Annotated in this window: 39 protein-coding genes and 1 pseudogene (2 of these 40 cut by a window edge); 22 read left to right on the top strand and 18 right to left on the bottom strand. The window is 72.7% G+C overall.

The annotated features are described in order from the left end of the window. A protein-coding gene (locus tag ASD48_RS39725; RefSeq protein ID WP_057606764.1) for a serine hydrolase crosses the window boundary here: on the bottom strand, positions 1-1496 show its 5' portion. It extends 100 nt beyond the left edge of the window; 1496 of the gene's 1596 nt are visible here — the first part of the coding sequence; its start codon is at positions 1494-1496; the stop codon falls past the left edge of the window. 110 nt (positions 1497-1606) lie between these two features. On the opposite strand from ASD48_RS39725, the gene ASD48_RS39720 reads away from it, so the two are divergent. Next, positions 1607-1975: a PadR family transcriptional regulator gene (locus ASD48_RS39720; RefSeq protein WP_057606763.1), complete on the top strand. Its 369-nt coding sequence runs from the start codon at positions 1607-1609 to the stop codon at positions 1973-1975. Between the two features lie 69 nt (positions 1976-2044). On the opposite strand, the gene ASD48_RS39715 is transcribed toward ASD48_RS39720, so the two are convergent. The 4 genes from ASD48_RS39715 to ASD48_RS39700 form a co-directional block, all read right to left on the bottom strand. Then, the gene (locus ASD48_RS39715; protein WP_057606762.1) at positions 2045-3010 is read right to left on the bottom strand and encodes a DUF1152 domain-containing protein; all 966 of its coding nucleotides are present in this window, start codon (positions 3008-3010) and stop codon (positions 2045-2047) included. 133 nt (positions 3011-3143) lie between these two features. Continuing rightward, positions 3144-4508, bottom strand: coding sequence for an FAD-dependent oxidoreductase (locus ASD48_RS39710; RefSeq protein WP_057606761.1), 1365 nt, complete (start codon positions 4506-4508; stop codon positions 3144-3146). 133 nt (positions 4509-4641) lie between these two features. Beyond that, positions 4642-7338, bottom strand: coding sequence for a SpoIIE family protein phosphatase/ATP-binding protein (locus tag ASD48_RS39705; RefSeq protein WP_199876192.1), 2697 nt, complete (start codon positions 7336-7338; stop codon positions 4642-4644). Positions 7339-7389: 51 nt separating this feature from the next. Beyond that, a complete protein-coding gene (locus ASD48_RS39700) occupies positions 7390-9978 on the bottom strand; it encodes a SpoIIE family protein phosphatase (protein ID WP_057606759.1) in 2589 nt (862 codons plus the stop codon). Positions 9979-10100: 122 nt separating this feature from the next. On the opposite strand from ASD48_RS39700, the gene ASD48_RS39695 reads away from it, so the two are divergent. After that, positions 10101-10946: a DUF72 domain-containing protein gene (locus ASD48_RS39695; RefSeq protein ID WP_057606758.1), complete on the top strand. Its 846-nt coding sequence runs from the start codon at positions 10101-10103 to the stop codon at positions 10944-10946. 613 nt (positions 10947-11559) lie between these two features. Here the strand turns inward: ASD48_RS39695 and ASD48_RS39690 are convergent. Next, on the bottom strand, positions 11560-12222 hold the full coding sequence (locus ASD48_RS39690) for a lipoprotein (protein ID WP_199876190.1): 663 nt from the start codon (positions 12220-12222) through the stop codon (positions 11560-11562). A 211-nt stretch (positions 12223-12433) separates the two neighbouring features. On the opposite strand from ASD48_RS39690, the gene rpmG reads away from it, so the two are divergent. The 3 genes from rpmG to ASD48_RS39675 all read left to right on the top strand — a co-directional run bounded on the left by rpmG (position 12434) and on the right by ASD48_RS39675 (position 14870). Continuing rightward, positions 12434-12598 carry a 50S ribosomal protein L33 gene (gene rpmG / locus ASD48_RS39685; RefSeq protein ID WP_057606756.1) on the top strand — a complete coding sequence of 55 codons (165 nt, stop codon included), beginning with the start codon at positions 12434-12436 and terminating at the stop codon, positions 12596-12598. A gap of 155 nt (positions 12599-12753) precedes the next feature. Further along, positions 12754-13290 (top strand): isochorismatase family cysteine hydrolase, encoded by a 537-nt coding sequence (locus ASD48_RS39680; protein WP_057606755.1) that lies wholly within the window; start codon positions 12754-12756, stop codon positions 13288-13290. A 152-nt stretch (positions 13291-13442) separates the two neighbouring features. Then, a complete protein-coding gene (locus ASD48_RS39675; RefSeq protein WP_057606754.1) occupies positions 13443-14870 on the top strand; it encodes an alkaline phosphatase family protein in 1428 nt (475 codons plus the stop codon). A 21-nt stretch (positions 14871-14891) separates the two neighbouring features. Here the strand turns inward: ASD48_RS39675 and ASD48_RS39670 are convergent, their stop codons facing one another. Then, positions 14892-15311 carry a cupin domain-containing protein gene (locus ASD48_RS39670; RefSeq protein ID WP_057606753.1) on the bottom strand — a complete coding sequence of 140 codons (420 nt, stop codon included), beginning with the start codon at positions 15309-15311 and terminating at the stop codon, positions 14892-14894. Positions 15312-15792: 481 nt separating this feature from the next. Between ASD48_RS39670 and ASD48_RS39665 the strand changes: the two genes are divergently transcribed. From ASD48_RS39665 to ASD48_RS39645, 5 genes are all read left to right on the top strand, one after another. After that, positions 15793-16533 carry a hypothetical protein gene (locus tag ASD48_RS39665; protein ID WP_057606809.1) on the top strand — a complete coding sequence of 247 codons (741 nt, stop codon included), beginning with the start codon at positions 15793-15795 and terminating at the stop codon, positions 16531-16533. A gap of 196 nt (positions 16534-16729) precedes the next feature. Then, a complete protein-coding gene (locus tag ASD48_RS39660) occupies positions 16730-18745 on the top strand; it encodes a DUF1996 domain-containing protein (RefSeq protein ID WP_057606752.1) in 2016 nt (671 codons plus the stop codon). A 267-nt stretch (positions 18746-19012) separates the two neighbouring features. Further along, complete coding sequence (locus ASD48_RS39655) at positions 19013-20767, top strand: tetratricopeptide repeat protein (protein WP_057606751.1); 1755 nt, start codon at positions 19013-19015, stop codon at positions 20765-20767. A 59-nt stretch (positions 20768-20826) separates the two neighbouring features. Next, complete coding sequence (locus tag ASD48_RS39650; protein WP_242432865.1) at positions 20827-22218, top strand: diacylglycerol kinase family protein; 1392 nt, start codon at positions 20827-20829, stop codon at positions 22216-22218. Next, positions 22211-22789 (top strand): phosphatase PAP2 family protein, encoded by a 579-nt coding sequence (locus ASD48_RS39645; protein ID WP_057606750.1) that lies wholly within the window; start codon positions 22211-22213, stop codon positions 22787-22789. Before ASD48_RS39650 ends, ASD48_RS39645 begins: the two co-directional genes overlap by 8 nt. Before the next feature lie 24 nt (positions 22790-22813). On the opposite strand, the gene ASD48_RS39640 is transcribed toward ASD48_RS39645, so the two are convergent. Further along, entirely contained in the window at positions 22814-23449 is a 636-nt protein-coding gene (locus tag ASD48_RS39640; RefSeq protein WP_199876188.1) for a class I SAM-dependent methyltransferase, read from the bottom strand. 191 nt (positions 23450-23640) lie between these two features. On the opposite strand from ASD48_RS39640, the gene ASD48_RS44975 reads away from it, so the two are divergent. After that, positions 23641-23814 carry a hypothetical protein gene (locus tag ASD48_RS44975; protein ID WP_171401266.1) on the top strand — a complete coding sequence of 58 codons (174 nt, stop codon included), beginning with the start codon at positions 23641-23643 and terminating at the stop codon, positions 23812-23814. Positions 23815-23826: 12 nt separating this feature from the next. Here ASD48_RS44975 and ASD48_RS39635 read toward each other — a convergent pair whose 3' ends face one another. The 3 genes from ASD48_RS39635 to ASD48_RS39625 all read right to left on the bottom strand — a co-directional run bounded on the left by ASD48_RS39635 (position 23827) and on the right by ASD48_RS39625 (position 27556). After that, positions 23827-25020: a cytochrome P450 gene (locus tag ASD48_RS39635; protein ID WP_057606748.1), complete on the bottom strand. Its 1194-nt coding sequence runs from the start codon at positions 25018-25020 to the stop codon at positions 23827-23829. Positions 25021-25201: 181 nt separating this feature from the next. Continuing rightward, on the bottom strand, positions 25202-26968 hold the full coding sequence (locus tag ASD48_RS46275; protein ID WP_057606747.1) for an NlpC/P60 family protein: 1767 nt from the start codon (positions 26966-26968) through the stop codon (positions 25202-25204). A gap of 240 nt (positions 26969-27208) precedes the next feature. Next, positions 27209-27556 (bottom strand): helix-turn-helix domain-containing protein, encoded by a 348-nt coding sequence (locus ASD48_RS39625; RefSeq protein ID WP_057606746.1) that lies wholly within the window; start codon positions 27554-27556, stop codon positions 27209-27211. Positions 27557-27681: 125 nt separating this feature from the next. Here ASD48_RS39625 and ASD48_RS39620 point away from each other — a divergent pair, with 125 nt between their 5' ends. The 3 genes from ASD48_RS39620 (at position 27682) to ASD48_RS39610 (ending at position 29673) form a co-directional block, all read left to right on the top strand. Beyond that, positions 27682-28482, top strand: coding sequence for an anti-sigma factor antagonist (locus tag ASD48_RS39620; RefSeq protein ID WP_063887549.1), 801 nt, complete (start codon positions 27682-27684; stop codon positions 28480-28482). A 120-nt stretch (positions 28483-28602) separates the two neighbouring features. Further along, positions 28603-29211 carry a flavin reductase family protein gene (locus tag ASD48_RS39615; protein WP_057606745.1) on the top strand — a complete coding sequence of 203 codons (609 nt, stop codon included), beginning with the start codon at positions 28603-28605 and terminating at the stop codon, positions 29209-29211. Positions 29212-29319: 108 nt separating this feature from the next. Next, positions 29320-29673, top strand: coding sequence for a hypothetical protein (locus tag ASD48_RS39610; protein ID WP_057606744.1), 354 nt, complete (start codon positions 29320-29322; stop codon positions 29671-29673). 36 nt (positions 29674-29709) lie between these two features. Here the strand turns inward: ASD48_RS39610 and ASD48_RS39605 are convergent, their stop codons facing one another. Continuing rightward, on the bottom strand, positions 29710-30681 hold the full coding sequence (locus ASD48_RS39605; RefSeq protein WP_057606743.1) for a helix-turn-helix domain-containing protein: 972 nt from the start codon (positions 30679-30681) through the stop codon (positions 29710-29712). Between the two features lie 315 nt (positions 30682-30996). Beyond that, positions 30997-33252 (bottom strand): XRE family transcriptional regulator, encoded by a 2256-nt coding sequence (locus ASD48_RS39600; RefSeq protein WP_057606742.1) that lies wholly within the window; start codon positions 33250-33252, stop codon positions 30997-30999. A 297-nt stretch (positions 33253-33549) separates the two neighbouring features. On the opposite strand from ASD48_RS39600, the pseudogene ASD48_RS45880 reads away from it, so the two are divergent. From ASD48_RS45880 to ASD48_RS39580, 5 genes and pseudogenes are all read left to right on the top strand, one after another. Next, positions 33550-34047, top strand: a pseudogene (locus ASD48_RS45880) (hypothetical protein); the annotation flags it as partial. A 96-nt stretch (positions 34048-34143) separates the two neighbouring features. Then, entirely contained in the window at positions 34144-35484 is a 1341-nt protein-coding gene (locus ASD48_RS39595) for a hypothetical protein (protein ID WP_057606806.1), read from the top strand. Positions 35485-35492: 8 nt separating this feature from the next. Further along, a complete protein-coding gene (locus ASD48_RS39590; protein ID WP_199876184.1) occupies positions 35493-36917 on the top strand; it encodes a VWA domain-containing protein in 1425 nt (474 codons plus the stop codon). Between the two features lie 43 nt (positions 36918-36960). Beyond that, the gene (locus ASD48_RS39585; RefSeq protein WP_057606740.1) at positions 36961-38085 is read left to right on the top strand and encodes an AAA family ATPase; all 1125 of its coding nucleotides are present in this window, start codon (positions 36961-36963) and stop codon (positions 38083-38085) included. Next, complete coding sequence (locus ASD48_RS39580) at positions 38082-40901, top strand: DUF5682 family protein (protein ID WP_057606739.1); 2820 nt, start codon at positions 38082-38084, stop codon at positions 40899-40901. The genes ASD48_RS39585 and ASD48_RS39580 overlap by 4 nt, the downstream gene beginning before the upstream one ends. Here the strand turns inward: ASD48_RS39580 and ASD48_RS39575 are convergent. From ASD48_RS39575 to ASD48_RS39565, 3 genes are all read right to left on the bottom strand, one after another. Next, positions 40894-42462: a hypothetical protein gene (locus tag ASD48_RS39575; protein WP_057606738.1), complete on the bottom strand. Its 1569-nt coding sequence runs from the start codon at positions 42460-42462 to the stop codon at positions 40894-40896. The genes ASD48_RS39580 and ASD48_RS39575 overlap by 8 nt on opposite strands. 96 nt (positions 42463-42558) lie before the next feature. Next, positions 42559-47745: a family 43 glycosylhydrolase gene (locus tag ASD48_RS39570; RefSeq protein ID WP_057606737.1), complete on the bottom strand. Its 5187-nt coding sequence runs from the start codon at positions 47743-47745 to the stop codon at positions 42559-42561. A gap of 130 nt (positions 47746-47875) precedes the next feature. Then, on the bottom strand, positions 47876-49021 hold the full coding sequence (locus tag ASD48_RS39565; protein ID WP_057606736.1) for a PucR family transcriptional regulator: 1146 nt from the start codon (positions 49019-49021) through the stop codon (positions 47876-47878). Between the two features lie 227 nt (positions 49022-49248). On the opposite strand from ASD48_RS39565, the gene ASD48_RS39560 reads away from it, so the two are divergent. Both ASD48_RS39560 and ASD48_RS39555 read left to right on the top strand, forming a co-directional pair. Further along, positions 49249-51030, top strand: a complete 1782-nt coding sequence (locus ASD48_RS39560; protein WP_057606735.1) for an FAD-binding dehydrogenase — start codon at positions 49249-49251, stop codon at positions 51028-51030. Between the two features lie 150 nt (positions 51031-51180). Further along, complete coding sequence (locus tag ASD48_RS39555; protein WP_057606805.1) at positions 51181-54555, top strand: pyruvate carboxylase; 3375 nt, start codon at positions 51181-51183, stop codon at positions 54553-54555. A gap of 19 nt (positions 54556-54574) precedes the next feature. On the opposite strand, the gene ASD48_RS39550 is transcribed toward ASD48_RS39555, so the two are convergent. Then, a complete protein-coding gene (locus tag ASD48_RS39550; RefSeq protein WP_348983249.1) occupies positions 54575-55321 on the bottom strand; it encodes an STM4015 family protein in 747 nt (248 codons plus the stop codon). A gap of 426 nt (positions 55322-55747) precedes the next feature. Here ASD48_RS39550 and ASD48_RS39545 point away from each other — a divergent pair, with 426 nt between their 5' ends. Further along, positions 55748-56833, top strand: a complete 1086-nt coding sequence (locus ASD48_RS39545; RefSeq protein ID WP_057606804.1) for a M23 family metallopeptidase — start codon at positions 55748-55750, stop codon at positions 56831-56833. Positions 56834-56866: 33 nt separating this feature from the next. On the opposite strand, the gene ASD48_RS39540 is transcribed toward ASD48_RS39545, so the two are convergent. Then, positions 56867-57671, bottom strand: partial view of a serine protease gene (locus tag ASD48_RS39540; RefSeq protein WP_057606734.1) — the 3' end only. 1265 nt of this gene lie beyond the right edge of the window; only the last 805 of its 2070 coding nucleotides appear in the window; the start codon falls outside the window, past its right edge; the stop codon is at positions 56867-56869.

Raw genomic sequence — 57671 nt, 5'->3', positions numbered from 1 at the left:
AGCCCGACGGCGTTCTCGCCGACCGTCCGGAAGCTGAACGTGTCCCCGTCGTAATGGGTCAGCCGGAACGTCGTCGGCTTCGGGCCCAGCCGCATGGTCAGTTCGCCGCCGGACGCGGAGACGGTCAGCGGACCGTAGAAGCTGTTGGCGTACGTCCCGGTGTAGGCGGCGTCGGGGCGTGCGGGGGCCGCGTCGGCGGGCGGGGTGGAGTAGTCCGTGGGCGAGACCTCCGCCTGTTCCTGCTGGGCGTAGACCTTCCCGATCAGGTCGAGCCAGTCGGCCGTGGCCTTCCCGTGCCGGGCGGTGTCGAAGAAGCTCTCCGCGATGGCGTCGGGAAGCCCGAGCGGCTTGCCGTTGGTGAGGACCACGATGCCGAGTTGCTCCGCGGGAAGCATGGTGACGTTGGTGTTCGCACCGAGGGCGAAGGCACCCGAGTGGCTCAGGCGCAGGCGGCCCAGGTCGTCGTAGCCGACGTTCCAGCCGAGGCCGTAGAAGCCCGCGCGGCCGGCCGGCGTCTGCGGGGGGTTGGCGACGATCGCGGGGACGTGGGTGCGCTCGAGCTGCTCGGCCGGGATGATCTGCTCGCCGTCGAGCTTGCCGTTCGCCAGCTGGAGGCGCAGCCAGCGGGACATGTCCCGGGCGGTGGAACTGGCGCCGCCCGCCGGGGACTGGGCGTCGGCGTCGCGCACGAACTGGGCCCGCCAGGTGCCGTCGGGGGCCTTCACATGCAGGTCGGCCCGGTTCTTCGCGGCCTGGTAGTCGGCGAAGAGCGAGCTGGTGGAGTCCATCCCGGCAGGCTTGTACAGGGTGTCCTCGGAGAGCTTCTCCCAGGTGGTGCCCTCGGCTTCCGCCACCGCCTGACCGGCGGCCGTCGGGCCGTAGTTGGTGTAGGCGTAGGAGGCGCGGAACGGGGTGAGGGGCTCGTACCGGAGGTGGCCGAGGATGTAGTCGCGGTCGTAGCCGAGGTCCTCCAGCAGATCGCCCGCGTGGTCGGGCAGGCCGCTGCGGTGGGCGAACAGATCGGCCACGGTGACGTTGCGCGTCACCCACGGGTCCTTGAGGGCGAAGCCGGGCAGATGGGCGGCCACGGGGTCGTCCCAGCCGATCTTCTCGTCGCCCTCGCCGACCGCTCCGGCGACGACGGTCGACGCCAGCGGCTTGGACAGTGACGCCAGCTCGAACACCGTGTCGGGGTCGATCCGGGCGGACCGGCCCTCGTGGCGGACCCCGAAGCCCTTCAGGTACACGACCCGGTCCTTGTACACGACGGCGACCGCGACCCCGGGTACACCGGTCCGCCGCATCCCGTCCCGCACGATCCCGTCGAGTTTGCCCACGGCCGCGTTCACCTCCGCCGCCGTCAGCTGCGCGGGCGGCGGGGGCGGGGGAGCGGCGGCCAGCACACCGGGGACGAGCAGGAGCACGGCCACCGCAAGGGCGGCCGGGGCCTTCGCCCGGTGGCGTGTCGTCGTCTGCCGAACACCCATGCAGACCATTGAACGCCTCGCCGGGAACCGTGTCCTGCCGAGGCGGGTGTGTGACTCCGTGTTCCGTCGGGCGGAATATATCGGCGGCCGATATATTCCGTCTCGTGGCAGCGAAGAGCATGACCCGGGCCGCCTTCCTCGTGCTGACGGCCCTCGCCGACCAGCCCCGGCACGGATACGGCATCCTGCGCGAGACGGAGGAACTCTCCGACGGCGAGGTGCGGTTGGGGGTCGGCACGCTGTACGGCGTGCTCGACCGGCTCACCGCCGACGGACTGATCGCCCTGGACCGCGAGGAGGTCCTGCAGGGCCGGCTCAGGCGCTACCACCGCATCACCGACGAGGGGGCCGACGCCCTCGTCGCCGAGGCCGACCGCATGGCGGCCGGAGCCGGTGCGGCCAGGCGCCGCCTCGCCCAGCGCCGCCGCGCCCCCGGAAGCGTCACCCCGCCCGCCACCGGGCCCGGACTCGCCGCAGGTCCGGCATGACGACCGGAACGCCGCCCCTGCTCGAAGGGCGCCACCGCACCGCCGCCCGCATCGGGGGGCGGCCGCCCCTCAGTGCGGGAAGGCGCGGGGCTGCCGCAGCAGCGGGAGTCCGTCGCGGAACTCCTCTATGCGGGAGCTGATCTGCCGCATCAGGACGGTGTCGGCGAGGCGGTCCAGATAGAGGTTGTGGCGGGCCAGGCCGGGCGCGTCGACGCAGAAGTACAGCGCCATCAGCGGATTGACGAACAGTTCGCTGTCCTTGGTCCGCTCGGTGAACCGCACGTTGCCGAAGGCACCGCGTACGGCGGCGGCGACGGAGCCGTTGACGATGCTCGGGTGGCCCGGGGTGCAGGCCTGCGCGTCGGCCACGGCGTCCAGGTAGAGGGCTCCCTCGGGGCTCTGGTGCGACAGGGAGAACGCGCCGAGGTAGGCGCCCTCGCGGTCCAGCGCGGCCAGGTTCTCCAGGACGAGGGAGTGGTTCACCCCGTGGTGGGCGTCCACGCCGAAGCCGAGACAGGCCACCAGCCGGTGGGGGACGTCGTCGAGGCTCTGGACGGCGGCGAGGCTGGCCATGTCCTCCTCGGGCGTACCCAGTCCGTGCTCGTCGCCGCGCATCAGGATGTCGGTCCCGCCGTCCACCAGCACGACGGCGTCCACCCCTCCCAGGTGGTCGAGGAGCGCCCGGTAGGCGGCTCGCAGGGGTTCCACGCCGGTGCGCGGAAAGGCGTACACCGTGGACGGGAGGCCGTTGCGGTCGAGCCAGCGGGCCAGGGTGCGTTCGGGGAAGTAGTCGCCGCGGGTGGGGATGTCGGGGCGGACGGCCGCCACGTCCGGCTGGAGCCAGACCTCGGAGGGCAGTCCGTACAGGTCGGCAAAGGAGAGGTTGGCCAGATGGACCTCCTTGCCCGCCGAGCGCAGGGCGAGCGCCAGCGGCAGTCCCGCGTACACGTCGAAACCGCCGCCCGCACCGGCGATCAGCACCCGGCGCGCGTCGCGCAGCCGGGTGAAGAGGGGAGGCTCGTGGAGGGTGAACACCCCGGGACGCTAACAGGCGTGGATCGGGCGGCCCAACAGCATTACGTCAACCACCCCTGACCGGGGGCGGGTCGGGGTTCGGCCGGCCGTGGCCAGAGCGGCCCGACGCCGCGGCCGAACCCCGCGCCCAGGACTACGCGCCGCTCTCCCGCAGCATGTCCTCACGCTCGACGATCTTCACGCGCTCGCGGCCCTGCGGCTCGCCCAGCGCCTTCTCGGCGGCGTCCAGCTTGTACCAGCCCTCCCAGGTGGTGAAGCGGACGTCGCGCTCGGCGAGGAACGTGTCGACGGCCTCCGGCTCGGGCGAGGCCGGCGTGTGCAGACGGCCGTTCGCGTGGTCGTCCAGCAGGTTCGACACCGTCTCGTTGGCGTCGCCCTTGGTGTGGCCGATGAGGCCGACCGGACCGCGGCGGATCCAGCCCGTGACGTACGTCGACTGCAGGTGCTCGCCGGACTCCTGTATGACGCGGCCGCCCTCGTCCGGGACCGTGCCCGAGTCGAGGTCCCAGGGCAGCTTCGGGAGCTTGTCGGAGAGGTAGCCGACGGCGCGGTAGATCGCCGTGACGTCCCAGTCCTTGAACTCGCCGGTGCCCTTGACGTTGCCGGTGCCGTCGAGGGCGGTGCGCTCGGTGCGCAGACCGACGACCTTGCCGTCCTCGCCGAGGATCTCGGCCGGCGACTCGAAGAAGTGCAGGAACAGCTTGTGCGGGCGGTCGCCGACGTCGCGGATCGCCCAGTTCTCCAGCGTCTTGGCGACCATGTCGGCCTGCTTGTTGCCGCGCCGCGTGGCGATCGAGCCGTCGTCGTAGTCGATGTCCTCGGGGTCGACGATGACCTCGATGGTGGGGGAGTGGTCGAGCTCCCGCAGCTCCATCGGGGAGAACTTCGCCTGCGCCGGGCCACGGCGGCCGAAGACGTGGATCTCCAGCGCCTTGTTGGCCTTCAGGCCCTCGTAGACGTTGGCCGGGATCTCCGTGGGCAGCAGCTCGTCCGCCGTCTTGGCCAGGACGCGGGCCACGTCGAGGGCGACGTTGCCGACTCCCAGGACCGCGACCTTCTCGGCATCGAGGGGCCAGGTGCGCGGCACGTCCGGGTGGCCGTCGTACCAGGAGACGAAGTCCGCGGCGCCGTAGGAGCCGTCGAGCTCGATGCCGGGGATCGACATGTCGCGGTCGGCCGTCGCGCCGGTCGAGAAGATCACCGCGTCGTAGAAGGCGCGCAGGTCGTCCAGGCTGATGTCGGTGGGGTAGTCGACGTTGCCGAAGAGACGGATCTGCGGCTTGTCGAGGACCTGGTGCAGGGCGTTGACGATGCCCTTGATGCGGGGGTGGTCCGGGGCGACGCCGTAGCGGATCAGGCCGAACGGGGCAGGCATGCGCTCGAAGAGGTCGATGGAGACACCCGGGTCGGCGGCCACATCGGACTTGAGCAGCGCGTCGGCGGCGTAGATCCCGGCGGGGCCGGCTCCGACAATGGCTACCCGCAGGGGGCGGGGCATGATCAGGTTCCCTTCGAGTGGCGACAGATCGACTCGGGGGAAGCCTAAACTAAGGCAAACCTTACCCGGTACGCGGGTCCGGTCTATGGACTCATAAGCCGCATTTATGAGTAGTGTGTGCGGCCGACTCGCCTCACGGCAGCGGCTGTTCGGCCCAGATCACCTTGCCCTTGGCGGTGTAACGGGTCCCCCAGCGGTCGGTGAGCTGCGCCACCAGGAACAGCCCGCGGCCGCCCTCGTCGGTCATGGCCGCGTACCGCAGGTGCGGTGAGGTGCTGCTGCTGTCGGCGACCTCGCAGATCAGGGTGCGGTCGCGCAGCAGCCGGACGCGCACCGGGGCGCTGCCGTAGCGGATCGCGTTGGTGACCAGTTCGCTCAGGATCAGTTCCGTCGTGAAGGACAGGTCCTCCAGGTTCCAGCGCGCCAGCTGCCGCACCACGGCCGCCCGCACCTCGCCGACCGCCGCCGGGTCCACCGGCACGTCCCACTCGGCTACCCGGTCGGCGCCCAGCGCCCGGGTGCGCGCGACGATCAGCGCGATGTCGTCGCCCGGGCGGGGCGGCAGAAGGGCGTCCAGGACGGCCTGGCAGGTCCCCTCCGGCTCACCGCCGGAGCCCCGCTCCAGGGCGGTGCGCAGCAGCTCGAGACCGGTGTCGATGTCCCGTTCCCGGTCCTCCACCAGCCCGTCGGTGTACAGCACCAGCGAGCTGCCCTCGGCCAGCTCCAGCTCGACCGTCTCGAACGGCAGCCCGCCCAGTCCGAGCGGGAGTCCGGCGGGCACCTCGAGGTACTCGACCCGGCCGTCGGGGTGCACCAGCGCCGGCGGCGGATGGCCGGCCCGGGCGATCGTGCAGCGCCGGGAGACCGGGTCGTAGATGGCGTACAGACAGGTCGCCCCGGAGACGGCCGCGTCGGTGCTGTCGTCCGCCTCGTCCTGGTCGATACGGGCCACCAGCTCGTCCAGCAGGCCGAGGAGTTCCTCCGGGGCCAGATCCAGGGCGGAGAAGTTGTGCACCGCGGTCCGCAGTCTGCCCATGGTGGCCGCCGCGTGCAGCCCGTGACCCACCACGTCACCGACGACGAGGGCCACCCGGGCCCCGGACAGCGGCAGCACGTCGAACCAGTCGCCGCCCACACCCGCCTGCGCGGGCAGATAGCGGTAGGCGATGTCCAGGGCGTTCTGCTCCGGCAGGGTGCGCGGCAGCAGACTGCGCTGGAGGGTGACCGCCATGCCGTGCTCGCGGGTGAACCGGCGCGCGTTGTCGATGGAGATCGCGGCCCGCGCCACCAGCTCCTCCGCGAGCACCACCTCGTCCGGGTCGAACGGGTCGGGCCGTTCCGAACGCCAGAAACTCACCACGCCCAGGATCAGCGACCCCGCCCGCACGGGCACGGTGATCAGCGAGTGGATACCGAACTCCACGACCTGCTCGGTCCGTTCGAGGTCCTGGGCGCGCCAGCCCGGCGCCTGGGCGAGCCGGGCCTCCAGAACCGCCCGTGCCTGGCCGAGACTGCGGGCCTGCGGTGCGGAGTCCACGAACCGGATCCGCTCGCCCACCGCGTACAGCGGCGCGCCCTTGCGGATCGCGCTGACCGCCGTGCGGCGCAACGTGCCCCGGACCCCCGGCTCCTCGCCCTCCAGGACGGCGTCGAACAGATCCACCGACGCGAAGTCCGCGAACCTCGGCACGGCCAGCTCCGTCAGCTCCTCGGCCGTCCTGGTGACGTCCAGGCTGGTCCCGATGGCCACCCCGGCCGCGTACAGCATGTCGAGGCGCTCGCGGGTCGCCTCGGCCCGGCCCGACAGGGCGCGCAGCTCCGTGGAGTCGCGCACGGTGGCGACGCTGCCCGCCGGTCCGCCCGCCAGGTCGGTGGGCCGCTGGTTGATCGCCAGCAGCCGCTCCCCGACCAGGTGCACCTCGTCGCTGACCATCCGCCCGGAGGCCAGCAGTTCGGCGGTGTCCCGGTCGAGTCCCAGATCGAGGACCTGGCGCCGTTCGGCGTCCGGGGGCAGGTCGAGCAGGCGTTGCGCCTCGTCGTTGGCGAGCAGCAGGTCGCCGTCGCCGCCGACGATGATCACACCCTCCCGGACGGAGTGCAGAACGGCGTCGTGGTGCTCGTACATCCGGGTCATCTCGCGCGGGCCCAGGCCGTGGGTCTGGCGCAGCAGGCGGCGGCTGACCAGCGCCGTGCTCGCCGTGGCCAGGGCGAGGGCGACCGCGGCGCTGCCGAGGACGAGCGGCAGCTGCCGGTCGGCGTTGCCGCCGACGTGCGCGGTGGTGATACCGGACGACACGAGCCCGACCACGGTCCCGTCGGCCGTCTTCACCGGCACCACCGCCTGGACCAGCCGGCCGATGGTCCCGTTGACCTCCTCGACGACGATCCCGCCGTCCAGCGCCGGCTGGATGTTCCCGACGAACTTCTTGCCGATGCGGTCCGGTTTGGGGTGCGTGTAACGGATGCCGTCGGTGTTCATGACGACGAGGAAGTCCATGTCGGACGCCTTGCGGGCGGCCTCGGCCTTGGGCTGGAGCACGGCCGTCGGATGGGGTGAGTTCAGCGCCTCGACGATGCCCGGCGAGTTGGCGAAGGTCTGCGCGACCGCGACGGAACGGTTGCGGGCCTCCTGGGTGGTGTCGTGACGCACCTGGAGCAGCAGCGCCACCACCGCGGCCACGACCAGCAGCAGCACGATGACCACTTGGAGAACGAACACCTGCGCGGCGAGACTGCGCCCGCCCAGTGCGGACTCAGGCGTACGCCGGACCCGCGAGCCCCGGGGACGACGGGCCGGCCGGGCATCCGAGCGCCCCAGGAGTCGGACCATGTGCCATGTCTACACTGCCGGGCCGCGCGAGGCGAGAGTCGTCACGCACGGTCACGCGCCGTGTCCCGCACGCTTGCCGTGGGTGACTTCCGCCGCCTGCCGGGTGGCCAGCAGCAGCGCGATGTCGTCCGCCCGGTCCGCGGCCTGCCGGGCCGTCGCGGTGAGCAGGTCGGCGACGTCCGCGAGGGAACGGCCGGAACGGGCGTCGGCGGCGGGCCCGGTGGCGCCGGTGTCGGCCGGAGGTCGCGAGAACCCTGCCCCGGCCAGGGCCCGGCGCAGATCCGTGATGCCGTCGTCGATGTCGTGGCCGGGCCGCTCGACCAGCCCGTCCGTGTAGAGGGCGAGGATCGCGCCCGGCTCCAGCCGCAGCTCCGTCACCGGGTAGTGGGCGCGTGGGTCCACCCCGAGCACCACGCCGCCGGGCAGCTCGACGACCTCGGTTCGGCCGTCGGGGTGGCGCAGCAGCGGCGGCAGGTGCCCGGCGCGGGCCGCCCGGGCCAGACCGGTGGCCGGGTCGAGCCGGACGTAGCAGCAGCTGGCGAACTGGCCGGGGTCCAGGTCGATGAGGAGATGGTTCGTGCCGCCCATGACCTCCTCGGGCGGCCGGTCGCCCAGGGCGAACGCCCGCACCGCGCTGCGCAGCTGTCCCATGGTGGCCGCCGCCTGCACGCCGTGCCCCTGCACGTCGCCGATGACCAGGGCGAGCCCGTCCCCGGCCTCCACGACGTCGTACCAGTCGCCGCCCACGTCCATGCCCTCGGTGCCCGGCAGATAGCGTCCCGCGGTCTCCACGCGCGCGTGCTGCGACAGCCGCCGGGGGAGGAGGGCCTGCTGGAGCCCCCGGGCGAGGGCGGCCTCGGTGTCGTAGCGCTGCGCCTTCTCCATCGCGTGGGCGATCAGCCCGGCGAGCGCGGTCAGCACCGTGCGCTCCTCGGAACCGAAGCTGCGTGAGCGGTCGAAGCCGAGGATGCACGAGCCGACCGGGCGGCCCGAGGCGATCAGCGGCAGGAAGGCGCGAGCGCCCTCCGACGCGTCGAGGTCGATGCCCGGATAGGCGTCCGCCAGCTGCTGCATCGAGTCGAAGAACAGCGGCCGGCCCGTGGTGAGGGTTTCCACGCCCGGCAGCCGGGTGTCCAGCCCCACCCCTTCGAAGGGGGCCAGGAAGCCTTCGGGGAAACCGGACTCCCACGCCAGGTACAGGTGCCGCTCCTGGAGCAGGTAGATGGCGAGCCGACGTCCGCCGAACGCCGGCAGCAGCTCCTGCATCACCACCGCCGACACCTGGCGGGCGGTCACCGCCTCCGTCAGCGCGATGGCGAGGACGATGGGCCGGTAGAGCGAGGCGCCGGTGCCGGGAGCGGGGGTGTCCGTCTCCACGGGGTCGTGGGCCGTCTCGTCGGGCACGCGGTTCGCCGGGACCGCCTTGCAGGTGACGAGATCCGCGCCCGGATACAGGGACACGCGCAGCCAGTCGCCCTCGTACGGCCGGGGCACGGGGGAGGTGTCGGCGGTGACGGGAAGCCGCACATGGAAGTGCGCGGGCTCCGGCGACAGCAGGGCGCCGCGCAGATGCTCCTCGCACGTGGGCTGGATCAGCCACGGCACGGCGTCCCACAGGGACCGGCCGACCAGCCGGTCCCGCGGCACGCCGAGGAGATGCCCGGCGCGCGCGTTGGCGTAGACGACCAGCCCCAGCCGGTCGAGGCAGAACACCCCCTCCGGGAGGAGGTCGGCCGCCCCGTCGGCCAGGGCGCCGGGGCCCGGATCCAGGAGGACGCCGGCGATGGGGCGGGGCGCGGTGGAAGGGGCGTCGTCCGGCAGGGGCGCCACACCCGACGCGTCCCACAGTTCGAGGAGTCGCAGCCCGCCCTCCGTGGTGCGCACCTGCAGCGGCAGCGGCGGCGGCCGGCCGCGGGCCGTCCGGTGCAGCAGGCCCGGCAGCCGGTGGGCGTCCGTCGGGTCGACGGCCCGGGCCAGGGCGTCCAGGGTGCCCGGGAAGTCGTCCGGGGGCAGACCGAGCAGCGTGCGTGCCTGTTCGTCGAGCGTGACGACGTCGGTCGCCGGGTCCCAGGAGAACCGCCCCACGCGCCCCGGGGCCGGTCCGGCGGCCGGCGGCCGTACGCACAGCGGCTCGTCGTCCCAGGTGACGTCCCCGCCGTCCGCCGCGAGCCGCAGCAGGTCCGCGCCCAGGGCGTCCGCCACCGCCGTCAGCCGCTCCCGCTCCGCCTGCACCTCCGCCGCGCCGGCCGCCGCACGGCGCAGCACGGCCAGCACTCCGAAGGACCGTCCGTCCGCGACGACGGGCACGTAGAGCGAACCGAACTGGAAGGGCAGGCCCGCGGCGAGCTGGGCGTAGCGGCGCATCATCTCGGTGGCGTTGGCCAGCACCACCGGCGCACCCGTCCGGTAGACGTCGGCCACCGGGAACGGCCGGTCCATGTGCACCCGCCACCAGGGGCGGAACAGCGGACCGGGCAGCCCCGAGAGGACCGCGAGGCGCAGCAGCCGGGACGTGGCCGAGCACAGATACACGCCCCCGGTGCGGCCGTCCGTCGCCCGCAGCGCGTCCGCCACGGCCGCGGTCAGCAGCGCGGGCGGTGGCCCGGACGGCTTCCGCTCGTTTCCGGCGCTCCCAGTCATTCGGCCCTACCTCGTCCGTGCGCCGCCGCTTGGGCGACACAGCAAGAATGCGCCACACCTGGCCGGATGTGCATCCGCGCGACCCCGGGGAGAACGGTTCAGGGCGGGGTAACCGGCACGCCATGAGTGAGATTCTGGTGGGCGCCTGCTCCTGGACGGACCGGGCACTGGTCTCCAGCGGCTGGTATCCGGCCGGGCGGCGCGACGCGGAGGGACGGCTGCGCCACTACGCCGAACGCTTCCCGGTCGTAGAGGTCGACGCGACCTACTACGCGCTGCCCGGGGAACGCAACGCCCGGCTGTGGACGGAGCGCACCCCCGACGGCTTCGTGTTCGACGTGAAGGCCTTCTCGCTGCTGACCGGGCATCCCACCCGGTCGGCCGTGCTGCCGCCGGGCCTGCCCGCCGACGTCCGTGGCCCGAAGGCCCTGGACGAGGTGTGGCGGAGGTTCACGGACGGGATCCGGCCGTTGCGTGACGCGGGGCGGCTGGGCGCCGTCCTCTTCCAGTTCCCGCCGTGGTTCCGTCCCGGCGCGCGGGCCCACGCGTTCCTCGCCCAGTGCGCCGAGCGCACCGCCGGGTGGCCCGTCTGCGTCGAGTTCCGGCATCCGGACTGGTGGCGGGGCGAACGGGAGCACAGGACGGCCGGTCTGCTGCGGTCGTACGGCTTCGCCACCGCCGCCGTCGACATGGAGCAGTCCCTGCCGTCCGCCGTGCCGCCCGTCACGCCCGTCACCTGCGGGCGGCTGGCGGTCGTCCGCCTGCACGGCCGCAGCCCGGCCTGGGGGAGCGGCAGCAAGGAGGACCGCTTCCGGCACGAGTACACCGACGGCGAGCTCCGCGAGTGGGTGCCGAGGGTGCGCGCGCTCGCCCGGCGGGCGGAGCGGGTCCACGTCCTCTTCAACACCTGCTGCGGCGACTCCGCGGTCCGCGCCGCCGAGCGCATGCGAACACTGCTCGCCCCCTGACCGCCTGGCCTGGCCTGCTTGGCCGGCCCGGCCCGGCCCGGCCCGGCCGGTCAGGCCCGCCCCGGTCAGGCCCGGCCTGACCGCCCCGGCCCGCCCCGGCCCGCCCGGCCTGCCCTGGCCTGACTGGCCCGGCTCGGCCCGACCGGCCCCCGCCCGACCGCCCTGCCGCGGCCCGACCGGCCTGGCTCGACCGACCGATTCGGCTCGGATCGACGGACCGGCTCGGCTCGGACCGACTCGGCTCGGCTCGGACCGACTCGGCTCGGCTCGGACCGACCGACTCGGCTCGGCTTGGACCAACCAACCAACCAACCAACCGACCGACCGGCCCGGCCCGGAACGACCGACCCGGCGCGGATCACCCGCCTCGACGGGCCCTCCGCCGACAGGCCGCTGTCCGGCCCGGATCGGCCTGGTCGGCCGGGTGGGGTGGGCTGTGTGACGGCGGGTGGTTGGCCGGGGCGCCGTTCGGCCGTCGGGGCTGCTTCCGGGTGTGGTCCAGCCGGGCTCGGCCGGCCGGGGCGATCGGGTGCCGTGTCGGCGGGCCGCTCACCGGGGCTCGCCGGTACGGGTTCTGCCCGACGGGGGCGACCGGGGCCGGGCCCCTGTTCGGTCAGCTGGTGGTGTGCAGGGTGCTCTTGGCCAGTTCGTACGCCGGGAGCATCGCTTCGTGTTCCGCGGTGTCCATGCCGCCCAGATGCAGGACGACGGGGCCCTCGGGCGTGGTGACGGCGAGCGCGTGCTCCTTCTTCGTCTCCTCGAGGAGTTCGCTCGTGGTGACGTACTCGACCTCGGTGCCGGTGATGTCGCCCGCCTTCACCGTGCTGTACCGCGCCCCGCTCGCCCCCTGCTCGGCGGCCACGAAGTCCTCCAGCACGGCACGCGCGTCGGTGTCGCCCGGTTCACCCGTCCACACCCGCAGGAATCCGATCTTCCCCGCGGGCTTGGCGTCGACCTCACAGGCCATGGTGACCGGGCCCTGGCGCAGGAGGGCGTCGGCGAGGTCGGCGAGATCGCCCGTGGCGCCGGCCGACCCCTCGTCGCCGACGGCCTCGGCCTTCCAGAACTCGGCGATGTCGAAGGTGACCGGGAGTTCACAGGCGGAACCGGAGGCCCCGATGGACCCGCCGCGTTGCGCGACCTTCGAGGTCGCCTTCGCCGACACCGACGCCGATGCCCCCGAGGCGCCGTCGGGTTCGGCCTCCTCGGCCGCGCATCCCGTCATCAGCCCCGTCAAGAGGGCCGCCAGTGTCAGCCCCTGCCCCACGTTCCCCACGGTCCCCGCCCCAAAGCGCACTGCTGTGTCTCCTCTCGGCGCCGGCGCGACACCGGCGGAGCACTGTAACCGAGGGGGTCATGGCCCCCGCCACCGAGATTCGCCGCGGGGACGGATGCGGCCGGGGAATGTCCCGGTCCCACCCCCTGTTGTACCGCGTGACTGACATGCACCGATCAGCAGGTGCGAGTCGGTGTGAGAGGAGTTCCCCATGGCCCGCAGCACGGCGCGCCCCGTCATCACCCTCAGGTCCACCGCCGGTACCGGTGTCACCTACGTGACGCGCAAGAACCGCCGCAACGACGCCGACCGGCTGGTCCTGCGCAAGTACGACCCCATCGCCGGACGGCACGTCTCCTTCCGAGAGGCGCGATGAGGTCGGCGCCGGCCCGGCAGGGCTGAACGGCGCCGACCCGGAACAGCAGAGCGGCCGGGGCCTCGGGAGGGGGCCCCGGCCGCTCTCTCGCGCGGACGTCGCGCGGACGAGTGACGTGCCGTCATATTCACGCTCTCCCGGGAACCCATGGAGGCATGAGCAAGACCGCGCTGATCGTCATCGACATGATCAACACCTATGACCACCCCGATGCCGACCTGCTCCTGCCGTCGGCCCGCAAGGCGGTCCCGGTGGCCGCCGGTCTCCTCGACCGGGCCCGCCGCGCCGGCGAAGCCGTCGTCTACGTCAACGACAACTTCGGCCAGTGGCGCTCCCACCACGGCGAACTCCTCGACGCGGCCCTGTCCGGCCCGCACGCCGGACTCGTCGAGCCGCTGGCGCCCGACGCGGACTCGCTCTTCGTCGTCAAGGCACGGCACTCGATCTTCTTCGAGACCCCGCTGTCGTACCTGCTCCGGCAGGAGGGCATCGACCACCTCGTCCTGTGCGGACAGGTCACCGAGCAGTGCGTCCTGTACTCGGCCCTCGACGCCCACATCCGCCACTTCGACGTGACCGTCCCCCGGGACGCCGTCGCCCACATCCACGCCGATCTCGCGGACGCGGCGCTGGTGATGATGGAGCGCAACATGGGGGCACGCGTATGCGACAGCGGTGAGCTGTGGCCCTGAACGGCCCTGAACGGCCCTTCGTGACGTGACCTGCGTGCCCAGCGGTCTGACGGTCTGACGGTCGGTCCGTTCCCTTCTCCGCTTCCCCTGCTTCACCTTCCGGCTTCCCCGGTTCCTTCCTCCTCCTCCGCTCAGCAAGGGGCACACCACACATGGCCGAGTTGACCCGTCGCAGGCTCCTGGGCTCGACCGCGGGCGTACTGGGCGCCGCCGCGGCGCTCTCGCTGCTCCCGCCGAGCGTGCAGAAGGCCGTCGCGGCCGGACCGTCCCGCCGGGGCTCACTCGCCGACGTCGAACACGTCGTCCTGCTGATGCAGGAGAACCGCTCCTTCGACCACTACTTCGGCACCCTGTCCGGCGTGCGCGGCTTCGCCGACCCCGACGCGCTCACCCTCGACACCGGACGCTCCGTCTTCCACCAGCCCGACGCCGAGAACCCCGCGGGCTACCTGCTGCCCTTCCACCTCGACACCCGCACCTCCAGCGCCCAGGCCATCCCGTCCACGAGTCACGCCTGGTCGGTGCAGCACGAGGCGTGGAACGGCGGCCGCATGGACCGCTGGATGTCGGCCCACCGCACGGCCGACGGCGCCAACGCCCCCTACGTCATGGGTTACCACACCCGCGAGGACATCCCGTTCCAGTTCGCCCTCGCCGAGACCTTCACCGTCTGCGACCACTACTTCTGCTCGGTCCTCGGCCCGACCTGGCCGAACCGCCTGATGTGGATGACCGGCACCATCGACCCCGACGGCGCCCGGGGCGGGCCCGCCGTCCGCAACTCCGCCCCGACACCGTTCAGCTGGACGACCTACGCGGAACGGCTCCAGGCGGCCGGGGTCGACTGGAAGGTGTACCAGCAGGAGGACGACTACGGCTGCAACATGCTGGAGCAGTTCGACACCTTCAGGAACGCGCGACCGGGCTCCGAGCTGTACGAGCGGGGCGTCCGGCCGCAGCCGGAGGGCACCTTCGAGGACGACGCCCGGGCCGACCGGCTGCCGACGGTGTCCTGGCTGGTGCCACCGGGACACCAGTCGGAGCACCCCGACCACCTGCCCGCGGCGGGCGCGGCCTTCGTCGCCTCGAAGCTCGAGGCCATCGCGGACAACCCCGAGGTCTGGCGCAAGACGGCCTTCATCCTCAACTACGACGAGAACGACGGCCTGTTCGACCATGTGCCCCCGCCGACCCCGCCCGTGGGCACGTCCGGCGAGTTCGTCGGCGGGCTGCCGATCGGCGGCGGCTTCCGGGTCCCGGCCGTCGTCGTCTCGCCCTGGACCGTCGGCGGCTGGGTGGCCTCGGAGCCCTTCGACCACACCTCGACCCTGCGGTTCCTGGAGAGACTCACGGGGGTCATGGAGCCGAACATCAGCGACTGGCGGCGCAGCGCCTTCGGTGACCTCACCTCCGCCTTCCGCTTCGCGTCCACCAGCCCGCTCGCGCCGGCCCTGCCCGACGACACGGCGGAGCAGCTGCTGAAGGCGAAGGAGGAGGTCGCCACCCTGCCCAGGCCCACCCTGCCGGGCGCCGAGCAGTCGTTCCCGGTCCAGGAGACGGGTCCCCGGCCGCGGCGGTGATCCGGACGAGCGGGCCCCGCGTCAGCGGTGGACGACCCGGTCGGGCGGGTCTGCGCGCGTAGACAACGGGCTGTCCCGCGGAAGGAAGAAGAGGGCGCAGATGCGCAGGGGCTCCAGCTCGCGGTTCTCCGCCATGTGCACGCCCTGCGGACCCACCGGTTCGACGATGCATCCGCCGGTGGGTGTGACGCACTCGGATCCGTCCGCCAGGGTCCGGGTCAGGACGCCCGCCGTCACCACGGCGACGACCCGGCCCTCGTGGTAGTGCCAGGGCAGCGAGTGGCCCGGCGGGATCTCGTAGTCGGCGACCACGACCCTGCTGTTCTCCGGTGCGGCCAGGGCGAGCCGTTCGGTGAGCAGGCCGTCGGCGAGCAGGGTCGGCGCGGGTTCGGTGGGGGATACGGCAGTGGTGCGGGCCTCGACGGGCGACGATCGGTTCACGCGGCGGTCGTCCGGGGCGGGCGGGGGCCGGGGGCGCCGGGGCCGGTCGGGCCCGCTGTGCGACGTAACCCGGCCGGGGTCATGTTCCGCTGGTCAGTGCGTTCCACAGCAGTGACATTAACCCACCTGAGTCACGGAGAGGTGACCGGGTGTCATCGAGCGCACGGGTGCCCGTCACCCCACGTGCCTCACCCGAATCTCGCGTGGCCCCCCGGCCGCACCCCCGACCGAAGCCCGGCCGGCATGTGAGCCAGACGGCTTCCGCGGGAGTGATCCTCGTGGGCCTCCCCTGCGTCCTTCAAGGCGTGAATCGTATGAGACATCATGCGACGAGTGTTTGGGGGAGACCTTGAGCATCCTGCGTCCGGACGTTGAGCGGCCTCGCGGAAGCCGTGCCGGGGACGAGCCGCGTGCCGAGGGTGCGCCGCGTGCCGGCCGTGCCGAGGGTGGGCCGCGCGCCGCCCGTTCGGTCGGCGGGGCGCTGGGTGGTGCGCTCGGCGGGCCGCTCGGTGGTGCGCCCGCCCGTATCGCGGGCTTCGTCGGCCGGACGCTGCGGGGCGAGTGGTACGGCATCGTCGTCGACCCGCTGCGGCAGTTGCGCCGGCGCGGCCCCGCGGCGCTGCTGCTCGCGTTCGTGGCCTGCGCGGGCGTCATCTTCTTCCACGCCATCGCCCAGCACCCCACGGGCGGGACGGTGGTGAGGATCCTGGGCGGGGTCCAGGGCGACCTGCCGCTGTGGCTCGCCCTGCTGCGCACGCCGGTCTCCCTGTACGTCCCGGCCCTCGATCTGCCGGTGTGGGCCGGCATCACCCAGCTGTTCCTCGCCTTCGCCCTGGCCGAACTCGCCCTCGGCCGCCGCCGGACCCTGCTGATCGCCTACGCGGCGACCCTGGCCGGCACCCTCACCGCGCGGGTCATGATGGCGATGGGGCCGGGGTGGTGGGGCCTCGGACTGCCGCCCGAGGTGGGCCAGGTCCTCGACACCGGCCCGTCCGCCGCGGTCGTCGGCCTGTTCACCTACCTCTCGGTCGTCCGCCACGCGCCCGTCGTGTTCCTCCTCACCGGCGGCTCGATGGTGCTCGAGTCGATCGCCAAGCCCAACCTCGCCGGCCGCGAACACCTCATCGCGGTGGCCGCCGCCGTCGTCCTCGGTCTGGTGCACGAGCGGGGCCGCCACCGTCGGCGGGCCGCCACGAACGCGCAGGACACGGCGTCCGCCTGAGATCTTGCTATGAATTCGTGGTGCGGTTGAACACTCCTGCGTCCGCTTGCGTATAGGGCCGGGGGATCTCATGCCCAAGGCCGCCGACGACGACGTGTAGGAGCACTCCTTGGTACAGAACAGGCGCAGACGCCAGACGGGCGGGCGACGAGCGACTTTCGCGGCGCTGGCGCTCATCATCGGCGGCGGTGGACTGATGGGGGTGAACGTCTACGCATCGGCCACCGAAGACGGTTCCGACGGCTCGGGACAGGGCGGCAACAGCGCCGTCACCATCGACTGCCCGGACGTCGGCAGCAAGCTGACCGACGTCCCGGAGCAGGCCTCGCCCGAGGTCGCCCGCGAACTCGCCCTGCTGGACGAGCAGATCGCCGAGGCCTACCGCCGGCTCCAGGAGTCGGCGGAATCGGTGCGGCAGGACGCGGACTTCGCCGACAACGCGGTCATGGACCCGTTGAAGGAGAAGCGCGGGGCGACGATCCAGCGCATCGCCGAGGCCATCGACCGGGCCGGGGACCGCCCCGAGGGCCTGGACGACCTCGCCGCCTGCACCCTGCGGGCCAACGACGACCAGGCCGACGAAGGCGCCGACGGCAACGGCGACGAGAACCAGAACGGCGACCAGGCGGGCGACGACCAGAACGGCGACGGCGACCAGAACGGCGGCTCGGACCAGCAGGGCAACGGTCAGCAGGGCAACGGCGGCCAGGCCGGAAACGGCCCCGTCGCCGCGGACTACGCCGACATCAACGCCGTCCAGCCGACGCGGCAGACCCCGGATCCCAGCTCCGGCCCCTCCCGCGGCACCTTCGCCACCAGCTGCGGAGTGAACGCGAACGGCGTGTTCAACTCCGACAACGTGATCGTGGCCCCGGGCGTCACCAACGGCGCACACCACTTCCACGACTACGTCGGCAACCAGTCCAACGACGCCTTCGCCTCCGACGACGACCTGGCGAACGCCGGCACGAGCTGTGTCGACCAGGGCGACAAGTCCACCTACTACTGGCCCGTGCTGCGCCTGCAGAACGGCAACCAGGAGCAGGACGCGCAGAAGCCCGGCGGCGGCATCGAGGGCAACGCCGGCGAGATCGTGACCCCCAAGGAGGTCACCCTCACCTTCGTCGGCAACCCGCGCGAGAAGGTCACCGCCATGCCCCGGCTGCTCCGGGTCATCACCGGCGACGCCAAGGCCTTCGTCAACGGCACGGCCAACGCCAACGCGTCCTGGAGCTGCACCGGCTTCGAGGACCGGCAGCTGAAGGACAAGTACCCGCTCTGCCCGTCCGGCAGCGACGTGGTGCGCACCTTCCGTTTCCAGAGCTGCTGGGACGGCAGCAACATCGACAGCGCCAACCACCGCACCCACGTGGCCTTCGCCGCCGCCGACGGCACCTGCCCGAACGGCTTCAAGGCCGTTCCGCAGCTGGTGCAGCGCATCGTGTACGACGTCGACGCGCCGAGCCTTCAGGACGGCGGCAAGACGACTCCGCTGTTCGCGGTGGACTCCTTCCCGGAGCAGCTGCACAAGCCGGTGACCGACCACGGTGACTTCATCAACGTCTTCGACGAGGACCTGATGGGCGAGATGGTCGGCTGCATCAACGACGGCCGCACCTGCGGCGCCGGCACCGACCCGGGCTCCGACGACGGCAACGGCGGTGACAACGGAAACGGCGGCGACAACGGTTCCGGCGACAACGGCGGTGCCGGCAACGGCGACGACGACGGTTCCGGCGACAACGGAAACGCCGGAAACGGCGACGGAAACGCCGGCGGAAACGGCGGCAACGGAAACGGTTCCGACGAGGGCACGCAGGAGCCGTCGCAGGCCCCCGAGAAGCCCGCGACCACCGAGCCCGCCGACACCGAGCCCGGAGCGGGCGGCAACGGTGGCGGAGACGCCTCCGCGCCCGCCTCCCCCCGCGTCTACACGAAGCCGTCGGCCAAGGCGGCCACCTCCGCACCCGCCGCCGGCTCGGGCGGCGAGATCGGCTCCCCGGCGACCGCCGCCCCCGCGGCCACGCCCGGGCAGTCGCAGACCCCGGCCGGTACGGGCGCCGACACGACCGTCCCGGGCGGGACCGAACCCCAGGCGGTCCAGGGCGGCCTGGCCGAGACCGGCGCCAATCTCTGGCCCGCGGCCGCCGGAGGGCTGCTGGTGATCGCCGGCTTCGGCGTTCTGTTCCGCAACGCACGCCGCAAGTACTGAGTCGCAGCACCGAGTCCCAGCACCGCGTCCCAGTACCGCGTCCCAGCACCGAGTCCCAGCACCGCGTCTCCGCTCTGAGGTGCAGCACTGGGACTCGGCAGGGGGATGCAGCCGTTCCACCGAGGGCCCGTCGGACCGCCGACGGGCCCTCGGCGCGATCCGTCGGCGCCCGCGCCCCCGTACGGGTGCTCCCGCACACGCGCCGTCGCCGCCGCGCCGGACCGCACGGTATACGTCGTTCGAAGCGCGCGCGACGATGGGAGACCCATGGAGCACACGACGTCCGGGGAGTACTACGACCTCGGTACCCACGGCCGGTCCGTGACGACCTCGTCCGCCGAGGCCCAGCTGTGGTTCGACCGCGGACTGGTCTGGTCGTACGCCTTTCACCACGAGGAAGCCATCGCCTGTTTCGAGGCCGCGGTCCGTGCCGACCCCGACTGCGCCATGGCCCACTGGGGCATCGCCTACGCGCTCGGCCCCAACTACAACAAGCCGTGGGAGTTCTTCGACGACCAGGACCTCGCGCGGACCGTCGCCCGTACCCACGAGGCCGTCGAACTCGCCCACCGCAAGGCCGGGACCGCCACCCCCGTCGAGCGGGCTCTGATCGGCGCGCTGCGCGCCCGCTACCCGCGGAACCGCCCCGCCGAGGACTGCTCGGTGTGGAACGAGCCCTATGCCGACGCCATGCGGGCCGTCCACGAACTGGCGCCCGACGACCTCGACGTGGCCGCCCTGTACGCCGACGCCCTGATGAACCTCACCCCCTGGCAGCTGTGGGACCTGCGCACGGGCCGGCCGGCCCAGGGCGCCCGCACACGGGAGGCGAAGGCGGTGCTCGACCGCGCGCTGGCGCAGCCGGCCGCGGCCGCGCACCCGGGCGTCCTGCACTTCTACGTCCACCTCATGGAGATGTCGGCCACCCCCGAGGCCGCCCTCCGGGTCGCCGACCGGCTGCGCGGCCTGGTCCCCGACGCCGGGCACCTCCAGCACATGCCCTCGCACCTCGACGTGCTGTGCGGCGACTACCGGCGCGTCGTCACGGACAACACCGCCGCGATCACCGCCGACGAGAAGTACCGGACGCGCTCCGGCGCGATGAACTTCTACACGCTGTACCGCTCGCACAACTACCACTTCAAGATCTACGGCGCGATGTTCCTGGGGCAGTACCGGACCGCGCTGGAGACCGCGGAACGGCTGGAGGCCTCCATCCCGGAGGAACTGCTGCGCGTGCAGAGCCCGCCCATGGCCGACTGGCTGGAGGCGTTCCGCAGCATGCGGTTCCATGTGCTGATCCGCTTCGGCCGCTGGCAGGACGTCCTCGACGTGCCGCCGCCCGCCGACCCGGTCCTGCACAGCGTGACCACCGCGCTGCGCCACTACGCCCGCGGTGTCGCGCTCTCCGCCACCGGCCGGATCCCCGAGGCCGAGGACGAGCGCTCGCTGTTCCGCTCGGCGGCCGAGCGGGTGCCCGAGACCCGGATGCTGTTCAACAACACCTGCCGGGACATCCTCGCGATCGCGTCCGCGATGCTCGACGGCGAACTGGAGTACCGCAAGGGCAACCACGACCTCGCCTTTGCCGCGCTGGAGCGGTCCGTCGAACTGGACGACGGCCTCCCCTACGACGAACCCTGGGGCTGGATGCAGCCCGCCCGGCACGCGTACGGCGCCCTGCTGCTCGAGCAGGGGCGGATCGAGGAGGCCGAGGCGGTCTACCGCGCCGACCTCGGACTGGACGACACACTGCCCCGGCCGTCCCAGCACCCCGGCAACGTGTGGTCCCTGCACGGCTACCACGAGTGCCTGGTCGGGCTGGGCAAGGAGGCGGAGGCGCGGATCGTGGCCCACCAGCTGAAGTTCGCCACCGCCCTGGCCGACGTGCCCGTCCGGGCGTCCTGCTTCTGCCGTCTCGACACCGGCACGGACACCGGCGCCGACACGGGCAGGGACGCCGACACGGAGACCGGCCCCGGGGCCTCGGTCACATCCGGGTGCTGCGCCATGGACAATTGATCGAGATCGTCGGCGCGGTCGACGCACAAGAGGGGGCCTCGGAGCATGGCGGGCGCACGATGAACGAGACACGTGGGAAGAAATGGTCGCTGCCGCACATCGGCCCGGCGCAGCGGGACGCCGTCGCCCGCGCCCGAGGCTGGGCGCGGCTCGCCCTGGTGCTGGTCGCCGCCTGTATCGCGGTGGTGATGGCGGGCGCGGGGTCCGGCGGCTGGCTGGTCCTGTTCGTCGGCTTCGTCCTCCTCGCGCTGGCGGGGGCGGGCGTGTGGTGGATGCTGGCGCACCGGGGCGGCGCCCGGCTGCTCGGCGGGCTGGTGGCCGTCACCGCGCCGGTGGGCGTCGTGGTGCTGTACGCCCTGTCCGGTCTGTGGCCGGTGGCGGTGGGCGCGCTCGCGCTGTGGGCGGGGGCCCTGGGTTCGGCGCGGGCCTCGCTGCGCAGCGTGCGCCGTCCCAAGGGCATGCACGGCCGGAGGACCCCGCCGCCGCGCCGGCCGGTCCTGATCATGAACGTGCGCTCGGGCGGCGGCAAGGTCGTCAAGCACGGCCTCGTCGAGCGGGCCGAGGCGCTCGGCGCGCGGGTGGTCGTCCTCGGCGCCGACGAGACCTACACCGATCCGGAGGCGGAGGCCCGGCAGGCCGTCGCGGAGGGCGCGGACCTGCTCGGTGTCGCGGGCGGTGACGGCACCCAGGCACTCGTCGCGGCCGTCGCCGCCGAACACGACGTGCCGTTCCTGGTGATCGCCGCCGGTACCCGCAATCACTTCGCCATGGACCTCGGCCTCGACCGCACCGACCCCACACGCAGCCTCGACGCCCTCACCAACGGCGTCGAACTCCGCGTGGACCTCGGCGATGTCGGCGGACGGGCCTTCGTCAACACCGTCTCCTTCGGGGCGTACGCGGAGATAGTGCAGAGCCCCGACTACCGCGACGCCAAGGCCGCCACCGCGCTCGACCATCTGCCCGACCTGCTCCAGGGCGAGGCCGGTCCGACCCTGGACGTCCAGACGGACGACACCCATGTGCACGCGCCGCAGGCCCTGCTGGTCAGCAACAACGCCTACGCCCGTGCCGACCCGCTCGGCGGCGGACGCCGGCCCCGGCTGGACGCCGGACTGCTCGGCGTGATCGGAGTCCGGGTGGAGGGCGCGGCCCAGGCTGCCGAACTGGCGCTGCTCGGCGAGCGCGCGGGCAGCATCACCTCGGTGTCGTCCCGGCGCGTCGTCGTCGAGGCGGACCGTGAGCGCATCGCGGTGGCCGTCGACGGCGAGGCGCTCGAACTGGCCACCCCTGTCGTGTGCACGGTACGGCCCTCCGTGCTGCGGGTCCGGGTGCCCCGGCACCGCCCCGGCGCGGCCTACGCGCCCCCCACGGTCGACTGGCGGCGCATCGTCCGCCTCGCGCTCGGCCACACCGACTCCCGTACGATCAAGGAGGCCTACGATGTCTGAGTCCGACCGTCTGCCGAAGCTTCCCACCTCGCATCTGGTCCGCGACCTCGCGACCATGGACCAGGCCCTGTACGAGACGGTCACGGTGACCAGGACGCCCACCCTGGACAGCGCGCTGCGCCGGCTGTCCGCGGCCGCCGACCACTCGAAGCTGTCCTTCGGCGTCGCCGCCGGGCTCGCCCTGTGCGGCCGCCGCCCACGCCGTGCGGCCGTGCTCGGGGTCGCGGCGATCGGGGTCGCCTCGGCCACGGCCAACCTGCTCGGCAAGAAGCTCGTGCGCCGGCCGCGACCGCACCGCGCCGAGGACTCGCCGTTCCCGGGGCGGCACGTGCCGATGCCGCAGTCGGCGTCCTTCCCGTCCGGGCACACCGCCTCGGCCGTGGCCTTCGCGGCCGCGGTCGGCCCGAGCCTGCCGGTCTCCGCGGTGCCGCTGGGCCTGCTCGCCTGCGCGGTCGGCTACTCGCGGGTCCACACCGGGGTGCACTATCCGGGCGACGTCGTGGCCGGAGCGTTGCTGGGCACGGGCTCGGCGGCGCTGGTGCTGGCGCTCACCGCGCGTAAGGACGGCTGAGCGGGCCGGGAGGCCCGAGGGGGCCTACTCCCGGCCGCAGTGGAGGAAGAGGTGGGGTTCCGGCACGGCCTCGGGATGGTCGGGGGTGAACAGCACGTTCTCCTCGGCCAGTACGGTCAGACCGGCGCCGGTGACGACGTCGACGAGGGCCTCGCCGGCGAAGCTGGTCACCCGTACGGGCTGCCCCATGAACACGGCGTCGACACCCGCCACGTCCAGCGGCACGGTGGCGAGCGCGAGACTGCCTCCCGGGCGGAGCGCCCGGGCCAGTCGGCCGATCAGTTCGGACTGCTGCGCCCGGTCCAGCTGAAGCAGCGAGAAGTACACGCACACGGCGTCCAACGAGCTTTCTTCCAGGGGAAGTTCACGCACGTCGAGGCATCGGAACTCGGCCTCGGGCACCTGCCGGGCGGCCAGCTCCACCATGACGGGGGAGACGTCGACGCCGAGCACGTGGTGGCCCGCCCGGGCGAGGGTCTCGGCCGTCGGCCGCCCCGTCCCGCTGCCGACGTCCAGCACCCGGCCGCCCGGGGCGAGCCGCCCCAGCAGCCACTCCAGGGATCTGCGGTGCGCCTCCGAGTGCGCGAACGCCTTCTCGTACACGGGCCCCAGCGCGTCGAACACCCGCGCCGCACGCTGCCCGCCGTCCTCGCCGACCAAGCCGGTTCCCTTCGTGGTGGTGTGTGAGTCCCGCGCCGCCATGGTGCACCGGTGAGGACCTCGCGTTCCGGAAAACGGCCGGAATCGCATTTTCCACTACCGTAAGTAACATGGTCCAATCCTCTGGACGCGGGCCCTACTGGTGAGTAGTCAAGCCCCCGGGTAACCGTCGCTTCGTTCGGAGGACCCCCATGCCCTCGCTTGAGGACGCTCTGCAAGAGTCCCGTACCGCCTATGAGGAGCACGTACGCACCTGCCGCCAGTGCCACTTCGACATGTCGCCCTGTGCCGTCTCGAAACACCTCCTGCGCGCCTACAACAACGCCAGGCGGGCGCAGGCGCGCCCGAACTCCGCGATGCGCTGAGGGCGGAGCGGCTCACTCCGCCGACCTCGGTACGGTCACCGTCAGTTCCCGGATCTCGTAGCCGCCGATCTCGTCCTTGAACGACACCCGCGGCCGGCCGGTCATCCTCAGACCGTCCAGCGCGAAGAGCCTGCTGAGCAGGACGTCCGCCTCCAGGACGGCGACCGCGGCGCCCGGACAGCGGTGGGGGCCGTCACCGAAGGCGAGCCCCGCCGGGCCCGGTCCCAGGTCCCGCAGCCGCCCCGGCCGCAGCAGATCCGGGTCGCGGCCCACGGCATCCGGGTCCGCGTTGGCCTCGTCGACGAGGACGGTGAGCAGCTCACCGGCTCCGATCGACGCCTCACCGACCCGCATCGGCGCGGTGGTCCGGCGGGCCAGGCGCCCCACGGCCGGTTCGAGACGAAGGATCTCCCGGAGCAGATCCAGCCGCTCCGGCTCCCCGGCCGCGCGGTACCGGCCGAGCAGCTCCGGGTCGTCGAACAGGTGCCAGGCGGCGACGCAGATGAACTCACGCGTGGTGACCATGCCCGCCGCCGCGTACGTCAGGCACTCGCCGAGTATCTCCGCGCCCGAGCATCCCTCGGCGAGCAGATGGGAGATCAGGTCGTCCCGCTCCCGCCTGCGGTGCGCGCGGATCGCCGGGCGGACGTCGGCGAGATGGATGCGCAGCCAGTTCGTGTTCTGGCGCAGCAGCCAGTAAAGACCCCGCAGGCTGGTCAGCCCCGGCTGCCCGAACTCCTCGGGAAAGAAGCGCTCCAGCCTGGATTTGAGTCCCGGGCGGCTGTGGGTGAGCCCGATGATGTCGCCCACCACCTCGATCGCCATGGTGAAGCTCAGATCGGACAGCTGCGCCGTACCGGCGGCCCGGAGCGCGGCCGTCTGTTCCTCGGCGACCCGGGTCATCAGCTCGCGGTAGTGCTCGTCCACCCGCCGGGGGGTGAAGAAGCGGGCGGTCTGCCGCCGCTGTTCACGGTGTCCGGGACCGTCCTGGTAGAGCACGGGACGGCGGACGCGCGCCGGCAGCTTCTCCACGGTCTCGATGCCGAGGCCGGCCTGCACCGTGTCCGTGGCGCGCAGCACCTCACGGGCGGCCGCGTAGCCACGGACCTCCCACGTGCCGTCCGCGCCACGGGCCACCGGGCAGCCCGGCCGGCCGGGCTCGTGCTCCCGCTCGACCTTGCGCACACTCTCCCGCGCGTCCCCCATCGGGTCCCCGTTCGTCGCACCGGACGCCAGTGTCGCCGCGCCGGCCGTCCCGGCGATGCCCCATTACCGGCCACGCACGCACCGCCGGACGGTCGGCGACGGACAGGCATCAGCGGAGCCGGACCGGAAGGCAGGCGCAGGCGGGCGCACGCCCCTCTCGCCGGGCCGGGCCGGCCGGACCTCAGGCGGGTCGGACGGCGCCGCGCAGAGCGCCCTCCCCGAACGGCAGGATCGCCTCCTCGCGGATGAACGTGCCCGGACCCGGGGCGTGGATCATCATGCCGTTGCCCGTGCACAGGCCGGTGTGGCTGAGGTCGTCGAAGAAGAAGACGAGGTCACCGGGCCGGAGTTCGGCCAGGCTGATCCGCGTGAAGGCCTTCGCCTGGTCGATTGCGGAGCGCGGCAGCGTCACCCCGGCGGCCCGCCACGCGGCCTGCGTGAGGCTGGAGCAGTCGTAGGACTCGGGGCCCGTCGCCCCCCACAGGCACGGTCGGCCGATCTGTGCCCGGGCGAAGGCGAGAGCCTTGTCCGCCTTGCGCAGGTATGCCGTCCCGGTGGTGGTGACCGTGACATCGGCGGGGGCGGCCGCCGGGGGGAGGGCTTCGGGGAGCGGAGCGGCGGGGGCCGCGAGACCGGCCGAGGCCGGATGACCGGCACCGGCGGTCAGTACGTCAGCGGTGGGGGCCTGGTAGCTCGGCATGGGCGTGGAGGGCGCGAGACCGGCTGCCGCGAAGTCCGACGGCGGTACGGAGAGCGGAAGTCCGGCCGCCGCGAAGTCCGACGGCGGTACGGAGAGCGGAAGTCCGGCCGCCGCGAAGTCCGACGGCGGTGTGGTGAAGGCGAGTTCCGGCGTCGGGTAGCCGGACGCGGGCGCGGCCGGGGCGGCAGTACCGGAAGCCATGAAGCCCGACCCTGTGGCGGGCAGGTCGAGTTCGGACACCGGATAGCCGAACGGCGGTGTGGTGAAGCCGAGTTCCGAGGCCGGGTAGTCCGGCATGGGGGCGGGCGCGGGCACGGGGAAGGCGGTTTCGGGTGTCGTGAAGCCCGGCATCGGTGCGGCGAATGCGGGTTCACCGGTCGGGAGAGGCGCGTCCGTGCCGATCGGTGCCGCCGTGCCGGGAGTGGCGGCGGGCCGTCCCGCCCACGCGGCGGTGATCTCCGCGCGGAACGCCTGCTGCTCCGCGGTGTCCCAGGGCTGCTGCACCGGCTGCGCCTCGGACGGCTGCGTCCCGGTCGTGGGCAGCACGGACGTGGGCAGGGACGACGTGTCCGGCGCGGAGGAGGGCAGGGCGGGTGCGATGGCGGCGGCGGGGGCGGGCAGGGACGGCATGGGCTGGGCGAGTGCCCGCGCCAGCACCTCCCGGGCCGTGGCGAGCTTGCGCCCGATCTGCTCCTTGGTGTTCTTGAGCGAGGCCTGCCGGTCCGTGGGAGCGGAGGCGGCGTCGGCCTGGGCGGGGGCGTCGGCCTGAGCGGGCACGGCGGGCAGCAGGGCCCTGGGCTCCTGGCGCGGCTCGGGTGCCGCGGGGAGGGCGGCGGCGGGGCGCGCGGTCAGTTCCGGGACGCGCCGGGTGGCCGCTTCCAACTCCCGTACGACGGGGCTCTCGGCGGGCCGCTCCGGGGCGCTCGCCGGGCGCGCGGCGCGGGCCGGAGGGGCGGGCCGGCGGTCGGCCGGCAGTACGGCGGGCGTCACCGGGCCGACCCTGCCGCGGGCCACGTCGAACCACTGCTTGGCCACCGCTTCTAGCGACGGATCCGTCGACCCGCGCCCGCTGTTGGCGACGGACGTCACCCTCCCGCGGGTCCTGCTCGACTGGGCGCGCGTGATGTTGTAGCTGCCGGTGTCGCTCTCGGCCCGGTCGTAGAGCGAGTTGACCCGCTGCTGGATCTCCGCCCGACTCGGCTCGTCGGTGTTGCCGCCTGGGGAGCGCGGGCTGCGATCCGTCGCCATGGAAGACGTACTCCTTCCGTCCTCCGCCTGCCGTTCGGCGGCGGAATCCGGGCGACCCTTGTTGCCAGGTGCCCCCAAGCCCCCTGCCCTGACGGGCAGTCGTACGGCCTGGGCGTCAACTTAGCCAACTTGTGTGGCTGGCGTGAAGATTGAAGAGCCAAATGTCCGATACGTATTCGTGACCTTCGTCTCTCGTGGCCGCCAAGAGGTTTGCTCGCTGCACGGACCGTCGCGGACCGGTCACGAACGGGGGTCGGCCGCCTCGGGCTCCGGGGACCGGACGCGGCCCGCGTCGTCCTGGGCCAGCACGGAGAGCAGGGCCGCCACGCTCAGCCCCGCCTCGGCGGGGTGGCGCAGCACCTTGCCGGGCTCGACCCGGTAGGTGTTGCCCCGTCCTTCCCTCGTGTGGGACAGATAGCCGTCCTGTTCCAGGTCCGCGATGATTTTCTGGACCGCGCGTTCGGTGAGCCGGCAGTGCGCGGCGAGGTCCCGGATGCGGGCGCTGTGGTTGTCGGCGATGGCCGCCAGCACGCGGGCGTGGTTGGTGAGAAACGTCCATCCGCTGTGTGACTCGGGCACTCCGTCCATGGGGCGATTGTACGGCTGGACATTCACGTATTCAAAGGCCGGAACTTTATTTCGTGTATCTGTTGACGTGTGACGGGCGGTGGGCGAATCTGGAGGTGACCAGTGGACTGACCGGGGAGGCGGTCATGTCGGAACCAGCTCCTGACGCGAACACCGGAGGCGGCGAGGCCTGTGTCGGCGCGGAGACGAACGGCGCGCGTCCCGTTCGCCGGGGCCCCGAGCCCAGGATCGGTGTCCGTCCCGAGGGCGACCGTGTCGTCGTGGCGGTGCGGGGCGAACTCGACCTCGACTCGGCCGAGCAGCTGGCACACACCCTGCGCGCGGCGCTCGGTGCCGCGGTGGGCGGCGTGGACCTGGAACTCGGCGGCGTCGAGTTCTGCGACTGCTCCGCACTGAACGTACTGATCGGCCTGCACGAGCAGGGCCTGAAGCAGGGGAAGACGGTCACCCTGCGCACGGTCGGCCCCGCGGTCGAGCGGCTGCTGACCCTCACCGGCACCCGGATGCTGTTCGACGTCCCCGGCCAGACCCCCTGCCCCGCCGGGTCCGGCGACGGGGCCCGCGCGGGGGCGGCGGGCCGTGGCGACGCGCGGGCCGCAGTTCCGGGCACCGGCGCCCCGGAGGACAGCACCCTGGACGCCGAGGCCCTGGAGGACCTGCGCATCGAGGTCGTCCAGCTGCGGCGCGCCATGCAGACCCGGCCGGTGATCGACCTGGCCCGCGGCATCCTCATGGCGTCCTTCGGACTGAGCGTCGAGGAGGCCTGGCGGGTCCTGGTCCTTGCCTCCCAGAACACCAACACGAAGCTGTACCACCTCGCCCGCGACCTGGTCGCCGCCGTACGGGGCGAACCGCCCGCGGACGCCGTACAGGAGCAGGTGGCCGCGGCGGTGGCCCAGGTCAGGTCGGAGGCCGCCCCGGCCTGACCGGACGACGCGAGCCGGGCGGGCCGGCCGTGCCTCGCGGGCACGCCGGTGCCCGCGGCAGCAGGCGGACCGACGGCCCGATTCCGCTTGCGGGGGGCGGGTCGGGTAGAACTGGCCGACATGCGCGTTGACTACGATCCCGGATCCCTGGGCGCGGGAGCCTTCTACCGGCTGCTCACCGCCGTCGTCGTACCCCGGCCGATCGCCTGGGTGTCGACCTTGGCGGCGGACGGCACGACCGCCAACCTCGCCCCGCACTCCTTTTTCACCGTCGCCTGTACCGACCCGCCGATCGTCCAGTTCACCTCCGTCGGGCGCAAGGACTCGCTGCGCAACGTCGAGGCCACCGGCGAGTTCGTGGTCAACTTCGCGTCCGAGCCGCTCTTCGGGCAGATCAACGCCACCGGCACCGACTTCCCCGCGCACGAGGGCGAGTTCGACGCGGTGGGCATCGAGCGGGAGCCCTCGCTGCGGGTGAAGCCGCCCCGCGTGGCCGCCTCTCCGGTGGCTCTGGAGTGCCGGCTGCACTCCACGCTCGGCATCGGCAACTCCACACTGGTCCTCGGCGAGGTCGTGCACGCGGCCGTGCACGAGGACGTCGTGGTCGACGGGCATCCCGACATCCGGCTGCTGCGGCCCCTGTCCCGGCTGGGCCGCAACGAGTGGGGCACCGTCGGTGAGATCCACGACCGGGCCCGTATCGCCTACCGCGACTGGCCGCCCTCCTGAGCCGTCCGCTCCTATGATCGAAGCATGACCAGATCCAGCACGAGATCCGGGACGAGATCCGCGACGAGATCCGCGGCGCGGGGCCTGACAAGAGCCGTGACAAGGGCCGTGATCAAGAGTGCCGGCGCCGAAGGGTCCTGGCGTTCGCTGTGGTCGAAGAACTCGGCGCTGTCGATCGGCTCCGTCGACTCGTTCCTCTCCATCGGCTCCGTGGGCAGCTCCCTGTCCGTCGCCTCGGTCGGCAGTTTCCTGTCCGTGGGTTCGGTGGGCTCCGCCGTGTCCTTCGTCTCCGCGGGCTCCTGGCTGAGCGCGGGTTCGGTGCTGTCCGCCCGCTCGACCGGCTCGGTACTGTCCTGGCGCTCCCGCGGCGGCCTGTGCGCCATCGGCACGGCGGCGGCCACGGTCGCCGGGACGGCGCTGCTGTACACGTGGACGACCGGCCGCAGCCGTGCCCCGAGGTGAGGTGAGCCGTTCCCGATCGTGCGCGAGGACGGCCGCTCAGCCGGTCGGCAGCAGTTCGTCCCGCGCCCCGCGCCACTCACGCGGGGAACGCCCGTAGGCGGCGCGGAACACCCGGCTGAAGTGGGCCGGGTTGGCGAAACCCCAGCGCTGGGCGACCGCCGAGACCGGAGCCGTCGCGTCGGGCCGGTGCAGCTCCCGGGCGCACCTCTCCAGACGACGCCGCTGGATCAGCCGGGCCACCGTGATGCCCTCGCCCTCGAACAGCCGGTGCAGATAGCGCACGGAGATGTGGTGCGCCGCCGCGACGGTCTGCGGGGACAGGCCCGGATCCCCGAGGTGGCGGTCGATGTGGTCGCGGACCCGCAGGACGAGATGCTCTCCCGGGTTCCCGTCCGGCGTCGGGTGGTCCTGGGTCCGCTCCTCGACCAGGGTGGCGAAGAGGTCGACGACGCCCGTGGCCAGCCTGGTGGCGACGGCCGGGGCACAGGGCGGGACCGAGGCGGTCAGCGAGGTCAGGAAGTTCACCAGCAGGGCGCCGAAGCCCGTCGTCCCGTCGATCGCGGTCCCGGTGACCCGGCGCAGGTCCTCCTCCGGCAGACCGAGCGCCCGCCGCGGCAGGTGGACGACATGGGTGGTGAAGCGCCCCGGGAAGTCCAGGGAGTACGGCCGGCCCGTGTCGTAGACCATGAGGTCGCCCTCGCCCGCGAAGGCCCGCCGGCCGTCCTGGATCAGGGTCGCCGTACCCGCCGTCTGGACCCCGACCGCCACACAGGCGACGGCCGGGCCCGTGTCGGTGAGGTGTGCCGCAGTGCGGCTCAGGCGCTGCGCGTCGGCCTCGACCGTGGCGAGGCGCAGGTATCCCAGCCGCTCGGAGGAGACCAGGCCCTCGAACGGGCCGTCGTGCCGCGCGGTGACGGCCGTCGGCACCAGCGCCGCGCCCAGCGCGTCCCGCCAGTACGCGAGCCGCTCCCCGTCGGGAACCGCAGCGGTCGTCAGCACCAGGGCCACCTGGCTCTCCTCTCCACCTGTGCGAAACGGGCGGGGAGGGCGCGGACGGCGGTCCGTCCTCCCCGCTGTCACCAGCCAACCAGTGGTTCCCGGCGGGCTCCAGGCAGGAAGCAGGCAGAAACCGCGTGCGTCGGTGCGGCCGTCCCGGTGCGCGCAGAGAACAGCGCGGTGCGCTCCGGGACAAGACACGGGGAGCCCGCGGCGGCAGGATGGGCGGCGCGGCGAGAGGCCTCGCCCGTCGACGGCGTGCGTCGCCCCCGCCCCCGCCCCCGTCCCCGTGTCGCGGCGGACCGGGGACGGGGGCGGGGCGCTGGTTCAGGGCGCGTCGAGACGGGCGAGGAGCTCGCGGGCCTCGGCGACCGGCCGTGGGTCGGCATGGACACCCAGGGAGACACAGCGCGCGAAGGCCGCGCGTGCCTGCGCCTGCTGTCCGGCGGACAGCAGCGCGTTGCCGAGGTGGACCAGCTGACGGCTCTCCAGGGCGGTGTTGCCGCTGGCCCGGCAGATCGCGACGGCGGTGGTCAGCTGGTCCACGGCCTCCGGCCAGCGCTCCAGCACGCCGAAGCAGCTGCCCAGGCCCGCGTGCAGCCCGACCCGGGTGATGTCGGCGATGTGCGGTTCCAGCCGGTCGCTGACCTGTTCCAGCAGGGCGAGCGTGTCCCGGTAGAACGCGTGCGCCTCCTCGGTCAGACCCTGTTTCGCCAGGACGATGGCACGCCCGTGCCGGGCCTGCAGGCCACCGTGCAGGTCACCGACGGTTTCGAAGAGATGGGCGGCGCGCTGCATGTGGTCGGCGGCGGGACCGAGGTCGTCGATCTGCTGCAGCGCCCAGCCCTGGTACATGTGGGCCCAGGCCTGCTGGCCCGCGTCGCCCGCCCGCTCCGCGGCGGCCAGGGCCTCGGCGGAGCGCAGCAGACTGTCCCGGTGACGGCGCTCGCACACGAGGAGCGCCCAGGCGTGGTAGTTGAGCTGGGTGGCTTCCAGCGCAGGATCGCCCAGGGCCCGCGCGCAGCGGGCGGCCGTGCCGAACACCTCGGGCCAGTGTCCCCAGAAGATCCACTGGTCGGAGAACCAGTGCAGGGCCTCGGCCACCTCCACCACGGTCGCGTGCGCACCGGTGGCCTCGGCCGCGCGCAGAGCGGCCAGCCAGTTGTCTCCCTCCGCCTGGAGCCAGGCGCGGGCCAGGCCCGCGGTCGACAGGTCGACCGTTCCCCGCCAGGTGGGCGGCGGAGCCCCGTGGCCCGGCTCGAACCAGCGGCCCGCGACGACCGCGGTCTCCAGCAGCCAGCGGAAGAGCTCCGCGCGTGCCCGGTCCACGTCCCGCGGGCTCTCCTCGGCCTCCAGACAGGTGCGGGCGTACAGCCGCAGCAGGTCGTGCAGGCGGTAGCGGTCCCCGTCCGTTCCCAGCAGCCCGGTCTCGACCAGCTCCTCCAGGGTGTCCTCGGCGTCGAACACCGGCTGACCCGTGAGCCGCGCGGCGCCGGGTGCCGCCGTGTCCTGGCCGGGGACCAGCGCCAGACGCCGGAACAGCCGGGCGGCCGCGGGAGTCAGCTGCCGGTAGGACAGGTCGAAGGCGGCGGCCACCCGTACGTCCCCGGCGGCCAGCGCGTCCAGCCGCCGCTCCTCGACGGCGAGACGGTCCGCCAGTCGGCGAACGCTCCAACCGGTGCGGGTGGCCAGCCAGTTGCCCGCCACCCGCAGAGCGAGCGGCAGGTGTCCACAGCGCTCGGCGACCGCTCGCAGGGCGGCCGGATCGGCGTCCGCCCGATCGGCTCCGACGAGGGAGGTCAGAAGCTCGGCGGCCGCCCCGGGCGCCAGTTCGCCGAGCGGCAGCCGGTGCACGCTGTCCAGCCCGGTCAGCATGCGACGGCTCGTCACCAGCACCATGCCCGCCCCCGCGGCCGGCAGCAGCGGACGCACCTGTCCCTCGTCGCGCGCGTTGTCCAGGACCAGCAGGCAGCGCCGCTCCGCCAACAACCGCCGGTACAAATCCGGGTGGCCCTGCGGTCCGGCCTGGGAGAGGTCCCGGTCGGACACCTGAAGGGCCTTCAGCACCCGCAGCACCAGTTCGGCGGGACCGGGCGGATCGTCGTCCGTGCCGCGCAGATCCAGGACCAGCTGACCGTGCGGAAACCGGTCGGCGAGACCGCGGGCCGCGTGCAGCGCCAGCGTCGTCTTGCCCGTGCCCGGCGGCCCGGACACCGCCACCACCACCGGCTGGCCGACCGTTTCGCGCTCCGCGAGCGCCGCCAGCCGCGCCAACTCGCCCTCCCGGCCGACGAAGTCGTCGACGCCGCGCGGGAACGCCCGCACCCCCACCGGACGGTAGCCCCCGTCGCGTCCGGCCCGCGCGGCCGTGAGCAGCCGCTCCCGCGGCGCCTCGGCCAGGCCCAAGCCGTCCGCGAGCGCGGCGACCGTCCGCCGCTGCGGAGCGGCCCGCCGCCCGCGCTCCAGGTCCCCGATGCCCCGCACGCTCACGCCCGACGCCTCCGCCAGGCCCTCGATGGTCTGCGACGCGGCCAGCCGAAACTCCCGCAGCAGCGCTCCGAACGCCGCCTGCTCCCCGCTCAACCCCGCCCCTTCGTGCCCATCCGTACTCATCCGCACCGACATGCCCCCGCCGTCGCCCCCCGGGCATGATCACCGGAATTCTAGAAGAGCCGCGCCGCCCGGGCCCGCGACGACCGCCATACGGACGGGGTCCCGCCGCGGTCACGCACGGCCGTCCCGCCGTCCTCCCGCAGACGCGGACGGCGTTGTCAGTGGCCGCCGGTAAGTTCGTCGTTGTCGCACCGATCCGGCGCGACAACCCCCCTGTGCTGCGCCGATTCGGCGTGCGGAGCCCTGTGCCGCAAAGGAGCTGGTGCGTTGTCCGACTGGGAGAATTCGAGTACGGCCCGGGTGGTGCCGCCCGCACGGCCCCGCAAGCTCGCCAAGGTCCCCTTCGTCGAACTGGCCGACGGACGCCTCCAGGGCGTCGTCTCCAGCGGCTCGGACATCGAGCGGGTGTACGTCTCGTCGGTGGCCGCCGGCACCTACGCCTTCGCGTGCAGCACCAACAACAACCGACCCTGCGGCGGCGCGCGGGGCTCGTTCTGCAACCACATCCGTGCGCTGGTCACCGAGGCCGTGCTCCAGTACGGCGCCGTCCGCGTCGCCCGCTACCTGCGCGTCGAGCCCACGGGCGCCGAGCCCGACGCCGCCGCCCTCACCGCCGCGATGACCGGCACCCACCCACCCCAGGCGGACGGCAAGTCGGCCGCCGCACCCGTCTTCAGCCGGTTCCTGCGCCACCTGGCCTACCTGGATCTGCCCGCGGTCACCGCCCCCGTCCCGGAACTCCAGTGGTTCCCGCCGACCCGGTCGACGGACGCCGCGCAGGCACCCCGCGACGAGCGCGACACGACCGCGCGGGAGCACGCGGGCCCGCTCACCGCGCCCGTCGAGGGACTCGGGGAGGCCCTGGCGGCGGTCGACGCCTTCGACCGGACCCTGGTCGCCGGCCTGCTGCGCCCCCGGCCCGAGCAGGTGGACGGTCTTGCCGTGCTCGCCCGCGCCGTCTCCGGCAGCCCACTGGCCGCCGGGGTCGCCGAGGCCGCCGGGAAGGCCGCCGCCGGAGCCGCGAGCGAGGACCAGTTCGTCACCCTCGCGGCCGCCCGCACCGCCCTGTTCGGTGCCGTGCACGACGCCCTCACGGTCGGCGTCGACGAGGTGACCGGCCGCACACGCGAGGAGCGGCCGGTCGAGGCGTCCGCCGCACGGCCGACGGCGAACCTGCCGGCGGCCGCCCGCACCTGGCTGTCGGACCTGGCCCGCACCGGCTGGCAGGGCATCGACCACGAGCTGGCCGGCGGAGCCGCGCCCATCGTCTCCGCGATGCTGCCCGACCCGGGACTGCGACGCCTCGCCACCCTGCTCGACGGATTCGCCGCCGAACTCGCCGCCTCCTGCCCCGGATCGGCCCTGGACAGGATCCCCGCGCGCCGCTGGGGCGACCTGTGGTCCCGCGCCCTGCTGCTGACCATGCCCGGCGCCGCCGACCGGCCCGCTGTCACGGCCGCCACCGGCCGTCTGCTGCCACTCGGCCTCGATCTGCACGAACACGCCACCGCCGCGCAGGCCCAGGTCCACGCGGTGTTCGAACCCGCCGACGGCACCGCGCCCCGGCTGGTCCGTGCGAGCGTCTCGGTGCCCAAGCCGGACACCGTCGTCGCGGCGGGCGTCTGGCAGCTGCTGCGGCCGCACCTGTCGCTGCTCACCGCCCTCGGCGAGGGCCGGGCGATGGACCTCGACGCCATGCCCCTCACCGACGAGGGCGACCTCGTCTGGGACGACGCCCGGGCCCGTGCGGGCGAGCCCGCCGACGCCCTGGCCACCGCACGGGTCGTCCTGCCGACAGCCACCGTCCTGCCCACCGCACCCCTGGACCGCCACCCGGCGCGCCTGGCCGAGCCGGTGTTCCTGGAGGGCTACGACAGCGGACAGGACGGCGACACGCTCACCTTCACCGTCGCCGGACAGGCGCTCCCCGTCGACACCGACCGCATCCCGACCGCGAGCCCGCTCACGCCCGAGGCCGTCGCGGCATCCCGTGCCTGCGTGGGCCTGCTGCGCTGGGACGGCGGCGGCTTCCGACTCCAGCCGCTCGCGGTGGAGACCACGGTGCGCAGGAAGGCCGTCGCCCTGCACGCGGGAGCGTGGGCCGGCGGCACCACCGACAAGAACGGCGTCCGGGCCGAGAAGGCGGCGACCGACGCCGTGACCGTCCTGCGCGAGCGAGCGGGAAGGCTGCTGCGGAAATGAGCGACCCGATGCCGGAAGCCTTTCCCGACGACAACCGCCGTCAGGTCCTCTACTGGCGGCTGCTGGCCCGCCTCTTCGACCCCGAGGAGCAGGCCGGCCTGGAATCGGCGAGCCTCGCCGTCGTCGAGGACATCGGCCTGCCGCCCGCGCTGCTGGACCCGCAGGCCTCCGTCGACTCGATCGTCCAGCGCCACCCCGAACTCGCCTCGGAATTCGACGGGTTGATGGTCCCCACGCCCGTCCCCGCCTCAGACCCGGCCCCCGACCCTCGCTCCGGCTCCGACCCGGCCCCTGCTGGCGATGCCGAGATCGAGGCTGTGGCCGACGAGGACGGGCGTGACCGTGCGGCGGAGGTGCGGCGCGCGGCACTCGTGTCCAAGGTGCTGCTGAACGTCTTCTCCACCGGTTCGGGGGCTGTCGGCGCCGCGCAGCTGTCCCGCTGGCAGAGCGACGCCGGCTGGCTGGAGCGCGCCCTCGGCGGCCGGCCGGGGGAGTTGCGCGGCGGTCGCGGCACGACCCCCGACACCGGCGGGCTCGTCCCCGGTCTCGGCCCGGAACTCGGCGCCATAGAAGCGGACCTCGTCCGGCGCATGCATCTGCGTGAAGTGCTCGCCGACCCCGCGCTCGCCGCGCGGCTCACCCCGAGCATGTCGCTGATCGAGCAGTTGCTGCGCGACAAGGGCAACCTCTCCGGGGTCGCCCTCGCCAACGCCAAGTCGCTGATCCGCCGCTTCGTCGACGAGGTCGCCGAAGTGCTGCGTACCCAGGTGGAGAAGACAACGGTCGGCGCGCTCGACCGCTCGGTCCCGCCCAAACGGGTGTACCGCAACCTCGACCTCGACCGCACGATCTGGAAGAACCTCACCAACTACAGCCCCGAGGAGGAACGCCTCTACGTCGACCGCCTCTACTACCGCCACACCGCCCGCAGGACGACCCCGCAGCGGCTCGTCGTGGTCGTGGACCAGTCGGGCTCGATGGTCGACTCCATGGTCAACTGCACCATCCTGGCGTCGATCTTCGCCGGGCTGCCGAAGGTGGACGTACACCTCATCGCGTACGACACCCGCGCCATCGACCTCACTCCCTGGGTGAACGAGCCGTTCGAGGTGCTGCTGCGGACCAAGCTGGGCGGCGGCAACGACGGCCCCGTGGCCATGGCCATGGCCCGCCCGAAGATCACCGAGCCCAAGAACACCGTGCTGGTGTGGATCTCGGACTTCTACGAGTTCGACCGCTCCCAGCCGCTGTTCGAGGGCATCGAGGAAGTCCACCGCTCCGGCGTCAAGTTCATCCCCGTCGGATCGGTGACCAGCTCCGGGCGGCAGGAGGTCAACCCCTGGTTCCGGGAGCGGTTCAAGACCCTCGGCACACCGGTGATCTCCGGCCACATCGACAAGCTCGTCCACGAACTCAAGACGTTCCTCACGTGACCCGCCCGTCCCTCGACACACGTACCTCCTGGAAAGGCCCTCGATGACCGACCTGCTGCGCGCCCCCGCCGAGCTCAAGTACGCCGAGGAACTCGACTGGCTGGAGTCGATCGACGACAACCCCAAACCGTTCTCCTGGCGGCTGTCCCCGAAGATGGTCCGCCTGTTCGTCCTGGGCTCCGAGCGCGCCGACGGCCTCGACCGGGAGATCGCCCCGAAGTGGTTCGGCGACCGCAGCTTCGTCGAGCGCTCCATCGTCACCCTCGCCTCCGACCGGGGCCTGCTCCTCATCGGCGACCCCGGCACCGGTAAGAGCTGGCTGGCCGAGCTGCTGTCCGCCGCGATCTCCCGAAACTCCACGCTGGTCGTGCAGGGCACGGCGGGCACCACCGAGGACCACATCAAGTACTCGTGGAACGTCTCGATGGTCATCGCCAAGGGCCAGTCACGCGAGTCGATGATCCCCTCGCCGATCATGACCGCGATGGAGACCGGCGCGATCGGCCGCTTCGAGGAGCTCACCCGCTCCACCAGCGACGTCCAGGACGCGCTGATCTCGATCCTCTCCGAGAAGTACATCTCGGTCCCGGAACTGGGCAGCGACCGGGACAGCGACAACATCGTGTTCGCCAAGCCCGGCTTCTCGGTCATCGCCACCGCCAACAGCCGGGACCGGGGCGTCAACGACCTCTCCTCGGCGCTCAAGCGCCGCTTCAACTTCGTGCGGATCCCCGTGGTGACGAACAAGAAGAGCGAGGCGGAGATCGTCCGCTTCCGCACCGAGGAACTGCTGCGCCGCCACCGGATCGAACTCGACGTCCCGCCGACCCTGCTGGACGTCCTGCTGCGCAGCTTCGCCGACCTGCGGGCCTCGTCGGCCGCCGCCGGCAGCGACGACGAGAAGCTGGAGTCCGCCCTGTCCACGGCCGAGCAGATCGGGGTCCTCGAGGACGCCATCCTGCACAGCAACTTCTTCGGCGAACGCGCCCTCACCGCCCACACCCTCGCCTCCTCCCTCGTCGGTTCCCTGGCCCGGCGCGCACCGGAGGACCTCGCCATCCTCAACAAGTACCTGCACGGCGTCGTCGAACCGCGCAGCAAGGAGGAAGGGGGCTCCTGGCCGGAGTTCCTCGAGGGCGGCCGCCACGCGATCGCGACCCTGTCGTGACCGCGGCCCCCGAGGGCACGTTCACCGCCCTGCGCACCCAGCTCCAGGACGCCGCGACCACGTTCGCCGACGGTCCCGCGGCGCTGGAGGGCATCCTGCGGGGCATCGTCGACGACGTCGAGCGCGCGGTGAGCGAACCCCTGGAGATCTTCCCCGTCTGCCACCACTCGCCGGCCTCGGCCATCGCCATGGCCAGCCGGCTGCGCGAGAAGCAGCCGAGGACCATCTACCTCGAGCTGTGCGAGGACATGGCCCCCCTGCTCACCGAGCTGCGCAACTGCCGTCTGCCGGTGGCCGTCCAGTCCTTCGCGAGCGAGATCGAGGGCTTCCCCGCCGACTGGGCGCCGCTCTCGGTGGTCGCCCCGGTCACCGAGGCCTCCGCCGAGTACCAGGCCATCGCCTACGCGCTCGACACCCCGGGCGTCGAACTCGTCCTCGTCGACCGCTCCTCGGACCACGTCTTCCAGTGGGAGACCGGACCCGACGCCGAAGATGACGGCGCAGGCGAAGGCGACGGCGATCCCGACGCGCCGGAGGCGGCGGAGCAGACCGCCCTGCACGGCGACGCCGTCGGCGTGGAGATCGGCGACCTGCGCCCGCGCTTCGCCGAGCTGGAGGAGCACCTGCTGCGCCACGGCCGGGTACGGCACTGGTCGGAGTGGTGGCACCAGTACGTCGAACTGCCCCTCGGCGACAGCGATCACGACACCTACCGTCAGGTGATGCTGCTGATCGGCAGCCTCTTCCGGCGCCTCGCCCCGGGCGACCCCCGCAAGATGCGGGTCGACGAGGACCGCGAGCGCCACATGTGGACGCGGATGCGCGAGCACCTGGCCGCCACCGGCACCGACCCCGCCGACTGCCTCTACGTCTGCGGTGCCTTCCACGCGGCCAGCCGTGTCGCGGAGTTCGGCGTGCACGGCAGCGACACCTTCACCATCAGCCCTCCGAGCGGCACCACGTGGCGGCACGGTCTGATCCCGTCCAGCCACGGCGCGATCGAAGCGCAGTTCGGGCTGGCCGCGGGCTCGGTGTCCATCGCCGCGACGGAATGGGCGAAGAACGTCAGGCGCACCGGCGTCCGCCCGTTCCGCCTGGAGGGCCAGGCAGGCGCGAGGAAGAGCACGAGGCCGGGGAAGGCCCTCGCCCCGACGGCCCCCGGACCGGCCGGCCCGGCCGCCGACCGGCTCACGGGATTCCTCCAGCGGCCGCCCGCCCTCGACGCCCTGGACGAGGCCGAACTGCTCGGCTGGTCCGTGGAGATCGTGCGCGCCGCCCGCCGCCACGGGTACCTCGCCTCCACCGCCGACGCCATCGCCGTCTTCGAGACGTCCATCCTGCTGGCCGGAATGCGCGACCGCGCCAAGCCGACGCCGTACGACTTCCAGGACGCGGCCGTCACCTGCATCGAGAAGGACGCCGTGCCGGGCCGGCGGGACGTGGGCCGGCTGGTCGAGATCATGATGGGCGGCGACCGCGTCGGCCAGGTCGGCTACGACGCGCTGCCGCCGCTGGCCCGCGACGTGCACGACCGGCTCGCCCCGCTGGACCTCAAGCTCCAGCAGCGCGGAGTGCAGCGCGCGCTGCTGGACATCGCCTCGCGGCCGGAACTGGCGCGCTGCTCCGACCTGCTGTGGATGCTGCGCCGGCTGCTGCCGCAGGGCGCGGCCCGGCCGATCATGGGCGAACGCCGTCTCGGCGAACACTCCATCCAGGAGTCCTGGGACCTGGCCCTGGGCACCCACCAGCGGGCACTCATCGAGCTGGGCTACGAGGGTGTCAGCATCGAGCAGGTTCTCGAACAGCGGCTGCGGCGCGCCGCGTACGCCCCCCGGGCGACGGCGGCGCAGGTCCTGGAGGCCGTCGAGGACGCCACGCTCTACCTGCGCAGCCGCCGTCTCGCCGACGAGCTCGGCACCCGGGCCCTGGAGGTCCTGGCGAGCGAGCGCAGCGTCGACGGCGCGCCGGAGGTGCTGCGCCGTGTGCGCCGGCTGCTGGCCCACTACCGGACCGCCGAGCCGGTGCTCCCGCCCTGGATCGAGGCCTTCGTCAAGGCGGGTTACGCGCACTACTGCACCCTGCTGCCGACGGCGTTCACCGACGACGACGCGACCGTCCGCCAGGTCGCGGCGATGCTGGGTTTCCTGTTCGGCATGGAGGGTCTGGCGCTGTCCCTGGGCTGCGACCGCACCCAGCTGGAACTCGCCCTCGCCCAGTCCCACCCGACCGAGCCGTCCCGGACCGCACTGCTGTGGGCCGCACAGACCCACCTGGGGACGCTGTCGAGGACGGCTCTGCGGGAGCGCTGTGCGGAGCTGCTCGGGAACCCGCTGGTGGTGCCCGCCTATCCCCGCTATCTCAGCGGGTTCGTGCACGCCCTGGAACCGGTGCCGGGCCTGGCCGACTTCGTCGTCGAGGCCGTGTCGAACGCGTTCGCGGGGCTTCCGGACTCGGTGCTGCTGCCCTGGCTGCCGACCCTCATCGGCACCCTGCGGGCCGACGGGGCCGAACAGGCCCCGCCGCTGATCCGCGAGGCGGGCCGGCTTTTCCCCGCCCGGCTCACCGAGCTGGACACCTGGGTACCGCCGTGGCGCGTCCCGCAGGAACCCCCACGCGTGCCGGTGGACTCGGCGGCGAGCACCGCGGGCGGCCTGCCGCTCCTCGCCGCGCACCCGGCGACCTGCGACGCGTTGGCGGCTCTGCTGGGCTGCGACGGGACGTGGGAGAGCCCCGCCGCCGGGTCGTCCGGAGCGGTCCTTCTCGCCCGGTATCCGCAGACCGCGCGGGCGTTGGAGGCGCTGCGGGCCGTCAGCTGACCGGCAGCTCCCTCACCAGGGCACGGAGGGTGTCCTCGGTCAGGGCCGGGTTGGCGGCGGCGTGGTGGGCGAGTTCCTCGTCGTCGAGGAGCTCCGTCAGCAGGGCGGGCGGCAGGTTCGGGTGACGGGCGAACGCCGCCCGGACGGCGGGTTCGGGGTCCCGGGCGAGCCGTGCCACGGTGGCCGGCGGTGTCCCGGGGTCGCGGGCGGCGAGGGCGCGGACGGCGGGGTCCTCGTCGTCGGCGTGGGCGGCCAGCCCGTGTGTCGGGAAGCGGGGCCGGGTGACGAGGTGGGCACGCTCGGGCCCGGTGTACTCCAGGAAGCTGCGCAGCAGGAGGGCCGGCGGGGCGTCCGGTTGGTTCTGGGCGAGCAGCACGCGGACGCCGAGGTCGTCGTCGGCGGCCAGCCGGGCCACGAGGTCCGGCGGCAGGGCGCGCTCCCGGGCCGCGTTGCGGCGCAGCATCGGGTGGCCGGAGAGCGCGTCCCGGCGGACGGCCTCGGGGTCCCGGGGGAGCAGCAGCTCGGGGTAGTGGCAGAACGGCTCGTCCAGGGGGACCTCGTAGTCGATCGCGGCTCGCTCCTCCTCCGTCCAGGTGGGGTGGAGGGACACGGACAGCCGCACGCTCGGATCGGGATCGGCCGCGAGGATCCGGAGCTCGTCGTGGTCGAGGTCCGGGTGGCGGGCGACCGTCCGGCGTACCTCGGGGTCGGGATCCGTGACCAGCGCGCGGCGCTCGACGGAACCGAGGTCCGCGCGGCGCGCGATGTGCCACCGGACCTCCGCGTCCGGATCGGCGGCCAGCAGGACCACGACGTCGGGAGGGATGCTGGGGTTGCCCGCGATCATCCGTCGGTCCTCGGGGCCGGCCGGAGCGGTGAGGACGCTCTCCACGACGGCCCTGCTGAGGGCGTCGTGGAGCAACGCGTCGGTGCGGGCGTGGCAGGACCGGTCGGGCAGCACGCTCTCCACCCACACCGGATCCTCGTGGCGCAGCAGGTCCTGTGCCCGCCTGCGCACCTCGTCGTCGGGGTCGCTCAGCAGCGCGGCCCGGATCTCCGTGTCGTGCCACCCCCACATGCCGACTCCCCAGGCGCGGACCTTCGCGTCCGGATGTGTCGCCATGGAGCGGCGCAGCGCGAGGGAGAACTGCCGGTAGAAGGTTCCGCCCAGGTGCTCCGGGTCGTAGGTGTTCATCATGTGGACGACGGCGTCGTCGGGCAGCGGCCGGGGCTCGGCGGGGGCGGTCACCCGGGGGGCCTCGGCGAGGTGGGCGCGGACGAACCAGTGGGGATCGTCCACCAGCCGCACCCGCTGGGCCGGGTCGGCGTGCGGATTGCGGGCGAAGAAGCTACGGGTGCGGTGGTCGGGATGTTCGACGACGGCGTCGACGACCGCCTCGGGCAGCACCCGGTCCCGGCACAGCACCATCCGTACGGCGAGCGGCGCCTTCGCCAGCAGGTGCAGCAGGACGTCCTGCGGAGCCGACGGGTTCAGGGCGACTCCGGCCAGGCGCCGGGTGGCGTGATCGGCGTCCTCCCAGATCTGCTCGGGTGTCGGCATGCGTCGGATCCCCCCAGGTCACGATCGGGCCCCCTGCCGAGGACAGGGGGCCCATGACCTTAACCGCCCGGCCGGATCGACGGCCAGGCGTCGGGGCTACCGGCGCCGGTAGCCGACCGTGACGACGCCGTTGACCTTCGCCGGGGTGCCACTGCCGTAGACCACCTCCCCGCCGGACTTCTTCCAGATCTTCACGAGGAACGTGTCGGGGCTGTCCGTGATCGTGAGGCGGAAGCCGTAACCACTCTTGCCGTTGACCGTGCCCGAGCCCTGGAGGACGGCCGTGGAGCCGGTGACGACGAGCCAGTCGAGGCCGGTGGAGCGGAACTTCACGTGGGCCTGCTTGGAGTCGAACGTGACCCCGCCCGCCGGAGCGGTGGCCCCCGGCAGATAGCCGGCCGTGAGCGAGAAGAACGCCCGGCCCGTCAGTTTCGGCCCGACCCTGGAGTCGACGGTGCCCGCGCCCACCACCGGTCCGGCGGCCCGGTCGTACACGATCAGCTCGGGGAGGGTCGTGGCCGCCGAGGCGCCGTCGTCGTCGGTGACGGTGATCACCGGACGGCGGATGCCCGCCGAGGTGTAGGTGTGCTCGGCACGGCAGCCGGACGAGGTGACCGTGCCGGTGGTCGGCTTGCCGCCGTCCTTCCAGTCGACCACACAGGTGTGGGTGTCACCGGTGCCCGGGTCGCCGAACCGGACGGTGACGGCCGTGCCGCGGCCGGCCGGCACCGGGCCCGACGGGCCGGTGGCGGACGTGATGGCGGGGGCCGCGTTCGTCACGGTCACCTCGGCCGCGTCGGTGCTGCGGCCGCCGGTGAGGGTGACGGTGTAGGTGCCGTTGTCGGTGCAGGTGACCGTGGTGCGGGCGGCGGCGGCGTCCTCGACCGTGCAGGGCGCGCCCTTCTGGAGGGTCCACCGTGCGCCGCCCGCTCCGGAGACCGTGCCGGTCAGGGCGATCGGGGCGCCCTCGACGCCCTGGGCGTCCGGACCGGCGTGGACGACGGTGACCGGGTCGATGCCCGTAAGGGTGGGCACGACCTTCCGGATCAGGCCGTCGGCGTCGAACTCCAGCTTGTCGACGGTGGTTTCGCGGTGGGTGCCGTCACCGCCGGGGATGGCGAAGCGGTGGTAGGCGATGTACCAGTCGTCCGTACCCGGCACCTGGACGACCGAGTGGTGGCCGGGGCCCTTGATGCCGAGGGAGAGGTCCTTCTCCAGGATCACGCCGCGCTTGGTCCACGGGCCGGTGGGCGAGGGACCGGTGGCGTAGGCGACGCGGTAGTTATCGTCGCGGGTGTCGTTCTCCGACCACATGAAGTAGTAGGTGCCCTTGCGCTTGACGACGAAGCTGCCCTCGTTGTACCCGCTCGGGGTGATGTCGGTGATCTGCGAGGCGTCGAAGGAGACCATGTCGTCGCCGAGCGGCACGACATAGGCGTGGCCGTTGCCCCAGTAGAGGTAGGACCGGCCGTCGTCGTCCGTGAAGACCGCCGGGTCGATCATCTGGCCGCTGTACTGTCCGGCCTTGAGCAGAGGCTTGCCCAGGGCGTCCGTGAACGGGCCGGTGGGCGAATCGGAGACGGCGACACCGATGTTGGCGTCGGCGCAGAAGTAGAAGTAGTACTTCCCGTTCTTCTCGGCGATCGCCGGTGCCCATGCCCTGCTGTCCGCCCAGCTCACGTCCGGCCCCAGGTCGAGGATGACCCCGTGGTCCGTCCAGTGCACCAGGTCGGTCGACGAGTACGCCTTGAACTGCGTACCGCTCCAGCCCTCGAAGCCGTCGGTCGTCGGGTACATGTAGAAGGTGTCACCGAAGCGCACGATGTTCGGGTCGGCGTTGAGACCCGGCAGCACCGGGCTCTTCATGACGAGCGCAGACACGGTCCAGGTGCGCTTGGTGCCGTCCGAACCGGTCACCTCGTACGTCACCGGCGTGCTGAAGTCGTGCACGCTGCCCGAGGCGGGGCTGATCGCCGCGCCGTGGGCGAGGGTGAACTCCGGTGCCAGCGCGGTGAGGTCGGTGCCCTCCTTCAGCGGGAGGGTGATCTTGCCGGTCGCGTTGTCGAGGAGGGCGTCGACCTTCAGCGCCGGGTGCGTCGCCTTGGCGATGCCCGCGGTGTTGCCGCTGAGCTCCATGACCTCCGCGGCCGACAGCGCGCGGTCGTAGACGCGGAAGTCGTCGACCTCGCCGCCGAAGTACGGGTCGGCCGAGTACAGCGACCTGCCGATGTAGCCGCTGTAGTCCTTGGCGGAGTCGTACAGCTCGGACGGCTTCACGGTGGTCGTCGTGCGGGCCGCCTCGACCCCGTCGACGTAGAGCACCATCGTGCCGGTGGCGCCGTCGAGGGTGACCGTGACATGCCGCCACTCGCCGGGGGTGAGTTGCGATCCGGCCGTCAGCTTCGACTCCGCCGACCAACTGGCCTTCGTGATGGCCGAGTACAGGCTGGAGCCGCCGTTGGAGGGGGTGGCGAAGAGGTACTTGTCGCTGTCGGGTCCGAGCCCGAACAGCCACTGGAAGGAGGAGCCGCCCTTCCACTTGGCGTACGTGGACACGGTGACGCTGTCGGCGCCCTTCAGCACGCCGTTCGGGATCCTGACGTAGGGCGAGGTCGCGGAGTCGCCGGACATCTTGAACGAGCCGCCGTCCACGCCGGTCCCGAACCCGGGAGTGCGGACGTAGGTGCCGTGGTTGCCGTGTCCGCTGGAGTCGACGGCGATGTTGCCGGACGTCTCGTCGAAGCCGTAGTGCAGCAGCAGGTCGGCGGGCACGTCGGCGCCCTCCTCGGAGACCGTCACCCGGGCCCGGACGGGAAGCGCGGCGCCGTCGGGCAGGCTCCCGGTCACGGTGAACGTGCCGGCCTGCGCGTAGGCCGTGGCCGGGACGTCGTCCCAGGCCACAGCCACCGGGCGCGCGACACCGTCGGCGTAGGCGGCGATCACGGTCGCGGGCAGAACCGGGGCCTGGCCGATCCGTGTCTTCACGGACACGTCCTCGACGCTCTCGACCAGCTGGTCCGGCTGGTAGGCGCGCAGCAGCCGGTCGTACTCGGCCTGGGTGACCGGCAGGACGGTGCCGTGGCGGGGCTTGGCCGGCAGGTCGTAGCCGGTGGACGGGGTCCAGACGCCGGAGGCGAGGTCCCTGGTCTCGAACGGCAGGTAGCCGCGGCCGCCGAACTCGTCGAGGAAGGCGTACCACTTCTCCTCGGTGTTGGACTTGAACACCAGCGGTCCTTCGGCCGCGTTCATCGCGCCCTTGCCGATGCCCTCGGCGACCGCGTCCCAGGAGAGGTTCAGCAGCGAGTCGCTCTTCTCCTCGAAGATGAACTTGCTGTTGGGGGTGGAGGAGGAGTTGTTGCGCTCGTCCTTCGACAGCCGGAAGTAGGTGCCGTCGTGCTGGATCACCGTGGAGTCGATGACCGAGTAGCCGCGGTCGATCCACACCTTGGGCTCGCTGAACGTGTAGAAGTCGCGGGTCGTGGCGTACATCATCCGGTTGTACGTGTCGCCTGAGTGCGCCGCGTTGTCGTACAGCTTCGACGCCCAGAAGACCACGTACTCGCCGAGGCCGGCGTCGTAGTACGCCTCGGGCGCCCAGGTGTTGCCGGCGCTGTCGGGGGAGACCTTCACCAGGCGCTGGTCCGTCCAGTGGACGAGGTCGGTGGACTCCCAGACCATGACGGACTTGCTGCCGGTGCGCTGGGCGGCGTCCCAGTCGCCGTTGCCGTAGATCCTGAGGTCGGTGGCGATCTGGTAGAACTTGTCGCCCTCGGGGGAGCGGATGATGAACGGGTCGCGCAGGCCCCGCTCACCGAGGGTCGAGGTCAGCACCGGCTGCTCGTCGTTCAGCTCCCGCCACTTCAGCGGGTCGTTGCCCTTGCTGAGCGCGGCGTACAACTGCTCGCCGTCGGAGGTGCCCTCACCGGTGAAGTAGCTGAACATGTAGCCCTTGAGGGCTTCCTTCACGGGGAGTTCGGGGACCTTCGCGGTGAACACGCGGGTCGCCTTCGCCTCCCCCTTGGTGACGGTCGCGGTCAGGTCGACGGTGGTGGCGCCCGTGCCGTGCGCGGGACGGTGGACCACGCCGTCGGCCGAGACGACGTCGGCTCGCGCGGAGGCCCAGGTGACGTCCGTGCCGTAGGAACCGGTCGCCGGGAGGCCGAGGTTGCCGCGTACGTCGTCGAGGTTGTGGACCGTGAGGGCGTCGGCGGCCTGCCGGGCGGCGGTCGCGTCGTCGAACGCGGCGAGGACCGTGACGTCGAACGACTTGGTCGCGGTGACCGTCCCCTTCCTGAGGGTGGCGGTGAGCGTGGCGTGGCCGTCCGGCTCGCCCGCGGCGGGACGCGTCACCTTGCCCGTGTCCGACACCAGGGCGGTGTTGTCGCTCGCCCAGCCGATGGTGGCGCCCCCGGCCGTGCCCGTCTTCGGCAGGTCCAGGTCGGAGATGACGGCACCGGTGTCCCCGAGGCTCAGTGCGGCCTTGTCGTCGGCGACGCCCTGGGTGGCCACGGGGAGGGCGAGTTGTTCGACGTCGGATGCGGCCAGCGCGTGGTCGTACACCCGGAAGTCACGGATGTCGCCCTTGAAGAGCTTGTCGCCCGAGTACACCGACTTGCCGAGGTAGCTGGCGGTGGTGACGCCGGAGCCGATGGCGCCGGGGGTGATGGTGACCGACGTGTTGCGGGCGACCTCGACGCCGTCCTCGTACAGCACACCGGTGGTGCCGGACTGCGTGTAGGTGAGGTGCTTCCACACCGAGCGGGTCAGATTGTGGGAGTCGGCGGGCTTGGTGGTCTGCTCCGTCGACCAGTTGCCGGTGGCTATCGAGGTGCGCAGGGAGTTGCCCGTGGTGAACAGGTAGCCGTTGCCGTTGCTGCCGCTGGAGTTGCCGAAGCCGTACAGGAAGTACGGCGTGGACTGGGTGGCGTCGATCCGCACGTCCATGGCGACGCTGATCGCGTCCATGCCCTTCAGCACGTCGTTCGGCACCTTGACGTAGGTGTCCGAGCCGTTGAAGGCGAGGCCCTGGCCGGTGGACGACCAGCCGGCGGTGCCGGCCACCGTGCCGTCGCGGCCGTGGCCGGAGGCGTCGGCGACCGTGGTGCCGGACGTGGCGTCGAGCTTGTACCAGAGGGCCAGGCCGTCGGTGATGTCGGCGGCCTCGTCCGCCTGGACGGGGGTCGCTGCCCCGACGAGGCCGACGAGCAGCGACACGGCGGTCAGTGCGGCCAGTCGCCCCGCCCCCCGTTTCGCACGGTCGCCGGGTCGATGTCTGTGCGTCATGGGGGACCGCCGTTTCAACCGTGTGACGTGATGTTGCGAGAGTGTCAAACGGTGTTCATGGCCGCGTCAAGAGTTCTCGAACAATGTCCGACAGGTCGAACAGTCGGGAGCGGCCCGCAAGGTCCGTGGCTCAGCGCCGTGTTGACGACTCCAGCCATGCGGTGAGGGCCCACCACCAGTGCAGGGCTGCCAGCGGGCCGTCACCGTCCGCGAGGGAGGTGGAGGTGATCTGCCTGAGCCGGCCGAGTCGGTAGCGGACGGTGTTGGGATGGGTGAACAGCGCCGCCGCGGTCTGGTCGAGCCGGCGTCCGTTGTTCAGGAACGCCAGCGCGGTGAGGGCGAGTTGACGATGAAAGGTGTCCGACGGGTCGAGTGGGCCCAGAAGCCGCCGGCTCAGCAGGACGCCCAGGGAGGACTGCTCGGCCAGCGCGATCCTGGCGGCGAAGTCCGTGACGTCGTACAGCCCGTGCAGACCGTGCTGCCGGCCGAGATCCACGGCGCGCACGCACAGCCGGTACAGCGCGGGCAGCTCCGGCAGGGGAGCGGCGGGCGCGACCACGACCAGCGCCTCGGGATCGACCTCGTCGGCCTCCGGCGGCCGCGGGCACAGTCCGGCCGCGCGGCCGTCGAGCGGCACGGTCACCGCGTGCGGCGAGCGCACCGCCCGCGCGGGCACGGGAGCGGCGACCAGGCAGTGGTAATGCCCGGCAGTGTCCGACCGGACCCCGGCGCGCGACAACTCCTCCTGGAGCGGCGGGACTTCGCCGACCAGCGCCTGGTGCAGCAGCCGGGTGCGGACGGCGCCCGGCGCGCGGGGCGACTCGTGCTCGGCGGCTCGGTAGCCGTGGATCACCTGCCGTTCCATCGCCGCGCCGTACTCCTGGAGCCGCAGCACGACCGACAGCAGCGCCCGGTCCGAGACCCCCGCCGAACGGCACCGGTCCACGACGAGCTCCGCCGCGCGGCCGAGCGCCGCCTGCACGCCCCGCAGCACGACCGTCATCGGCACGCCCTGCACGGCGCGGTCGGCGCCCAGCAGGAGGGCGGCCGTGAAGTCCTGGTCGTCGACCGAGCCGGTCCCTTCCGGCGCGGTGAACCAGGGGTCGGCCGCGCGGAGCATCGCCGTCACATGCGACCGGGTCGCCTCCTCGGTCAGCCGGGACAGTTCGGGGGAGCGGCTGCGGGCGGCGCGCACGAGCTCGACGCACACATCGACGTCGGCGGCCATGTCCCGCAGGACCCTGGCGACCGGCTCCGGTCCGTGGACGACGGTCATGGTCCCCCTTCGCCCGGTCGCTGTCGCCGAGCCACAAGCGAGCGGTGTCCACGTTGACGTCCGCGCACTACCGGAGCCGTGTGACGACCTGGTTTCCTGTTGGGCTACCGACGGTAACAGCGCAGCTGTCGCAGGAACACCCCTCAGTCACGCCACCCATGGACCGACCAGGGCCCACCCAGCACGGTCCAGGCACCGCCCCCGCGAAGCCTCCAGGAGGGCCGCTCATGGACACCCCCGAAGCCGACGGAATCACCCGCCGCCACGCCCTGACCGCGGCGGGCGGAGTCCTCGCGGGCGCGACCCTCGCCGCGCAGGCCTTCCCCGCGTACGGCGCGACGCAGGACGCCGACGCGATCGTCGTCGGCCACGGCCTGGCAGGCCTCGTCGCCACCGCCGAACTCGCCGCAGCCGGACGCAAGGTGCTCCTCCTCGACCAGGAACCCGAGGCGAGCATCGGCGGCCAGGCGTTCTGGTCCTTCGGCGGACTCTTCTTCGTCAACTCCGACGAACAGCGGCTGATGGGCGTCAAGGACACCTACGACCTGGCCTGGCAGGACTGGCAGGGCACGGCCGGCTTCGACCGGGGCGTCGACGACCCCCGGGGCCAGGACCACTGGGCGTACCAGTGGGCCAAGGCGTACGTCGAGTTCGCGTCCGGCGAGAAGCGGTCCTGGCTCTCCGGACTGGGCGTCCAGTGGTTCCCGATCGTCGGCTGGGCGGAGCGCGGCGGAGGTCTCGCCACCGGACACGGCAACTCGGTGCCGCGCTTCCACGTCACCTGGGGCACCGGACCGGCGGTCGTCGAGCCCTTCGAGAAGAAGGTGCGGGCCGCGGTCGCCGACAACAAGGTCAGCTTCAGGTTCCGGCACCGCGTGGACGAGATCGTCACCACCGGGGGAGTCGTCACGGGCGTCCGCGGGGCCGTCCTGGAGCCCAGCGGCGTGGCCCGCGGCAAGCCCAGCTCCCGCACCGTCGTCGGCGACTTCGAGCTGCACGCCCCGGTCGTCGTCGTCACCTCCGGCGGCATCGGCGCCAACCACGACCTGGTCCGGCAGAACTGGCCCGCCCGGATGGGCACCCCTCCGAAGTTCATGGTCACGGGCGTGCCCGCGCACGTCGACGGCCGCATGCTCGGCATCACCGAGAAGGCGGGCGGGCGCATCGTCAACCCCGACCGCATGTGGCACTACACCGAGGGCCTGCGCAACTACGACCCGATCTGGCCCGGCCACGGCATCCGCATCCTCCCCGGCCCGTCCTCGATGTGGTTCGACGCCACGGGCAAGCGGTTCGACACGCCCGACATCCCGGGCTACGACACCCTGCACACCCTCAGGACCATCACCGACTCGGGCTACGACTACTCCTGGTTCGTCACCACCCAGAAGATCATCGCCAAGGAGTTCGCGCTCTCCGGCTCCGAACAGAACCCCGACCTCACCGACAAGAACGTCTGGCAGCTGCTGTCCCGGATCTGGCAGACCCCGGAGCCGATCGAGAAGTTCAAGAACAAGGGCGAGGACTTCGTCGTCGCCTCGACGCTCACCGACCTCGTCGCCGGCATGAACAAGCTGACCGGCACCTCGCTCATCGACCTCGCGGGCCTCAAGCGGCAGATCGAGGCCCGGGACCGCGAGATCGACAACGCGTACACCAAGGACGTCCAGGTCATGGGCATCCGCAACGCCCTGAACTACACCGGCGACTCACTCAGCCGCACGGCCGCCGTCCACCGGATCCTCGACTCGAGCGCGGGGCCGCTGATCGCCGTACGCCTCAACGTCCTCACCCGCAAGACCCTCGGCGGTCTCCAGACCGACCTCTCCGGCCGGGTCCTGAACGCGGCCGGGAACCCCGTACCCGGTCTGTACGCGGCCGGAGAGGTCGCCGGCTTCGGCGGCGGCGGGATCCACGGCTACCGCTCCCTCGAGGGCACGTTCCTCGGCGGCTGTCTGTTCTCCGGGCGCCAGGCGGGACGTGCCGCCGCGGCGGCGACCGCGACCTGACCGGGCGTCGAACGCAGTCGAACGCCGTCAAATGTAGTCGGGCACGGTCCGATCGAGCGAGACATGCGCCGAGTGGCCCGACTCACATGGCCAACCAGGTCGGGCACCGACACGATGGTCCTCGTCACCGCCAGGCTGAAGGGGTCCCGGATGTTCCGCAAGGTGCTGGTCGCCAACCGTGGTGAGATCGCGATCCGTGCGTTTCGCGCCGGCTATGAGCTGGGCGCGCGCACGGTCGCGGTCTTCCCGCACGAGGACCGCAACTCACTCCACCGGCAGAAGGCCGACGAGGCCTACGAGATCGGCGAGCAAGGGCACCCGGTGCGCGCCTACCTCTCCGTCGAGGAGATCGTCGGCGCCGCGCGCCGGGCGGGCGCCGACGCCGTCTACCCGGGCTACGGGTTCCTCTCCGAGAACCCCGAACTCGCCCGTGCCTGCGAGGAGGCGGGCATCACGTTCGTCGGCCCCGACGCGCGCACCCTCGAACTGACCGGGAACAAGGCGAGCGCCGTCGCGGCGGCCCGCGCGGCGGGCGTGCCCGTGCTCGGTTCGTCCGCGCCCTCCAACGACATCGACGAACTGGTCGGGGCCGCGCAGGAGATCGGCTTCCCCCTGTTCGTCAAGGCCGTCGCCGGAGGCGGCGGCCGGGGCATGCGCCGCGTCGAGGACCCGGCCGTGCTGCGCGAGTCCATCGAGGCGGCCTCCCGCGAGGCCGCTTCCGCCTTCGGCGACCCGACCGTCTTCCTGGAGAAGGCCGTCGTCGACCCGCGCCACATCGAGGTGCAGATCCTCGCCGACGGCGAGGGCAACGTCATCCACCTCTTCGAGCGCGACTGCTCGGTCCAGCGCCGTCACCAGAAGGTGATCGAGCTGGCCCCCGCGCCCAACCTCGCCCCGGAGCTGCGCGACCGCATCTGCGCCGACGCCGTGCGCTTCGCCCGGCAGATCGGCTACCGCAACGCCGGTACCGTCGAGTTCCTCCTCGACCCCGCGGGCAACCACGTCTTCATCGAGATGAACCCGCGCATCCAGGTCGAGCACACGGTGACCGAGGAGGTTACCGACGTCGACCTCGTCCAGGCCCAGCTGCGCATCGCCGCCGGCGAGACCCTGGCCGACCTCGGCCTGTCCCAGGAGACCGTCACCCTGCACGGCGCGGCCCTGCAGTGCCGGATCACCACCGAGGACCCCGCCAACGGCTTCCGCCCCGACACCGGCCGCATCAGCGCCTACCGCTCACCCGGCGGATCCGGTATCCGTCTCGACGGCGGCACCACCCACGCGGGTACCGAGATCAGCGCGCACTTCGACTCGATGCTGGTCAAACTGACCTGCCGAGGACGGGACTTCGAGACCGCGATCAAGCGGGCCCGGCGTGCCGTCGCCGAGTTCCGGATCCGCGGCGTGTCCACCAACATCCCGTTCCTCCAGGCCGTCCTGGACGACCCGGACTTCCAGGGCGGACGCGTCACGACGTCGTTCATCGAAGAGCGCCCGCACCTGCTCACCGCACGCTCCTCGGCCGACCGCGGCACCAAGCTGCTGACCTACCTCGCCGACGTCACGGTGAACAAGCCGCACGGTGAACGGCCCGAGCTGATCGACCCGGTCACCAAGCTGCCGCCGCTGCCCGGCACCGAGCCGCCCGCGGGCTCCCGTCAGCGCCTCGTCCGGCTCGGCCCCGAGGGCTTCGCCCGCCATCTGCGCGAGTCGCCGACCATCGGCGTCACCGACACCACCTTCCGCGACGCCCACCAGTCCCTGCTGGCCACCCGCGTCCGTACCAAGGACCTCCTCGCCTCGGCCCCGCTGGTCGCCCGGACCCTGCCCCAGCTGCTGTCCCTGGAGTGCTGGGGCGGCGCCACCTACGACGTCGCCCTGCGCTTCCTCGCCGAGGATCCCTGGGAGCGGCTGGCGGCCCTGCGCGAGGCCGTCCCCAACATCTGCCTCCAGATGCTGCTGCGCGGCCGCAACACCGTCGGCTACACGCCCTACCCGACCGAGGTGACCGACGCCTTCGTGCAGGAGGCGGCCGCCACCGGCATCGACATCTTCCGCATCTTCGACGCGCTCAACGACGTCGGCCAGATGCGGCCCGCCATCGACGCCGTACGGGAGACGGGGACGGCCGTCGCCGAGGTCGCCCTCTGCTACACCTCCGACCTGTCCGACCCGAACGAGCGGCTCTACACCCTCGACTACTACCTCCGCCTGGCCGAGCAGATCGTCGAGGCGGGCGCCCATGTGCTGGCCGTCAAGGACATGGCGGGCCTGCTGCGCGCCCCGGCCGCCGCGAAGCTCGTGTCGGCGCTGCGCCGTGAGTTCGACCTGCCGGTGCACCTGCACACCCACGACACCGCGGGCGGCCAGCTCGCCACCTACCTGGCCGCGATCCAGGCCGGCGCGGACGCCGTCGACGGCGCCGTGGCCTCCATGGCGGGCACGACCTCGCAGCCCTCGCTGTCCGCGATCGTCGCCGCGACCGACCACTCCGAGCGGCCCACCGGCCTCGACCTCCAGGCCGTCGGCGACCTGGAACCGTACTGGGAGGGCGTCCGCAGGATCTACGCCCCCTTCGAGGCCGGGCTGGCCTCCCCGACGGGACGCGTCTACCACCACGAGATCCCCGGCGGGCAGCTCTCCAACCTGCGCACCCAGGCCGTCGCGCTCGGCCTCGGCGACCGCTTCGAGGACATCGAGGCGATGTACGCCGCCGCCGACCGCATCCTCGGCCACCTGGTGAAGGTCACCCCGTCCTCCAAGGTGGTCGGCGACCTCGCCCTGCACCTGGTCGGTGCCGGAGTGTCCCCCGCGGACTTCGAGGCGTCGCCCGACCGCTACGACATCCCCGACTCGGTCATCGGCTTCCTGCGCGGCGAACTCGGCACCCCGCCCGGCGGCTGGCCCGAGCCGTTCCGCAGCAAGGCGCTGCGGGGCCGCACCGAGGCCAAGCCCGTCCAGGAACTCACCACCGAGGACCGTGAAGGCCTGGAGAAGACCCGCCGCAGCACCCTCAACCGGCTGCTCTTCCCCGGCCCGACCCGCGACTTCGAGGCCCACCGCCACGCCTACGGCGACACCAGCGTGCTCGACAGCAAGGACTTCTTCTACGGTCTGCGTCCGAGCACGGAGTACGCCGTCGACCTCGAGCCGGGCGTCCGGCTCCTGATCGAGCTCCAGGCCGTCGGTGAGGCCGACGAGCGCGGCCTGCGCACGGTCATGTCCTCCCTGAACGGCCAACTGCGGCCCATCCAGGTGCGGGACAAGGCGGCGGCCTCCGACGTGCCGGTGACCGAGAAGGCCGACCGCGCCAATCCCGGGCACGTCGCCGCGCCGTTCGCGGGCGTGGTCACCCTCGCGGTCGCCGAGGGCGACGAGGTGGAGGCAGGCGCGACCGTCGCCACCATCGAGGCGATGAAGATGGAGGCCACCATCACGGCCCCGAAGGCGGGCACGGTGTCGCGGCTGGCCATCAACCGGATCCAGCAGGTGGAAGGCGGCGACCTGCTGGTCGAGGTGGGCTGAGGTCAGGGGCCGCGGACGGTCACTCGCCCGCGGCCACGTACCGCTCGCCCGGGTCGTCCGCGTCCTCGCGGCCCGACAGGTCCACCTTCACGCCGTAGGGCTCCAGGGCCTGCCGTATGCGCTCGGCCATGGCGTCGGACAGGTAGTGGTGGTGAAGGTCCAGCTCCTGGAGATGCACCAGGGGCCGGACGCCCAGCAGAGCCGCGGCACCCTCGTCGGACAGCGTGCCGCGGCCCAGGTGCAGGGCGGTGAGCTCTGCGACGACCGGGGCGGAGGCGACGGCGGCCGCCACCTCGTCCTCGTTGTCGGCGTTCCGCAGGCCCAGCCGGCGCAGGGCGGGCAGCCGGGAGCCGTCCAGGATCGGTTCGAGGTCGGCCACGGTGGTGGTGCGGCCGTACGACTCCGTGCCCAGCCACAGGTCCAGGTGCTCCAGCGCGGGCAGTTCCGAGGCGGCGAGCCCGTGCACCACCTCGGCCGGCAGTCCGCCGTTCTCGAAGCGGAGGATCCGCAGACCCTCGTGGCGCAACGGTGTGAACTCCAGCCCCGGACCGCCGCCGAAGCCGCCGCCCGAACCGCGTACGGCGAGCTCCTCCAGCCCCGGGTAGGCGGCGAGGAACGGGCTGACGTCGCCCTGGACGATCCAGGAGAGCTCGCACTCCTCGAATTCGAGGTCCGCGAGGTAGAGGGCCCGAAGGCCGGTCAGCCGGTCCGCCGCCCCCGCGAGGCGCTCCACCACCTCGTGGCAGGAGTCGCCGGCGGCTTCCACGCCACGGACTCCGCTTCGGGGAGGTCCCGCGAGGTCTCCCCGGGCAGCCGGAAGACGTACACCGGCAGGCCGTGCAGGTGCGAGACGTGCGCCGGCGTCATGGGCGGATACCTCCGTGAGCGGACGGCGGCCGGAACTGCGCGCCCCGGCCCCTGCGGCGTACTTTCCACCAACTCCCAACGGCAGTTCCCCGAGGCGCGCTGCCCGTGCGGGCAGCAGGTCTGCCCCCGCGTCCGGTGACGTGGGCCGGGTCACCGGCTAACGTCCGTCCGTGAACAACCGCACTGTGCCGCAGCGGCCGTCGACCCGTCGTCCGGAGTCCGCCGCGTGAGCGACGAGCCCGCCGTCGAGATCCCCGCGTACGAGGCCGTCGCAGCCCGGGAGGCCCCCGCTCAGGAGGCCCCCGCCTCGGTGACCCCGGCTCCGGTGACCCCGGCTCCGGTGACCCCGGCCCCGGAAGCACCCGCCCCGCGCCCCCGTCGGCGCGGCCCGGGCCCCTTCACCCTCCTGGTCCTGCCGGGCCTGGTCACCCTCACCACGGTCGCCGGGTTCCTCGCCCTGACCGGTGGGCTCCCGGACGACTGGAGTCCCGGGGAGGGCACCGCGCAGGACGCCGCCCCCGGCGGTGTCGACGCGAGCTACGGACCCTGGCTGCGCAAGTCCGCCGACGCCTGCACGGTCGTCACCGCGTCCGTCCTCGCCGCGCAGATCGACCAGCTCACCGGCTGGAGCGACGCCGGTGCGACCGGCTCCGGCCCGCAGGGCATCGCCGCCTTCACCGCCGCCGACTGGAAGACCTGGGGCAAGGACGACGACGGCAACGGGCGGTCCTCACCGGGCGATCCGGCCGACGCCATCATGGCGCTCGGGCGCCAGGACTGCTCCCTGGCCGGGCAGGTCACCGGACTCAGAACCGACGGCACCGTCAACGGGGACCTCGTCGACCTCACCCTCGCCGCCTACGCGGTCGGCACGGACGCCGTGACGAAGGCGGGCGGTGTCCCCGCCTCGGCGCGGACCTACCTCGGCGAGGTCAAGGCCCTGTTCGCCAAGTACGAGGCCTTCGACCGGGAGGACACCAGCGGCGGTGGCCTCCTGGCCGACGCGATCCTGGCACCGCCCGTCACCACCCTCACCATCACCTCGCCCTACGGCTCCCGCCAGCACCCACTCACCGGCGTCACCAAACTCCACACCGGCGTGGACTTCGGCGCACCCCAGGGAGCCCAGGTCTCCGCCGCCCGCGCGGGCACGGTCGTCTTCGCGGCCATGACCACGGCCTACGGCAACCGGGTGGTCGTCGACCACGGCACGATCGAGGGCAAACGGCTCCAGACCACGTACAGCCACCTGTCCGCCATCGACGTCACCGCGGGACAGACCGTGCAGACCGGGACCCCGCTCGGGCGGGTCGGTTCCACCGGCCTGTCCACCGGCCCCCATCTGCACTTCGAGGTGATCTACGACGGCTACTACGCCGATCCCCGGCCCTGGCTGGCGCTGAACGGCTGACGGCACCTCACGAGGGCGGGTGCCACCACCGGTTCAGAGCGCGAGGCGGCTGCCGACCGACCGGGCGACCTCGGTGTGGGAGAGGTACTCCACCATGCTGTGGGCCCGGTCGCGGGCGTTGATGACGGCGAGGTCGGTCAGGCCGTCCGCCCAGTCGTCGGCCAGTGGGCATCCGATGGCGACCGCGTCGTTGGGGCACCAGACATTGCCCCAGTCCGCGACCAGGTCGGGACGCTTGGGCCCGCCCACGAGGAGCCTGCTGTACACACTGTCCAGGCCGAGGGGGCTGCCGGCCGTGGTCAGATGGACGGCGCTCACCCCGGGGGACAGCCGTGTGGTGAGGTCCAGGCCGACGACCGTGCCCAGGCTGTGGCTGACGAGGACCACCTCGCCCGAGTCCGGCATCGCCTCGAGCACGGAGTTCAGGACCTCGTCACGGACGGGCCGGGCGTCGTCGAGGTAGGCGGCCACGTCACGGAAGATCAGGGCGATGGCCCACGCGTCGAGGTCGCTCCTGGCGGCCAGCCAGCTCAGCCTCTTCTGCAGGACACCGACGATGTCGCCCAGACCGAAGCCCTCGGTGGCCAGTTGCCGTTCCTGCGGCATGTTCCACTTCAGGGCCGCCTCGCCGATGATCTCCTCGTACACCGCGCGGGCGGACGGAGCGGAGGGCGCGACCACCTCCGCCGCCATGGCGGTCGGCGCCTCGACCACGCGGGGGACGGCTTCGTGCGCGGTGAGGGCCTGCGCCAGCCTGTCGCCGTAGAAGGGGAACCAGACGTCCGCCGGGTCGACGGGAGGCAGCCCGGCCCGCACGAGTCCCTGGTTGAGCCCGGCC

The organism is Streptomyces sp. Root1310 (genome assembly GCF_001426425.1).
GTDB lineage: Bacteria > Actinomycetota > Actinomycetes > Streptomycetales > Streptomycetaceae > Streptomyces.
Note: the sequence above shows the minus strand (reverse complement) of the source record. Positions and strands in the feature narration are given on the sequence as shown.

What these genes read in the sequence shown, in the direction of transcription:
- rpmG (WP_057606756.1), top strand. Translation starts at nt 12,434, where the DNA reads ATGGCCCGCAGCACGGCGCGCCCCGTCATCACCCTCAGGTCCACCGCC.
- ASD48_RS39695 (WP_057606758.1), top strand. Translation starts at nt 10,101, where the DNA reads ATGAGTGAGATTCTGGTGGGCGCCTGCTCCTGGACGGACCGGGCACTG.
- ASD48_RS39645 (WP_057606750.1), top strand. Translation starts at nt 22,211, where the DNA reads ATGTCTGAGTCCGACCGTCTGCCGAAGCTTCCCACCTCGCATCTGGTC.
- ASD48_RS39590 (WP_199876184.1), top strand. Translation starts at nt 35,493, where the DNA reads ATGCCGGAAGCCTTTCCCGACGACAACCGCCGTCAGGTCCTCTACTGG.
- ASD48_RS39620 (WP_063887549.1), top strand. Translation starts at nt 27,682, where the DNA reads ATGTCGGAACCAGCTCCTGACGCGAACACCGGAGGCGGCGAGGCCTGT.
- ASD48_RS39700 (WP_057606759.1), bottom strand. Translation starts at nt 9,978, where the DNA reads ATGACTGGGAGCGCCGGAAACGAGCGGAAGCCGTCCGGGCCACCGCCC.
- ASD48_RS39625 (WP_057606746.1), bottom strand. Translation starts at nt 27,556, where the DNA reads ATGGACGGAGTGCCCGAGTCACACAGCGGATGGACGTTTCTCACCAAC.
- ASD48_RS39705 (WP_199876192.1), bottom strand. Translation starts at nt 7,338, where the DNA reads ATGGTCCGACTCCTGGGGCGCTCGGATGCCCGGCCGGCCCGTCGTCCC.
- ASD48_RS46275 (WP_057606747.1), bottom strand. Translation starts at nt 26,968, where the DNA reads ATGGCGACGGATCGCAGCCCGCGCTCCCCAGGCGGCAACACCGACGAG.
- ASD48_RS39585 (WP_057606740.1), top strand. Translation starts at nt 36,961, where the DNA reads ATGACCGACCTGCTGCGCGCCCCCGCCGAGCTCAAGTACGCCGAGGAA.
- ASD48_RS39565 (WP_057606736.1), bottom strand. Translation starts at nt 49,021, where the DNA reads ATGACCGTCGTCCACGGACCGGAGCCGGTCGCCAGGGTCCTGCGGGAC.
- ASD48_RS39720 (WP_057606763.1), top strand. Translation starts at nt 1,607, where the DNA reads ATGACCCGGGCCGCCTTCCTCGTGCTGACGGCCCTCGCCGACCAGCCC.
- ASD48_RS39555 (WP_057606805.1), top strand. Translation starts at nt 51,181, where the DNA reads ATGTTCCGCAAGGTGCTGGTCGCCAACCGTGGTGAGATCGCGATCCGT.
- ASD48_RS39570 (WP_057606737.1), bottom strand. Translation starts at nt 47,745, where the DNA reads ATGACGCACAGACATCGACCCGGCGACCGTGCGAAACGGGGGGCGGGG.
- ASD48_RS39675 (WP_057606754.1), top strand. Translation starts at nt 13,443, where the DNA reads ATGGCCGAGTTGACCCGTCGCAGGCTCCTGGGCTCGACCGCGGGCGTA.
- ASD48_RS44975 (WP_171401266.1), top strand. Translation starts at nt 23,641, where the DNA reads ATGCCCTCGCTTGAGGACGCTCTGCAAGAGTCCCGTACCGCCTATGAG.
- ASD48_RS39560 (WP_057606735.1), top strand. Translation starts at nt 49,249, where the DNA reads ATGGACACCCCCGAAGCCGACGGAATCACCCGCCGCCACGCCCTGACC.
- ASD48_RS39575 (WP_057606738.1), bottom strand. Translation starts at nt 42,462, where the DNA reads ATGCCGACACCCGAGCAGATCTGGGAGGACGCCGATCACGCCACCCGG.
- ASD48_RS39635 (WP_057606748.1), bottom strand. Translation starts at nt 25,020, where the DNA reads ATGGGGGACGCGCGGGAGAGTGTGCGCAAGGTCGAGCGGGAGCACGAG.
- ASD48_RS39615 (WP_057606745.1), top strand. Translation starts at nt 28,603, where the DNA reads ATGCGCGTTGACTACGATCCCGGATCCCTGGGCGCGGGAGCCTTCTAC.
- ASD48_RS39655 (WP_057606751.1), top strand. Translation starts at nt 19,013, where the DNA reads ATGGAGCACACGACGTCCGGGGAGTACTACGACCTCGGTACCCACGGC.
- ASD48_RS39650 (WP_242432865.1), top strand. Translation starts at nt 20,827, where the DNA reads ATGAACGAGACACGTGGGAAGAAATGGTCGCTGCCGCACATCGGCCCG.
- ASD48_RS39660 (WP_057606752.1), top strand. Translation starts at nt 16,730, where the DNA reads ATGGGGGTGAACGTCTACGCATCGGCCACCGAAGACGGTTCCGACGGC.
- ASD48_RS39680 (WP_057606755.1), top strand. Translation starts at nt 12,754, where the DNA reads ATGAGCAAGACCGCGCTGATCGTCATCGACATGATCAACACCTATGAC.
- ASD48_RS39710 (WP_057606761.1), bottom strand. Translation starts at nt 4,508, where the DNA reads ATGCCCCGCCCCCTGCGGGTAGCCATTGTCGGAGCCGGCCCCGCCGGG.